This is a genomic window from Acinetobacter sp. V110_1 (genome assembly GCF_031798975.1).
Lineage (GTDB): Bacteria > Pseudomonadota > Gammaproteobacteria > Pseudomonadales > Moraxellaceae > Acinetobacter > Acinetobacter nosocomialis_A.
Window position 1 is genome coordinate 115,344 of sequence record NZ_JAVQNN010000015.1, and the last position, 52,452, is coordinate 167,795.

General features: G+C 39.5%; 46 protein-coding genes, 2 tRNA genes and 2 pseudogenes (1 of these 50 cut by a window edge). 15 read left to right on the forward strand and 35 right to left on the reverse strand.

From position 1 onward, the window contains the following. The 8 genes from rpsP to RMA95_RS05205 all read right to left on the reverse strand — a co-directional run. On the reverse strand, positions 1 to 22 hold the 5' end (the start) of the coding sequence (rpsP, locus tag RMA95_RS05170) for a 30S ribosomal protein S16 (protein ID WP_000260334.1). Its footprint begins 230 nt before the window's first position; 22 of the gene's 252 nt are visible here — the first part of the coding sequence; the start codon lies at positions 20 to 22; its stop codon lies off the left edge, out of view. 147 nt (positions 23 to 169) lie between these two features. Continuing rightward, the gene (locus tag RMA95_RS05175) at positions 170 to 634 is read right to left on the reverse strand and encodes a type IV pilin protein (RefSeq protein ID WP_311069788.1); all 465 of its coding nucleotides are present in this window, start codon (positions 632 to 634) and stop codon (positions 170 to 172) included. Further along, positions 628 to 1,104 carry a type IV pilin protein gene (locus RMA95_RS05180; RefSeq protein WP_311069789.1) on the reverse strand — a complete coding sequence of 159 codons (477 nt, stop codon included), beginning with the start codon at positions 1,102 to 1,104 and terminating at the stop codon, positions 628 to 630. Before RMA95_RS05180 ends, RMA95_RS05175 begins: the two co-directional genes overlap by 7 nt. Before the next feature lie 13 nt (positions 1,105 to 1,117). Beyond that, positions 1,118 to 4,819, reverse strand: a complete 3,702-nt coding sequence (locus tag RMA95_RS05185) for a PilC/PilY family type IV pilus protein (protein WP_311069790.1) — start codon at positions 4,817 to 4,819, stop codon at positions 1,118 to 1,120. A 19-nt stretch (positions 4,820 to 4,838) separates the two neighbouring features. After that, the gene (locus RMA95_RS05190; protein ID WP_311069791.1) at positions 4,839 to 5,618 is read right to left on the reverse strand and encodes a pilus assembly PilX N-terminal domain-containing protein; all 780 of its coding nucleotides are present in this window, start codon (positions 5,616 to 5,618) and stop codon (positions 4,839 to 4,841) included. Beyond that, positions 5,615 to 6,652: a PilW family protein gene (locus tag RMA95_RS05195; RefSeq protein WP_311069792.1), complete on the reverse strand. Its 1,038-nt coding sequence runs from the start codon at positions 6,650 to 6,652 to the stop codon at positions 5,615 to 5,617. The genes RMA95_RS05190 and RMA95_RS05195 overlap by 4 nt, the downstream gene beginning before the upstream one ends. A 1-nt stretch (position 6,653) precedes the next feature. Next, positions 6,654 to 7,154: a type IV pilus modification protein PilV gene (pilV, locus tag RMA95_RS05200; RefSeq protein ID WP_311069793.1), complete on the reverse strand. Its 501-nt coding sequence runs from the start codon at positions 7,152 to 7,154 to the stop codon at positions 6,654 to 6,656. Next, positions 7,151 to 7,600, reverse strand: coding sequence for a GspH/FimT family pseudopilin (locus RMA95_RS05205; RefSeq protein ID WP_304591404.1), 450 nt, complete (start codon positions 7,598 to 7,600; stop codon positions 7,151 to 7,153). The genes pilV and RMA95_RS05205 overlap by 4 nt, the downstream gene beginning before the upstream one ends. Here RMA95_RS05205 and RMA95_RS05210 point away from each other — a divergent pair. Then, positions 7,509 to 7,754, forward strand: a pseudogene (locus RMA95_RS05210) (hypothetical protein); the annotation flags it as partial. The gene RMA95_RS05205 and the pseudogene RMA95_RS05210 sit on opposite strands and share 92 nt — an antisense overlap. 12 nt (positions 7,755 to 7,766) lie before the next feature. On the opposite strand, the gene ispH reads toward RMA95_RS05210, so the two are convergent. Continuing rightward, positions 7,767 to 8,717, reverse strand: coding sequence for a 4-hydroxy-3-methylbut-2-enyl diphosphate reductase (ispH, locus tag RMA95_RS05215; protein ID WP_304591403.1), 951 nt, complete (start codon positions 8,715 to 8,717; stop codon positions 7,767 to 7,769). A 122-nt stretch (positions 8,718 to 8,839) separates the two neighbouring features. Between ispH and gmk the strand changes: the two genes are divergently transcribed. The 7 genes and pseudogenes from gmk (at position 8,840) to bfr (ending at position 13,762) form a co-directional block, all read left to right on the forward strand. Then, positions 8,840 to 9,469, forward strand: coding sequence for a guanylate kinase (gene gmk / locus RMA95_RS05220; RefSeq protein ID WP_311069794.1), 630 nt, complete (start codon positions 8,840 to 8,842; stop codon positions 9,467 to 9,469). Positions 9,470 to 9,541: 72 nt separating this feature from the next. Beyond that, entirely contained in the window at positions 9,542 to 9,820 is a 279-nt protein-coding gene (rpoZ, locus tag RMA95_RS05225) for a DNA-directed RNA polymerase subunit omega (RefSeq protein ID WP_000135049.1), read from the forward strand. 38 nt (positions 9,821 to 9,858) lie between these two features. Then, positions 9,859 to 9,989: pseudogene (locus RMA95_RS05230) on the forward strand (hypothetical protein). A 39-nt stretch (positions 9,990 to 10,028) separates the two neighbouring features. Then, the gene (locus RMA95_RS05235) at positions 10,029 to 12,134 is read left to right on the forward strand and encodes a bifunctional (p)ppGpp synthetase/guanosine-3',5'-bis(diphosphate) 3'-pyrophosphohydrolase (RefSeq protein ID WP_263614721.1); all 2,106 of its coding nucleotides are present in this window, start codon (positions 10,029 to 10,031) and stop codon (positions 12,132 to 12,134) included. Positions 12,135 to 12,255: 121 nt separating this feature from the next. Continuing rightward, entirely contained in the window at positions 12,256 to 12,639 is a 384-nt protein-coding gene (locus RMA95_RS05240) for a RidA family protein (RefSeq protein WP_002051728.1), read from the forward strand. 219 nt (positions 12,640 to 12,858) lie between these two features. After that, positions 12,859 to 13,053: a bacterioferritin-associated ferredoxin gene (locus RMA95_RS05245; RefSeq protein WP_000289091.1), complete on the forward strand. Its 195-nt coding sequence runs from the start codon at positions 12,859 to 12,861 to the stop codon at positions 13,051 to 13,053. Positions 13,054 to 13,297: 244 nt separating this feature from the next. After that, entirely contained in the window at positions 13,298 to 13,762 is a 465-nt protein-coding gene (gene bfr / locus RMA95_RS05250) for a bacterioferritin (protein WP_000678123.1), read from the forward strand. Positions 13,763 to 13,802: 40 nt separating this feature from the next. Here bfr and RMA95_RS05255 read toward each other — a convergent pair whose 3' ends face one another. From RMA95_RS05255 to RMA95_RS05335, 17 genes are all read right to left on the reverse strand, one after another. Beyond that, entirely contained in the window at positions 13,803 to 15,431 is a 1,629-nt protein-coding gene (locus RMA95_RS05255) for a Wzy polymerase domain-containing protein (RefSeq protein WP_311069795.1), read from the reverse strand. A gap of 98 nt (positions 15,432 to 15,529) precedes the next feature. Further along, positions 15,530 to 16,264, reverse strand: a complete 735-nt coding sequence (gene tfpZ / locus RMA95_RS05260; protein WP_311069796.1) for a TfpX/TfpZ family type IV pilin accessory protein — start codon at positions 16,262 to 16,264, stop codon at positions 15,530 to 15,532. A gap of 69 nt (positions 16,265 to 16,333) precedes the next feature. After that, a complete protein-coding gene (locus tag RMA95_RS05265; RefSeq protein ID WP_311069797.1) occupies positions 16,334 to 16,876 on the reverse strand; it encodes a prepilin-type N-terminal cleavage/methylation domain-containing protein in 543 nt (180 codons plus the stop codon). Between the two features lie 341 nt (positions 16,877 to 17,217). After that, the gene (locus tag RMA95_RS05270) at positions 17,218 to 17,778 is read right to left on the reverse strand and encodes a TPM domain-containing protein (RefSeq protein WP_311069798.1); all 561 of its coding nucleotides are present in this window, start codon (positions 17,776 to 17,778) and stop codon (positions 17,218 to 17,220) included. Then, complete coding sequence (locus tag RMA95_RS05275) at positions 17,772 to 18,854, reverse strand: TPM domain-containing protein (protein WP_311069799.1); 1,083 nt, start codon at positions 18,852 to 18,854, stop codon at positions 17,772 to 17,774. Before RMA95_RS05275 ends, RMA95_RS05270 begins: the two co-directional genes overlap by 7 nt. Before the next feature lie 21 nt (positions 18,855 to 18,875). Beyond that, complete coding sequence (locus RMA95_RS05280) at positions 18,876 to 19,466, reverse strand: LemA family protein (protein WP_087606419.1); 591 nt, start codon at positions 19,464 to 19,466, stop codon at positions 18,876 to 18,878. Positions 19,467 to 19,597: 131 nt separating this feature from the next. Then, positions 19,598 to 20,485: a metal-dependent hydrolase gene (locus RMA95_RS05285; protein ID WP_311069800.1), complete on the reverse strand. Its 888-nt coding sequence runs from the start codon at positions 20,483 to 20,485 to the stop codon at positions 19,598 to 19,600. Positions 20,486 to 20,658: 173 nt separating this feature from the next. Further along, positions 20,659 to 22,080: an FAD-dependent oxidoreductase gene (locus RMA95_RS05290; protein WP_311069801.1), complete on the reverse strand. Its 1,422-nt coding sequence runs from the start codon at positions 22,078 to 22,080 to the stop codon at positions 20,659 to 20,661. Positions 22,081 to 22,149: 69 nt separating this feature from the next. Then, on the reverse strand, positions 22,150 to 26,625 hold the full coding sequence (gene gltB / locus RMA95_RS05295; protein WP_263614729.1) for a glutamate synthase large subunit: 4,476 nt from the start codon (positions 26,623 to 26,625) through the stop codon (positions 22,150 to 22,152). Positions 26,626 to 27,087: 462 nt separating this feature from the next. Beyond that, positions 27,088 to 27,963 (reverse strand): hypothetical protein, encoded by an 876-nt coding sequence (locus RMA95_RS05300; protein ID WP_311069802.1) that lies wholly within the window; start codon positions 27,961 to 27,963, stop codon positions 27,088 to 27,090. 15 nt (positions 27,964 to 27,978) lie between these two features. After that, positions 27,979 to 29,061 (reverse strand): 3-dehydroquinate synthase, encoded by a 1,083-nt coding sequence (aroB, locus tag RMA95_RS05305; protein ID WP_311069803.1) that lies wholly within the window; start codon positions 29,059 to 29,061, stop codon positions 27,979 to 27,981. 28 nt (positions 29,062 to 29,089) lie between these two features. After that, positions 29,090 to 29,659 (reverse strand): shikimate kinase AroK, encoded by a 570-nt coding sequence (gene aroK / locus RMA95_RS05310; RefSeq protein ID WP_000643712.1) that lies wholly within the window; start codon positions 29,657 to 29,659, stop codon positions 29,090 to 29,092. A gap of 11 nt (positions 29,660 to 29,670) precedes the next feature. After that, positions 29,671 to 31,797 (reverse strand): type IV pilus secretin PilQ family protein, encoded by a 2,127-nt coding sequence (locus RMA95_RS05315; protein WP_311069804.1) that lies wholly within the window; start codon positions 31,795 to 31,797, stop codon positions 29,671 to 29,673. Between the two features lie 62 nt (positions 31,798 to 31,859). After that, entirely contained in the window at positions 31,860 to 32,387 is a 528-nt protein-coding gene (locus tag RMA95_RS05320; protein WP_031956424.1) for a pilus assembly protein PilP, read from the reverse strand. A 10-nt stretch (positions 32,388 to 32,397) separates the two neighbouring features. Continuing rightward, positions 32,398 to 33,138 (reverse strand): type 4a pilus biogenesis protein PilO, encoded by a 741-nt coding sequence (locus RMA95_RS05325; RefSeq protein WP_311069805.1) that lies wholly within the window; start codon positions 33,136 to 33,138, stop codon positions 32,398 to 32,400. Continuing rightward, the gene (locus tag RMA95_RS05330) at positions 33,135 to 33,779 is read right to left on the reverse strand and encodes a PilN domain-containing protein (protein ID WP_031956429.1); all 645 of its coding nucleotides are present in this window, start codon (positions 33,777 to 33,779) and stop codon (positions 33,135 to 33,137) included. The genes RMA95_RS05325 and RMA95_RS05330 overlap by 4 nt, the downstream gene beginning before the upstream one ends. Next, positions 33,779 to 34,837 (reverse strand): pilus assembly protein PilM, encoded by a 1,059-nt coding sequence (locus RMA95_RS05335; RefSeq protein ID WP_311069806.1) that lies wholly within the window; start codon positions 34,835 to 34,837, stop codon positions 33,779 to 33,781. The genes RMA95_RS05330 and RMA95_RS05335 overlap by 1 nt, the downstream gene beginning before the upstream one ends. A 161-nt stretch (positions 34,838 to 34,998) precedes the next feature. Between RMA95_RS05335 and ponA the strand changes: the two genes are divergently transcribed. After that, positions 34,999 to 37,557, forward strand: a complete 2,559-nt coding sequence (gene ponA / locus RMA95_RS05340) for a penicillin-binding protein PBP1a (RefSeq protein WP_311069807.1) — start codon at positions 34,999 to 35,001, stop codon at positions 37,555 to 37,557. 17 nt (positions 37,558 to 37,574) lie between these two features. Here the strand turns inward: ponA and RMA95_RS05345 are convergent, their stop codons facing one another. The 9 genes from RMA95_RS05345 to RMA95_RS05385 form a co-directional block, all read right to left on the reverse strand. Continuing rightward, entirely contained in the window at positions 37,575 to 38,399 is an 825-nt protein-coding gene (locus RMA95_RS05345; protein WP_311069808.1) for a putative RNA methyltransferase, read from the reverse strand. 2 nt (positions 38,400 to 38,401) lie between these two features. Further along, on the reverse strand, positions 38,402 to 38,734 hold the full coding sequence (locus RMA95_RS05350; RefSeq protein ID WP_311069809.1) for a hypothetical protein: 333 nt from the start codon (positions 38,732 to 38,734) through the stop codon (positions 38,402 to 38,404). Between the two features lie 60 nt (positions 38,735 to 38,794). After that, positions 38,795 to 39,913: a phospho-N-acetylmuramoyl-pentapeptide-transferase gene (gene mraY, locus RMA95_RS05355; RefSeq protein WP_263614739.1), complete on the reverse strand. Its 1,119-nt coding sequence runs from the start codon at positions 39,911 to 39,913 to the stop codon at positions 38,795 to 38,797. Continuing rightward, complete coding sequence (gene murF / locus RMA95_RS05360; protein WP_311069810.1) at positions 39,914 to 41,314, reverse strand: UDP-N-acetylmuramoyl-tripeptide--D-alanyl-D-alanine ligase; 1,401 nt, start codon at positions 41,312 to 41,314, stop codon at positions 39,914 to 39,916. Positions 41,315 to 41,322: 8 nt separating this feature from the next. Further along, positions 41,323 to 42,822, reverse strand: a complete 1,500-nt coding sequence (locus tag RMA95_RS05365; RefSeq protein WP_311069811.1) for a UDP-N-acetylmuramoyl-L-alanyl-D-glutamate--2,6-diaminopimelate ligase — start codon at positions 42,820 to 42,822, stop codon at positions 41,323 to 41,325. Between the two features lie 3 nt (positions 42,823 to 42,825). Further along, entirely contained in the window at positions 42,826 to 44,658 is a 1,833-nt protein-coding gene (gene ftsI / locus RMA95_RS05370; RefSeq protein WP_263614742.1) for a penicillin-binding protein PBP3, read from the reverse strand. Positions 44,659 to 44,669: 11 nt separating this feature from the next. After that, entirely contained in the window at positions 44,670 to 45,002 is a 333-nt protein-coding gene (locus tag RMA95_RS05375; protein ID WP_002051754.1) for a cell division protein FtsL, read from the reverse strand. Further along, entirely contained in the window at positions 45,002 to 45,925 is a 924-nt protein-coding gene (gene rsmH, locus RMA95_RS05380) for a 16S rRNA (cytosine(1402)-N(4))-methyltransferase RsmH (RefSeq protein ID WP_032027507.1), read from the reverse strand. Before rsmH ends, RMA95_RS05375 begins: the two co-directional genes overlap by 1 nt. Positions 45,926 to 46,151: 226 nt before the next feature. Then, a complete protein-coding gene (locus RMA95_RS05385; protein ID WP_263614743.1) occupies positions 46,152 to 47,150 on the reverse strand; it encodes a sulfate ABC transporter substrate-binding protein in 999 nt (332 codons plus the stop codon). Between the two features lie 401 nt (positions 47,151 to 47,551). Between RMA95_RS05385 and RMA95_RS05390 the strand changes: the two genes are divergently transcribed. The 6 genes from RMA95_RS05390 to RMA95_RS05415 all read left to right on the forward strand — a co-directional run bounded on the left by RMA95_RS05390 (position 47,552) and on the right by RMA95_RS05415 (position 52,266). Then, positions 47,552 to 47,851 (forward strand): hypothetical protein, encoded by a 300-nt coding sequence (locus tag RMA95_RS05390; RefSeq protein WP_031956437.1) that lies wholly within the window; start codon positions 47,552 to 47,554, stop codon positions 47,849 to 47,851. Positions 47,852 to 47,968: 117 nt separating this feature from the next. Beyond that, positions 47,969 to 49,477 (forward strand): glutamate--tRNA ligase, encoded by a 1,509-nt coding sequence (gene gltX / locus RMA95_RS05395; RefSeq protein WP_240287612.1) that lies wholly within the window; start codon positions 47,969 to 47,971, stop codon positions 49,475 to 49,477. 57 nt (positions 49,478 to 49,534) lie between these two features. Next, positions 49,535 to 49,610 (forward strand) — tRNA-Ala (locus RMA95_RS05400). A 25-nt stretch (positions 49,611 to 49,635) separates the two neighbouring features. Next, positions 49,636 to 49,711 (forward strand) — tRNA-Glu (locus RMA95_RS05405). Between the two features lie 135 nt (positions 49,712 to 49,846). Continuing rightward, positions 49,847 to 51,265 (forward strand): amino acid permease, encoded by a 1,419-nt coding sequence (locus RMA95_RS05410; RefSeq protein WP_311069812.1) that lies wholly within the window; start codon positions 49,847 to 49,849, stop codon positions 51,263 to 51,265. A gap of 116 nt (positions 51,266 to 51,381) precedes the next feature. Next, complete coding sequence (locus tag RMA95_RS05415) at positions 51,382 to 52,266, forward strand: hypothetical protein (protein WP_311069813.1); 885 nt, start codon at positions 51,382 to 51,384, stop codon at positions 52,264 to 52,266. The last annotated feature ends 186 nt before the right edge of the window (positions 52,267 to 52,452 follow it).

A 52,452-nucleotide genomic window follows, 5' to 3' on the forward strand; every position in this document is an offset into this window, starting at 1 on the left:
GTGCTAAACGAATAACAACCATGATAAAAGCCTTATAATTCTTACGGATTATCCCTGCGCCGACCATCGGCAACACTTCAAACCCCTTTCATAGAGGGCGACATTCTACGTGATTTTCACCCTGAAAGAAAGATTAAATTTTGAGTTATCCGCAGTTTTGAATTTAAATTTATTTGCCATCCCAATTCGAAGTTGCAGAAGGTACGCAAGCTGTACCATTGTTAATATCGGTTCCCTTTGTCCAACAACGCTCACCCCGATAATTTAAGACGATATGCCCATCTCCAGATTGTGGAGTATTTGCAATCGGCGTCGCAGTCAATATCCATGTTTCAGCATTTAAAGCCCCTGCCGTCACTGGAGTCAAATTTACTGTATAAAGAGCTGTGCCTTGTATAGGATAAGATGATCGGACACCTAAGGCTGAAGCGGTTGCTCCACTAACTCTTAAATTAGCTATTTTATAACGCTGAATCTGCATGGAAAGCTGTTGCAGCGTAGCTTGCATTTCCACACGCTTGGTACGGCGGATATATTCTTGGTAAGAAGGGTAAGCTATCGCTACTATAATCGCAATAATTGCTACAGCAATCATTAACTCAATTAAGGTAAAACCCTTTATTTTATTTACCATGTCTCAGCTCCAGTGCCACAAGTTATATAAGTAACATTGCTAGTGGCTTTATTTTTACAACGTAATCCGTTACTACCAAACAAATAAGTAAAATTATAAGGATCGGAAGCCTCTGCTCGAATCACCCAGTTTTGCCCTAAAGCCGTAGGATCTGTTAAAGGTTTCGTTGTATCGTCACCATCGCGTACCGTTATTTTATATTTAATAGCACTACCAGTCGCTCCCATAGGCAAATTTACAGGTGATGTAGCACCCATAGAAAAGCCTTTGTAATTAAAATTTCTAGCTTTTTGACGAGCAAGTTGTACTGCTATTTGTTGCATTTGCTGTTGTGCACGCGAAGCATCAGCACGCAAAACGTAGGCCTGATATGAAGGGATTGCTACTGCCGCAAAAATAGCAACAATCACGACCACAACCATTAGCTCAATAAGAGTGAAGCCCAAAGAATACGTGAACTTACGTTTCATCACCTATCCCTTCCTAACGGACATACCAGCGCTGTGGTATTAAACACATTTTGCTACTACTAGAGGCAATAATACCGCCGATAGTGGTGACACCACGGTTACCCATATTTACACAATAGTTCTTATTATTAGTACTTCCATTACCGTCACCGCCGCCACCGCCACCGCCACCGCCACCGCCGCCGCCGCCGCCGCCGCCGCCGCTACCACCATCATCTACAACAGTAGTATCTTGAATACCCGCCCCTTGTGAACAACTTGTACCAGGCGCACACTGAACACTAACATTTTCAGCTGCTAGAGTAGATTGGCTACATTGTCCAAAAGGCATACAGAACTGATTTAAAAAGCTTTCGCCTTTTACTCCTGCTCCACAATCTCCAGACATACCTGCTTTTCCACCATCAAAAGTAGAAACAAACATACGATGATTTAATACGATTGGTGTTGAAAACACTTTAGCATCTTGAATATTGGTCGACTTAAATTGATAGAACCATCCACGGGTAGCAGAAAGTAAAGCGATTGCACCATTATCATATGTATTCCAATTTGAATTAGTAATTTCCCCCAATTGATTAGTATTTGTGATTGGAGTTTGATATACAAAATCAGCTTTATATAAATTTCTATCTGCTACATCTTTATCGTAAATATTATATACCGCATCATAATTATAACCTTGGCCCGAGGCATACTGAGCTAAGGGTTTACTACGATTACCACTACCAATAGAAACAACGGCAAACGTTGTGCCATTATAGTCATACACTGAAAATGCAGGCATTTCATAAAAACGTGGACTAGCAGCACCATTATTTAAATTCAATAATAATTGTGGAGGCTTAGCAAAGTTTGCATTTGTTGCCGCAGTGTTATCTAAATCTATACGGAATAGTTGACCACCTAAATCACCAAAATAAAGATGATCAATCAAACCATCACCATTTCGATCTTCGGTACGAATTTCACTTACTACGCTATATTTTAAATTATTGGATTGAGTATAAGCTTCGGCACCTTGAGCTGTAGTCGCTTTAGCACTAGCCCACCAAAGGAGCTTACCGTTATCAGCGTCAAACATATATACACCTGCACCTTGGCTAATGCTCGGGTTATAGGTATCACTTTCATAGCCTTCATCATAACCACCGCCAACAAACATTACTCGTTTACGTTCAGTAGTTTTACCATCGCTTTTCTTCCAATTTACCCAGCCAATACTCGGCTTAGACCAACTTTGGCCCATATTACTTAATGCAGCATAAGTAGTAGTTGTACCGTTATAATAGGTTTTCTGTTCATCAGGAGATATTTGGAACAGTAACTTTGGATTACTCATATCTTGCAAATTGAGTGCATAATAACTACGCCCTCCCATTCGCAAACCGCCATACACGATCTGCTTCCCTTCTTGAGAACCATAGCCTTTACCGACAGTGAGTCCTTTTCGACTACCATCTAATACATACTGAGTATAACTAGCCCAAGGTCCATCAATACCATAATATAATTGATCGACCCCTCCATTCATGGCATCGTTTTTCAAAAATGCTTCGGGTTGTTTCTCGATCATTTCATTTGGTACAAAGGTGAATACTTCTTTTCCGCCATTACTATCCACAGAAGTACTATCATTTTTACCAGCCTTAACTATATGTAAAAGCCCCTGTGTTGTGCCAAATAAGACATAGTCTTCACGATTTTGAGTATCAATTACGCCATTTGTATACGTAATTTGACCACTATTGGTAATTAATAGTGGTGAGGAATGCATTAACGCACCAATCTGTCTTAAAGAAGTGGACGGAGTAGCATTAAGAACTAAATGATCAGGATCCTTTGCTTGAGTCACAGTCATTGGATACCCAAGCAACGCCATTAAATAACCGCGTTTCCCATCAGTTTGGTACGTCGCATCTGTTAAATCGGATTTTTTAATTTGTCTTAGAGTTGTTGTGGTTGAACCGTCTGCACTTCGATTCGTCAAAAGATTACGATTCTCTTGTGTTGTTTGATTCATTGTTAGGAGTAACTGTGACCACGCTCCTCCTTTTAGAGTGTAGCTATTACTCCCAGGCGTATTGGAATCAGAATTATCATTTGTACTGTCATTATCGGTATATGCCCAAAAGTCACGATTTGGAAGTATTTGTCCCTTTGTAGCAGTTGCTGTACTAATTAAAGTACTATTATCACGATCTTTTAAAATACCATTAACTACTGCATATTTTTTGAGATTACCCGCCCAAAGTTGATAGTTTTTATCTGGAGTCGGTTGGAACTGAGGGAAATAAGCCTGTTTTTGTAATACAGCAGGGTTAAGACTATCTTTAGGAATGGTAGGTGAACCTGTGGTTACTGCTGGAATCTCCGAACCTAAATCTCCAAGAAATGCATTTACACTATTTACAACGTCTTGAGAGCTTGAACCAGAATACCAACCACCACTTGCATTAACACCCCATTTCGCAGCTTCTTTTTGATTTGCTGATGCAGTAGAGTTGTTAATATTTGCCAAGTTGTCAGCTAGAGAAAGTGACCTATTAAAAGATGGAATAATATTAAAATCACTTCCAAAGCCAACAACAGCAGTCTTAATCTTTAAACCAACAGGGTTACTGCCATTGTTTAGTAAAAATTGTGAAAACTGTTGAATACAATTCCAGCCTGTATCGCTATCCGTACAAGCAAATGTTTTACCACTTAAAGCTTTCTTCATTAATCCTGATGCTGAAGAGTTTCCATTTGGATCACCATCAGTTAAAACATAAATACCTTGACCACTACACTGTGTAGTACTCCCTGTCATTTGTTTAGTAATACTATCGGGACGTACATAGCTCCCTCCACTGGTTGCACCTGTACCAGCATAGTTAAAACCACTATTACTTAGTCCTTGAGTGGTGGTACCCATTAAAGAAGCCGCTGCCTCTGCATAAGCATTAGCTGTCGGAGTACCACCTCTGGCACCAAGTTTTGCAATTTCTTCTATTAGTATTCTTCTTTGAGTTTTACCATTTACAACTGCATCTAAACGTCGAGCTGGAATACGGACCTGCCCCGTTAAATTGTCTGCAGCAGTCGGCTCACCAGCAGTATTAAATTGCGTTGGACGGGAGAAAGTCGTCAGACCAATTAATTTATCATCAGAAACAGGTAAGATTCCTTTACTAGTATTACCGTTAAGCAGATCAATCATGCCATCTTTTACACGAGTAATACGATCAGGATATTGAGTATTCGGACCAGCCTTATAGTAATAAGTACTATAATTTGAAGACATTGAGGTCAAACCACTAGTAGAAGGTGCACTCTTTAACTTAGTTGTACAATCACTTTGCGAACTCGAATTACCACAACTATACCAAGATGTCCCCGACTTCATATAATAGTAAGTTGGAGCAGTTGCAGTACAATAATAACGCTTATATTCTGCAATTCCATTACTCGACAACACATTGTTATAACCCGTCTGCACAACATTACTGGGGATATCACAGGCACTAGCATCATTTTGAAGTTGCGGATATCCCATAGAGCCTGAAATATCCAATACAAACATTAAAGTAATATCACCAGCTTTTGCTTTTTGATAAATATCAATATCACTAGCCTGACTCACGCTACTCGCTACTAACCCAGTACATAAAGCAGCTACCGCACTTGTTAAAAGCTTTGGATGATATGAAAACTTTAAGTCTTTCTTATCCATTATTATTTTCCCCAATTAATTAAAAATCTTGTGCAATAGTGTATTCAGTGACATTGGTGGTAAATGGAACATTTAAGCTTGTTAAACACTCTGATACTGACCTTAAAGGATTATCTAAGTCGGATTTATTAGTGACATCTGGCACTGCCGTTCCATCTGGAAGTGTCACTTCACTCATGTGTTGTTGTAGACACTTGTTAATATCAGCATGACTAACACTACTTAAACTTGGCATTAATGACACAGCAAATACTTTGACTCGTTTAGCTTCTTGGACTTGTCCTTCTTTTTCATCAAGACCACGAGTTCGAGCATAAAATGGGTCATCCTCCCCAACAGTCGAAAATTTAACTGCGACCTGAGTCATAACTGCCCTACGACCACTGGTAAACCAGTTATTGGTTGTATCGACTGCATCGCAATAACCATCTGTACCTAATGCATTATTAGTAGGTGCACTATTTCCGTCTATCCACTGCATTAAGCTGGCACGTCCAATATTAAAAAAGTCACTTTGATCTCCGCGATAACAAAAGACTAATTCCTTATTTTTGTCATTTGCATTGCTGATATAACCGAAAAGACCTGTTGCACTTAAACTCTGAATTAAGTTAGTTGGATTCTCTATTTGAAAGAAAGAAGCGTCTGAATTTTGCAATATCAATTGCTGCACTTGGCTATTCGTCGCTATATTTAAATTAATCAAACCTTTACGAATGGCTATTGTGCCAATAATCATAATTGCAACTAAGAAAATGAGTACAACAATTAACGCTGAGCCACCCTGCTTCAGTTTCATTTCCCACGCTCCCCAATTACATTACGCAAGGTAATGGTTTGTGATATCACTTGACGCACATATTTTTTTGTCGAATTCGTAGGCTTTTTTACTGTAATCGTTTGGTCCAATACTGAAAATTGTTGGTCATCTTTAATTGCGACTTCTGCACCGACTGGTTGCAATGAACGTGTTAATAATCCGATTTGAACTGAAACAATACGTGGACGAGGAGCAGTCAAACTTAAATAATCATGTATTGAAATATAACGTCGCCCAGAATTTCCTTGGACATTCAGTAAAACCCGAAAATAATCCACACGTTTCATTATAATTTCACCTGCATCCCCATAACGAGTTATAGCAGTTGGGCTCCCTGTTAGAGGGTAATAGCCAGCATCACAAGCAAGTGCTAAAGGTTGATTAGGTTCATCACTATTATTTTTATCGTCTTTACGTAAAAAATATCGTTGGACTATGACTTGACGGCCACTAGCAAGAGGAAAATTCAGATTATTTCCTTCACAATCTGTACCGCCTATATATTCATCATCAGCTTGAGTTGCGGTACCTTTAGTATCAATTGTATATTGCGGTATATATTGAATAACGAGTTGGTCACTAGCAATATCACTTCCATTACTTTGGACGTTTGATGCTCCAGTCCAAGCATTACCACTACCAACACTATCCCCCTGACTACGAGAAAGTAGATTAGGATTAGCAGTTACACCAACAATAGTTTTATAAAGATTACTAAGAGGCTCGTTAGCCGCATCTTTAGCTGAATTAATTGCAGAAGTTAAGACAATACCACCATAAGCAGTTTGATCATCAATAACCGCTTTTGGATTATTTAAGTTTGCAAGGCGAATATCTTGAGTTAAATAGTTAAGGCCAAAATTTGCATTATCTTGCACATCAGAAACACCTATCTGCATAGATAAACTTTTTTGACTAGACAAAAATAATAATATTGCAGCAGCAGTAATTATGAGACCTAAGGCTAACGAAATTATTAATTCGATTAATGTAAAACCCTGATGTTTTTTCATTTTAATAGGCCTCCATAATCACACATGTTGAATTATCGTTATATGAAGTATCTTGAGTACAATCTCCTACACCAGTGCCATTCGTTGCACTAGTATCGCCCCATGCAATATAAATACATTGACGATTATTAGTTTGTGGACAAGCAACCATATTCATAGTCATGCCTAAAGAAGACGCACTATTAACAACTTGTGCAACATCAAAATCTGCTAGCTCCGTATCAGTACAATTGTTTTGAAAGCAATTTTTAGCGAAGTCTGTTTGTTTACTGGCATCTTGAAGTTGCTGGTTATATACAGTTAAAGAATTACGATTAACTCTAATCCGTTCGGCAAGATCACGCGCCAATGTAATTGCTTGAACACGCGAAGTACTTTCTGCACTTGCTTCTAAAGCTCTATACTGCAAAGCAATAAAGCCTAAAATGCCAATTGCCAAAATCAGCAAAGCAACTAAAATTTCAATCATACCCATACCACGCTGGAGTCCAAGGCTCTTCATGAACATGTCCCCATTGTGATTGACTGAATTGATCCCATTCTTGAAACACTAATAATTTTTGATTTATTACCGGATGCCGTATTACAAATTTCAAAAGTTGTATCTCCGGTTGCATCTTTTACCAAACCGGACATTAAAAATACTATAGAAGTATTAGATCCTGTCTTTAATTGAGCTTTTCCACTTGGCATCCAATCGATTTGATTGTCAGTATCTGCAATATAAGTAGAATTTAATTGCACTTTAACTTGTCTACGTTCTACTACAGCTTTCATACGTGCCTGATTTATACTTGAAACTAGATCTTCTGTGCTTCTATTTAAATTTTGGTTATTCAACATATCCCCAAACATTGGAACAGCCATAGTTGCAATAATAGCCATCATTACAATCGTCACTATGAGCTCAATTAAGGTGAACCCTTCTTGCGGAATAATCCCCCTCATCCCCATAACCCCAAATGAACTTAAAAATTTTATTTCTATATAAATTTTACGTTTTACTTTTACAAAACGAATACAAACCAGATAAAGGGTATAAAAAAACAGATAACTGTCATATCACAATTATCTGTTTAACTTTTTAAAATCAGTATGTTAAACAAGTCACACTTTATGCTTGTGTCACATGAATGCGTAATTCTTTAGGAAGACTAAAAGTAATGTTTTCTTCACGTCCTTCTAACTCTTTAGGCGCCTGAGCACCCCAATCTTGCAAACGTTGAATGACTTGCTTAATTAAAATTTCTGGAGCCGAGGCACCAGCTGTTACACCAATTTTGCAACTTTCATTGAACCATGATTGCTCAAGCTGATCGGCATTATCTACAAGATAAGCGGCTTTACCCATACGTTCAGCAAGCTCGCGTAAACGGTTCGAATTTGATGAATTAGGTGAACCAACAACCAGTACGACATCGCATTTTTCAGCTAAGTCACGTACTGCATCTTGTCTGTTTTGAGTCGCGTAACAAATATCATCTTTGCGCGGCCCTTGAATTTTAGGGAACTTCGCACGCAAGGCATCAATAACTTTCGCTGTATCATCAATAGATAAAGTTGTTTGAGTAACAAAAGCCAATTTTTCTGGATGTCTGACTTCAAGTGCTGCCACATCAGCTTCATCTTCAACCAAATAAATGTCACCGCCTTTTAATTTGTCATATTGCCCCATTGTTCCTTCAACTTCTGGATGACCTTCATGACCAATTAAAATCGCTTCTGTTCCTTCACGAGCATATTTAGTTACTTCAATATGTACTTTAGTTACTAAAGGACAAGTCGCATCAAAAACTTTTAGGCCTCGACGCTCTGCTTCTTGCTGTACTGCTTTTGAAACCCCGTGCGCACTAAAAATGACAATCGAATCATCTGGTACTTGATCCAGTTCATCAACGAAAACCGCCCCTCTTTGACGCAAGTCATCTACCACAAATTTATTGTGTACAACTTCATGACGTACATAAATAGGAGGATTAAAACATTCCAAAGCCCGATTGACGATTGCTATGGCTCGATCAACACCGGCACAAAAACCACGCGGATTAGCTAACACAATTTCCATAACAGCCTCAAAATTAATAAAACAGGGGAATTTCTCGTAAATATTTGCAGTTAAAACTATTCAGTTTAAACGCACGGTACACTACAATAGCGAAGATATTTTATCATATCAGGAAAAATATCATGTCGGGTCTATTGTTTGTCGTTTCTGCTGCATCAGGAACGGGCAAAACATCTTTGGTGAAAGCCCTACTTGACCGTGTAAGCAATTTACATGTTTCAGTTTCGCATACTACCCGAGGTCAACGACCAGGTGAATTAGATGGTGTTCACTATCATTTCACAACAAAAGATGACTTTTTAGACCAAGTAGACCAAGGTGGATTTATTGAATACGCTGAAGTATTTGGTAACTACTATGGCACTTCGCAAGCAACCGTAAAACAACAGTTAGCTCAAGGACATGATGTCTTGCTTGAAATTGATTGGCAAGGTGCAGAGCAAGTACGTAAGCTGTTTCCTGAATCTAAACAAATCTTTATTTTACCGCCTACTCAATTCGATTTACGCCAGCGTTTATCTAATCGCGGTACAGATTCTGTTGAGGTGATCGAACATCGTTTAAGCTGTGCTGTTGAAGACATGCAGCATTATACGAACTTTGATTACATCATTATCAATGATGATTTTAATAAAGCCTTACATGAGCTTGAAGCTGTGATTACAGCAAACCGTTTAGTGCTATCTCAGCAAGCAAAAAGACACAAAAACTTAATTCAAGACTTGATTACTCCTCAACCAAAACAGGAATAACTTGAGTCTCGAACGAAAGCCTTTTATACTATTTAGTCTGTTCAAATTTACCATTCCAAAACGAGAACTTTTATGGCACGCGTCACCGTTGAAGATTGTTTAGATCATGTAGACAACCGTTTTGAGCTTGTGCTCGTTGCAAGTAAACGTGCTCGTCAATTGGCACGTCAAGGCATGGAGCCAACTGTAGAATGGGATAACGACAAACCAACAGTTGTTGCTTTACGTGAAATCGCTGTAGGACACGTAACGAAAGAAATTCTTAAACAACGTGAGCAAGATTACCAAACTTCTAGTCTTGATCTTGCCCTTTCTACAAACAGCTTAAATTTAGAAGGTTTTTCTTTCTAATTACTCCTGTTTCTATAAAAAACCATCGTTTCTTTGCGATGGTTTTTTATTTGGCTTCTTCATATTTAAAACATATTGGCAAAAGCAATTATTTTCATTGAAAAAAAAATACACTTTTTCAAATGAAAAAATTGACAAGTTCCGCAATATGCTTTTCATTAAGAAGTAGATAGATTTAGTTTTTTAAGCAACAGAAAAAGGGTGGTCTATGCCAGGCGAAGAGGTCAGCCAAGCCAAGCAACAGCTCAAATTAATTATCGAACCTTACTTATCAGTAAGCGAGGTCGAGAAAGTGCTTGCTGCCTGTGATTTTGGAGATCTGGCACACACTGGTATTACACGTAAAAGTGGCGAACCCTATATTCTGCATCCAATTGCTGTTAGCTGTATTTTAGCTAACATGCGACTGGACCCTGAAACTTTAATGGCAGCGCTTTTACATGATGTCATTGAAGATACTCAATATACCAAAGAAGATATTATTGAGCGATTCGGACAAACTGTTGCAGAGCTCGTTGATGGTGTAACCAAGTTAAGCCAATCAAGCGACAAAGAATATAATAAAGCGGCGTCTTTCAGAAAAATTTTGCAAGCAACGTTACAAGATCCGCGTGTCATTATTATTAAACTAGCCGATCGCTATCATAATATGACTACCTTGGGTGCTTTACGTCCCGATAAACGTGCTCGTATCGCGCAAGAAACTTTTGATATTTTTGTACCCATGGCAAGATTAGTCGGCATGAATGAAATGGCTGATAATCTTGAAAACTTATGTTATCAAAATCTAGATTTAGACATGTTTGATAACGTCCAGAATGCTTTACTCCAAACCAAACCAGAACGATGTAAATACCAAAGTATCTGGGAGCAAAATCTTGCAGAGCTTCTGCACAATTATCATATCCAAGGCCGTATTAAAAAGAAAAATAATAATATTGAATTATTACGCCACTTCGTTAAAAACGAGATGGATTTGCAAGAGCTTACTCATAGCCATGCTTTTGAAATCGTTTTACAGTCTATTGCCGACTGCGACCGTTTATTTGCAGCATTAAAAGAAAATTTCCAAGTCATCCAATATCAAGATCATATCCGTCGTCCATTGCCTGGTGGTAATCAGTCTTTATTGATCAAGCTTAAAGGCGAGAAAACTACATTATCGCTCACTGTCCAAACTGAGCTCATGCGTAAAGCTGCACGTTTTGGTGTGGTATTAGGTGAAAATGCCCCGCAAACTTGTCGTTCTGCCATTCAGGCATCAATGCAAAACCTAAATACACTCATTGATGGTGAATGCGCTAAAACAACTTTTAACGATTTATTAGACTACTTACATCAAGAAAAAATTTGGGTCTATACCCCACATGGCCAATTACATGAATTACCACAAGGCGCAACAGTAGTGGACTTCGCCTATTCAGCAAGTCTTTTCTTGGGTAACCATGCAGTAGGCGCAAAAGTTGATGGAGAGATTAAACCACTCTCTACACCATTAGTTAGTGGTCAGGTTATCGAGATTATTACGGATGTTTTAGCGACACCAAACCCAGACTGGCTAAGCTTTATTAATACGCAAAAAGCGCGTCGTGCATTACAGCATGTACTTAAAGATCAAGATATTGAAGAACAACGTTTAGTGGGTGCACAAGCACTTTCACGAGCACTGAAACTCTTTAACCGTTCAATCAATGATCTTTCAGAAGCAGATTGGCTAGACCTCTTACAATGGCGTCATATTGATAATAAAGATGCATTATTTGAGCAAATCGCAGTTGGAGACTTACTTCCTCAACTCGTAGCCAACCATTTGTTTGCAAATGACAAACACCCACAAGTAGAAAATTCAGACCGATTAATTCAGGGTACTGAAGGCATCGATGTTAAATATGCTCACTGCTGTAACCCTGTATTGGGCGATCTCATTCAGGGTCATTTAACACGCCGCGGATTAATTGTGCATCGTATTCGTTGTCATAATTTACTTCACGAACAACATTTGCATCCAGAAAATATTATGCCACTTCAATGGAAAGCAGATGACGTAGATGATGTACGTTTTACTGCCTACCTTGCGATTTATATGGCAATGAATGATGAGCAGGTATCAGACCTCATCTATCAATGTCGTAAAAATAATGCAGGGGTAGAAATGGTACACTCCAATGAGCAGCGGACTTTTGTGAACATCGTGGTGAATAATCGTAAGCACATTGCAAAAGTTATTCGTGATTTACGCATGCACTATGGGTTCCCACGTATTGAACGTTTAGATGCCCCTGCCCCACAAGCGGAAATTTCCAAAGTCAGCTAAAATTTGTTCTACTTTACTAAAATCTAACTTTCCAGAAGCACATAATCAATTAAATCGATGATACTTTTGTCAAAACGTATCATCGATTATGATGGAAAAAGATTTAATCAAGGAGAACCAAATGTCCCGCCAAGTCATTCATACTGAAAATGCCCCTGCTGCTATTGGCACATATTCTCAAGCCATTTTAGTAGGTAACACACTATATCTATCTGGGCAAATTGGTTTAGACCCTTACAGTATGGAACTTGTAGACGGTATTGAAGCTCAAATCCGCCGTGTATTTGATAACCTAAAAGCAGTATGTGAAGCTGCAGGTGGCTCACTTGCAGATATTGCAAAGCTCAATATTTTCCTTACTGATTTATCTAATTTCCAGCTTGTAAACCAAATTATGGGCGAATATTTTGCTCAGCCATACCCAGCTCGTGCAGCACTTGGGGTAGCAAGCTTACCTAAAGGTGCATTAGTAGAAATGGACGGAATTGTAATTATTAATCAATAAGATAAAACTTTAACTACAGATCAATCCTTAAATATTTAGCTCTAAAATTAGATACCGCCACGCTTAGAAATCTGAATAATTATTAGATTTCCGCTTAGGTGGTATTTTTTTATCCAAAATCCCAATAAAGATAAATGAGATTTTAAATGAATTTCATTGACAAACGATAATAATTATCAATAATATCAATTATCGCATTTATATTTGGGGATCACTCCCATGTACGTTTGCTTGTGTCGTGGCATTACCGATCAGGATATTAAAGACGCTATTGAAAATGGCGCTGAAAGCTATCGTGAAATTCGCGATTTGCTTGATCTCGGTACTTGCTGTGGACGCTGTGCACCAGAAGCACGTGCTATTATTAGTGAAGAATTAGCAGAAATTGCTGCACGCATTTCTGTAGCTGCATAATAAAAATTAGTATTTAACAGTAAATTATTGACTCCTCCACCGCTTTTTGCGGAACGTTAATTGTTCCTCATTCAAGCGGTTTTTTTTGGAAGGAAATTCACCTTTACCAATATTGTGTTGTTTTTGATTGCGATTTTCATTTGCTGTTCTATAAATTACTCGCCATATCCATGATTGTTCACTAAAATGAATTCATAGATTGCCTTAAGTGAATTAAGGCAGAAATTGTTTTGGAGTAGCTACAATGAAAGGCAATCGTGATGTGATTAATCAGCTTAACCAAGTGCTGTATCATCATTTAACTGCAATTAACCAATACTTTTTACACTCTCGCATGTTTAATGACTGGGGAATTGAACAACTCGGTTCCGCTGAATATAAAGAATCAATTCGTCAAATGAAGCATGCAGATAAAATTATTGAACGTATTCTATTTTTAGAAGGCCTTCCGAATCTTCAACATCTAGGTAAATTATATATCGGTCAACATACAGAAGAAGTTCTGCAATGTGATATTCGTAAAGTGAAAGAAAACATTGAAGCCATTCAGAAAGCAGTCGCTTTAGCTGAAACAGAACAAGATTATGTAACGCGTGATTTAGTACAAGAAATTCTAGAAAAAGAAGAAGAATATTGGGATTGGTTAGATACTCAAATTGACCTTATCGGTAGCGTTGGTATCGAAAACTATATCCAGAGCCAAATGTAATCTTTCATAAAAAAATCCCCTTGAAAACAAGGGGATTTTTTTATTTATCTTTTAATAATTGTGCCAGTGTTATTTGCTGTCCATAAAGGTGCTGCAAAATAAATATTTGTTGCTCTGCTTGATCTACTTTTCCATTATAAGCAAGTAACTGAGCATATTTACGCAAATTATAAGGGGTTGCTTTGTTCTTCACAAAATTTCCCCATTGAACTAATTCTGCTTCAGATAAAGTTACATTAGGATTGAGTGCAATCCATTTTAAACGCTGCTCAAATTGGGTTAAAACAAAAATCTGGTCACTTCCCATGAGCTCAGCATTTGGCTGCTTATTTTTAAATAGTAAATTACTATTCAAGACATAAACATTGTAGTCTCGCCAAATCGCAACTATCAGCACTAAACTAATCCCCCAAATGAAGCGAAGAATTTGTTTGTTAAGCTTAATACCTTTTAGTATAGGAATCTGTGCTTGAATTACACCTAATAAAAAGCCACAAGTCAGCAAGAAATAAGCATAACGCTGCGGAAACTCCAACATGGCGTGAATAAGCACAGTACAGACCATCATCACTGCGATAATCGAGATTGTTTCTTTTGCTTGTTGATTTAGCCAAAATAACCAACATGTAAAGTAAGCAATAATCACCGCACCAAGTGGAATACCATTCCAAATAATAAGATCTAGCAACACATTATGAGCGCTGGTCGTCCACTCCGTCGTTGGAAAAAGAGCATAAGCAGACATTTGAGCAACACTGGTTTGATTCCACCCATATCCCAGCCAAGGATGTTGCTGTACAGCGATTAACATTTGCGCCCAAATATTAAAACGCAGATAACCCGAGCTTGCCCGTTCAGCCAAGCTACTCGCCTGAGTTATATCTGTATGTGACCATGCCTCAATTAAGCTTGTAAGGAATGGTAAAACTAAGCCCGCCATGAGGAAAAAGCCAGCACACCATAATAAGCCTTGAAACACCCCAAAACGCTTAGGTTTATTAAATTGCTTAATAGCCCAATAAATGAGTAAAAATGGAAAAACAACCCAAGAGGTTCGCGATTGACTAAGGACAACTGCAAATAAAATAGTTAGCGCTGATGGCAAGAGCAACCAAACCGATGCTTTGTTCTTTTCATATAAATATAAGCATCCTAATAGTCCCATAATAAGAAAGGTTGCCATATTATTCGGTTGCCCAAAGTTACCGTACGGACGGTTACCAATTAAATGCAACATATGAGCAAAATGTGTATCAATATTTAACCACTGACAAACTGCAATAAGACTAGTTGCAACCGAAACAATAACAGTAAGTAAACTAAACCCTGTAAAAATTTGGTCTCGCTGCTGTTGATCTAATGACAGGTTATAGCCAGCCACAACCATAATCCAAAAGCCTAATAAGTAAAGTGAACTTAACAAAGCTGTACTAAAATCGAAAATTAGACCAAAAGCCCACTGCACCACTGGAATTAAAATAAATGGCAATAGTAATAATTGTGCCCGTGGAATTTTTATATTTTGATAAAAAAGTGCAGCTAAGACACTTAAACCTGCTGCAAAAGTACTTATCTCACTAGAGAACATCACCCAAGGGTTATAGTGAAATGGCGATAGCCACGCAAAACCTAACAGGATTGCTGCGAGGAACAGAAAGAATACTTGCATAGTGACAGGTTATAGGCCAAAAACTTGAGAAGGATTATACATGGAAGAAAGTGAGAAGAATTAGCTTGTATATGTATCTTCTCACAAGAGGTGCTAACTTATTTCCATGGTCGTAGGTCTACAATTTTAACCACTTGAGCTGAGTTTTTATCCATTAAAACAACCATATCTACAGCATTCGCTTTTAAAGGAACCCATGCATTCGCTTCTGGATATTTTCTTAAAATATTTTCTACTTGCTGTTTAGAGTTAAATTTTTCCAGTTCATTCAAATTTTGAACTTTATTTCGTATAAGTGGCTTAACTTGTACCAACTCGACATAAAGTTCTGGTCGTTGAGCAGAAGAAATACCACTAAATATTTCTTCAAACATACTTTTGCTACGTTCTTCCTTATTCTTTAACACTTTAACAGCGGCAAATTGCGGATTAAACCAAGAAGGATACCGGAATTGTGGCTTAGTTATCTGAAGATTGGTGTCAGTAATTTCATTATTTCGCACAAGTTCAAAGCGATCTACATTATACACCAACCAAGCAGGTCGGCCTTGAGCTATGCTATACAAACCATACCCTAAAGCTAAAATTTGGATGAGAATAATTACTGCTAAATCAAATTTAAGTGTTTTTTTTGCTTCTTTATATACAAAAAAACTTAAAGTAGGACCCAATATAACATCTATCCCTATCAGCATTATAAAGATATGAATAACGCCTACAGCTTTTGCTAAGGGTTGTGGATACCAAACCAGAAAAAACCAAATGAGAATAATGAAAGCCACTACTATAGAAATAGATAAGTGGCTTAGAAAGAATTTAAAGCGCTTAGACATCTTAATACTCTTTATTATTCTATAGTTAATAAAAAAGACCGAAAACGGTCTTTTTTATTTATCTAAAAATTAACGGCAAGCAGCTGGAGCAAATTTTGCCTCTAATGTACCTGCACTTAAACCAGTATCTAATTTTGCATCTGTAGCAGCAGTATGTGTAGCAGATGCACAACCCCAATCAATTGCTCCAGTCTGTCCTTTTGTTAATGCGGCATCTAATGCTATACCTGGGTTACCTGCAGCATTAGCACGAACATAAGGTTTAAGGAAGAGTGTGTTTGCGGCTGTACCAACACCAACTGCTGCTGCGTTATAAACAACTTTAATTTCGCCTGTCTTTTCATCAATCTGTACAGAAGTAACATACTTAGAGTTTGCACCACTGCTATCAGCTTGCGCATTCCAAGTAGTAGCAACATTTTTTAAATCAGTTACTGAAGCGGCATCTGATGCGATCATTTGTTTCGCACTATCCGCTAAATTTAATCCTTCAGAAATACGTGTACGCACGGTATAGTCTGAATATGCTGGAATCGCGATCGCTGCCAAAATACCAATAATCGCAACCACGATCATAAGTTCAATTAATGTAAAACCTTTTTGTGCATTCATAGCCTTTTCCCCAAAGATTGTATGTATGTTTTTATATAAGCTTTTTCAGCTATCATCTATATTGCAGCAACCATGCCAACTTTTATTTTAATTTAAAAACAACAAGTTATGATTTATAACAATTAAACCCAAGAGTATATTAGGCAAATAACTGACAAAAATTGTCACTCAAATTTTATTAGTATTGAATCACTAATAAAAATCTCTTAGCAACTCACTTCTTTTTTTTATTCTTTAATGTGATAAAAATCTCTTTAAAAGCAGATAAATAGATGACATTTTTTGTCAGTCGACATACTAAGCATGAATTTAAAAAAACAGCGAATCATAGGGCAAATAACTTAATTAATAATGATAGGCGCATTCCCTAATTCATTATTTTGATCTGGCATATTCTCATCGTAAAAGCGTGACATCACATCGCCAATTTGCTGAACCCCAATCACTACAGCATGTAAATACTGTTTTTGTTTAAGCTGCTGCACAATAGACTCGCAAATCTGTTGCCATATCTGCTCAGTCGTCGCATTTCCAATACCACGATCAAATATAATTTCTACTGTGCGTTCACATAAATTTAAATAGAGCAGTACACCGCTATTAAGTTCGGTATCCCAAACCCCAAGTTCTGCAAATAATTGCTGAGCTCTTAAACGTGTATTTTGTCTATACGCTTGTGAACAAGGGATATGCCCTTCTATAACGACCTGTATTTCACCAACATGACCAAGTTCTGCTTGTTGAACAGCTTCAGCAATCGCTTGTTTATCATTTTTATTGAAATAACGGCTACTAGCAGGAAAATAACAAAGATGCTTAAACCAACGCTTTAAGCTTGGCTCTACAGATTCCTCAATTTTGGGTTGAGTAATAATTTGTGTTGTTTCTGATGTTGTTACCATGAGCCTGAAGCACCTCCACCACCAAAACGACCTCCACCACCACCATAACCGCCGCCGCCACCACCGAAGCCTCCTCCACGGCCACCGCCGCCAGAACCACTCAGAATGGCCTGTAAAATAAGTTGGGCAATAGAAGTAATGAGTAAAAAGAAGATTCCAAAACCAAGTAATAAGCTAGTCACTAGACCTGCGCCATTTACAAAACCTGCTACAGCAGCAGCAACGCCAGCAGTAGATGCGCTAAGAGGTCGTCCGACAATAAATGAACCCACAATTCCAGCAACAAGAATAAATAAAGCCATTGTCAGGGTTGTCTGTTTAGCTTGTTGCTCTTCGGCAGCTTGATGTTGGCGTTCTTTTAAATCTTGAGCAGCTTGCTGAGCAACTTCCGGATCTAAATTTAAAATTCTTCCGATTTCATCAACACCAGCGTTTAAGCCTTGTGCATATTGGGCTTGTTTAAAATAAGGTGTAACTTGATTTCGAATAATTCGGCTTGCAACGATATCAGGCAATACGCCTTCTAAACCATATCCAGTTAGAATTTGTATGCGACGATCATTAATTGCAACTGCGATAAGTAAGCCATTATCACGTTTACTCGAACCAAGTTGCCATTTTTCACCGACACGTAAAGCGTAATCAAAAATATCTTCTTGGCCCGTAGTCGGTACAATCACAATGCCTATTTGTGCCTTACCTTGCTGGTACAAATTTAAAATTTTCTGGTTAAGTTGCTGCTTCTCAGCCTCGCTTAAGATATTGGCTTGATCAATGACAGGCTGATTTAATGTAGGTAAACCACGAATTGATTCACCATCAGCCATATCATTCGCAACCTGAGCTTGAGGCGCTGCACTTGAAGCAGCCTGCTCATTTACTTTAGGCTTCGATGCTTGAGCTTGCTGCTGTTGAATAATTTTACCTGCCACCACCGTGTCAGTTTCATCTGTAGCAGTGGCAATATTATTCTCACTCCAAGCCGCACTCTGAAACAGAACACTACAGCAGAGCATAATTAAGGTAATAACGAATACCTTAATTTGCTTAGACTGAAGCAATATAGTATTTCTCATGCGGCACTTCCTTGATTTAAATTAATCAAAAGAAACTTTTGGAGCCTGTTGAGCCGATGCTTCCGCAGAGAAATTAGCTTTCGGATGCATACCAATCACTTTTGCTGTTACGGCTTGCGGGAACTGACGGACATAAGCGTTATAGTCCTGAACAGTTGTAATATAACGATTACGTGCCACAGCAATTCGGTTTTCTGTACCCTCAAGCTGAACCTGTAATTCTTGGAATTGGGTATTGGCTTTTAAGTCTGGGTAATTTTCTGAAACAGCAATAAGTCGAGATAACGCACCTGTTAACTGGCTTTGTGCTTGTTGATATTTTTCAAGTAATGCTGGGTCTTCTAATACTTCTTTATCGACCTTCAAGCCTGCAACATTTGCACGTGCCTGAGTAACTTCTGTTAATACTTGCTCTTCATGCTTAGCATAGCCTTTAACTACGTTTACAAGGTTTGGTACCAAATCTGATCGACGTTGATATTGGTTCTGTACCTCAGACCAAGCCGCTGTTACAGCCTCATCTTTGACCTGTAAAGTATTATAGCCACAGCCAGAAAATAGTAAGGTGCTTGCAAGTGTTGTCGCGATTACAAGTTGTTTAAACGTTTTCATCGTCACTTTATCCTCAAGTTTTTCTTTATATTTTTAACCTCTTGTCTCGATTGTATGATGAATTTGGCATTATTGTGTTGCTTTTATTTTATAGATTTAAAAAAACCGGATCTTTAAATCCGGTTTTTATTCTAGCTTGGTCTTAACCTTGTTTCCCCTTGGAAACTTGTCATTTGATATTCATCGGCCAAATAGCTTTTCCAGTAATCGACCATATGTCCATAATCTGTTTGACTCGGATGAAAGTCCTTTTTGTAATAAGCAAAGTATTCTGGTGTCAGTTGTATAATCATTTTAACAAGCAAATACACACCAAAAATATTTCCTCCCATTTTAGGCAAGCTTTTCCATTTATCTTGCCAAAATAATCGCGTCGTACCATAGAAAGCAAGACTCGCAAATCCTGTAGTGACACTACGCATTAATAATCTGCGAATACGGTCATCGCCATAGACATGTTGATAGACATCAAATGCAACTGAACGATGTTCAATCTCCTCAATAGCGTGCCAGACCCAAAGCTTTAACGCAACTTGATCCAAAGTTTTTAATAATTCAGGATGCTGTAAAATATATCCTCCAAGCAAAGCCGTAAAATGCTCAAATGCACAGGTAAGGGCGAGCTGTAGCTTAGGTGGAATTGTTCTTAAATATTTATCACGTTCATTTAACCACGCTTGAAAACGATCCAAATTATAGTCATCACGGCGCCAAGCCTCATTAAACTCACCATGTGCTTTTGAATGCATCGCTTCTTGCCCAATAAAAGCGGCAATTTGTGCCTGTAGTTGAGGGTCGGAAACTTTGTCGCGTACATTGCGCACACTATTTACAAAAAACTGTTCTCCGACTGGAAATGTTGAAGAGAGTGCAGTTAAAAAATGGGACATTAAAGGCGAATTTGCAAAATAATAGCGCTTAATTGCTTGAGGATTAAACTCAAGCCGACGCACCGTAATACCCAACGCTTTTCGACGATTTAAATATGATTTTTCTGCCGTCATACCTGCGATGTTCATGCTCAACACCTACTGTATTGAAGAAGAGAACTTTGAGTATGTCGTGGGACTTAGGCACTAAAAAGGGCAAAAAAGCTTATTGTATTTGCCAAAAACGTCAAACCGATTAATGGTAAAAAATAAAGCCTGCATATCGCAGGCTTTATCAAAAACTTTAGTAATGATTTTTTAGATTAAACACCAAGGTAATCTAAAATACCTTCAGCAGCTTGGCGACCTTCCCAGATTGCGGTAACTACAAGGTCTGAACCACGGACCATATCACCACCAGCAAAGATTTTCGGGTTTGATGTCTGGAATTTAAATTCTTGCTGTTCAGGTGCAACAACACGGCCTGAACCATCAAGATTGATATTCACATTACCAAACCAGTCTGCTGGGCTTGGGCGGAAACCGAATGCTAGTAAAACTGCATCAGCTGGTAATACTTCTTCAGAACCTGGGATTGGCTCAGGACTACGACGGCCACGACTATCTGGTTCACCCATTTGAGTCGTCACCACTTTTACGCCTGTCACTTTGCCATTCTCACCAACAATCTCGATCGGTTGACGGTTGAATAGGAATTTCACCCCCTCTTCGTAGGCATTTTTTACTTCACGTGCAGAGCCTGGCATGTTGCTTTCGTCACGGCGGTATGCACAAGTTACATCGTGAGCACCTTGACGTAAAGAAGTACGGTTACAGTCCATTGCGGTATCACCACCACCTAGAACAATAACTTTTTTACCATCTAAACTGATATATTCATTTGGGTCTTTTTCCCAACCTTGGCAACGGTTCACGTTAGAGATCAAGAAATCCAGCGCATCATAAACACCATCAAGATCTTCACCAGGAAAACCACCCTTCATATAGGTGTAAGTTCCCATACCCATGAATACTGCATCATATTCTGCAAGTAATTCATCAATAGTGACGTCTTTACCAATTTCAGTATTTAAACGGAATTCGATACCCATACCTGTGAAAATTTCACGGCGGCGTTTCATGACATCTTTTTCCATTTTGAATTCTGGAATACCAAATGTCAGCAAGCCACCAATTTCAGGACGCTTATCGAATACAACTGGCTTAACACCACCACGAGCTAAAATGTCTGCACAGCCTAGACCCGCTGGACCTGCACCAATAATTGCAACTTTTTTACCTGTCCACTTCACATGTGACATGTCTGGGCGCCAACCCAAAGCAAAAGCTGTGTCATTGATATATTTTTCAGCATTACCAATAGTGACTGCACCGAACCCATCATTTAAGGTACAAGCGCCTTCACACAAACGGTCTTGCGGACATACACGACCACATACCTCAGGTAAAGTATTTGTTTGATGGCAAAGCTCAGCAGCTTGGAAAATTTGACCTTCAGCGATGAGTTTTAACCAGTTTGGAATGTAGTTATGTACTGGACATTTCCATTCACAATAAGGGTTACCACAACCTAAACAACGGTGTGTCTGATTAGTGACTGTTTCCGAAGTAAAAGGTTTATAAATTTCCACAAATTCTGCTTTGCGGACAGTAATATCTTTTTTCTCTGGATCTTGACGTGGTACATCCAGAAATTGAAAGTCATTATTTAGGCGTTCTGCCATGTCTCTCTCCGTGGGTAGGCGCGGATTTCACTGTTGCCCGCACCTGCCTATGTCTTTGCAGTCGTGGAATTATTGTGGGTCAGCTTGTGTAGTTTTCAAAAGCGATTGCAAGTTAGCAGCTTTTGGTTTTACAAGCCAGAATTTACGGCTGTAGAAGTCGAACTCATTGCGGATTTTATAAGCCCAAGCACTACCTGTTTCTTTGATGTGCTCGTCAATAATACGCAACAAGAACTCTTTATGATCTTCCATAGATTCTGTTGAAATACGAGTCAAGTCAATTAACTCGTGGTTGTAGTAATCTACAAAGTCATTATCAAGGTCAAGTACATAAGCAAAACCGCCAGTCATACCTGCACCGAAGTTATGACCCACTTTTCCAAGTACAGTTACAACACCACCAGTCATATATTCACAGCAGTGGTCGCCTGCACCCTCAATAACAGCGAATGCGCCAGAGTTACGAACTGCGAAACGCTCACCTGCCGTACCAGCTGCAAATAATTTACCGCCAGTTGCACCGTATAAACAGGTATTACCAATAATTGCTGTATTTTGAGTTTGGAAAGGTGAACCTTTTGGTGGGAAGATCGAGATACGACCACCAGCCATACCTTTACCTACATAGTCATTGGCATCACCTTCAAGACGGATATGCAAACCACCAGCGTTCCATACACCAAGTGACTGACCAGCTGTACCAGTTAAGTTCATTACAACTGGATGTGCTTCCATACCCAAGTTGCCATAACGACGAGCAATTTCACCCGATACACGTGCGCCAATTGAACGGTCACAGTTCACGACGTTAAAGTTGAATTGACCACCTGCACTTGACTCAATTGCAGGAAGCATTTCTGCGACCATTTTCTCAGCCAATACACCTTTATCAAATGGTGCATTACCTTGAACTTCACAGTACTGCGCTTTACCTTCAGCAGAAGGATGAGAAGTTAATAACGCGCTTAAATCAAGGTGAGCATGTTTTTCAGTTTCACCCGGTAATACTTCAAGCAAGTCCACACGACCAATTAAGTCTTTCAATGAAGAAACGCCTAATGCTGCCAACCATTCACGAGTTTCTTCCGCAATAAAGTGGAAGAAATTAATGAGCATTTCTGGCTCGCCAATATAGTGTTCTTGACGTAAATGATCTTGTTGAGTTGCAACACCAGTTGCACAGTTGTTTAAGTGACAAATACGGAGGTATTTACAACCTAAAGCGATCATCGGTGTTGAACCAAAACCAAAACTTTCAGCACCTAAAATTGCAGCCTTGATCACATCAAGACCAGTTTTTAAACCACCGTCAGTTTGTACACGTACTTTGCCACGTAAGTCATTTACACGAAGTGCCTGATGCGCTTCACTTAGACCAAGCTCCCATGGAGAACCTGCATGGTGAATTGATGAAAGCGGAGATGCAGCAGTACCACCGTCATAACCTGAAATAGTAATAAAGTCTGCATATGCTTTAGCAACACCCGCAGCAATCGTACCTACACCCGGTTCAGATACCAACTTCACAGATACCATGGCTTTCGGGTTAACTTGTTTCAAGTCAAAGATAAGTTGTGACAAATCTTCAATTGAGTAAATGTCATGGTGTGGCGGAGGTGAAATAAGTGTCACACCCGGTACTGAGTAACGTAAACGTGCAATCAAGCCATTCACTTTACCACCTGGTAACTGACCACCTTCACCCGGTTTTGCACCTTGAGCAACTTTAATTTGCAAGACTTCAGCAGAAGTTAAATATGCAGGTGTTACCCCGAAACGACCAGATGCGATCTGTTTGATTTTCGAGTTACGAATTGTGCCGTAACGCGCAGGGTCTTCACCACCCTCACCAGAGTTTGAACGACCACCAATAGTGTTCATCGCAATTGCAATCGCTTCATGAGCTTCTGGAGAAAGCGCACCTAAAGACATCCCTGCCGAGTCAAAACGAGGCAAGATCTCTTCAACCGATTCAACTTGTTCAACCGGGATCGGATTAGTTGTTTTTAACTTAAATAAGTCACGAATAGTCGCTACTGGACGGTTATTTACCAATTCAGCATATTCTTTAAAGTCTTCGTATTTACCAGAGCGAACCGCTTTATGTAGTGAGTTAATCACATCTGGGTTAAACGCATGGTACTCTTTACCAAATACGAATTTCAGTAAACCACCCTGATCAATTGGTTTACGACTTGACCAAGCTGTTGCTGCTAATTTTTTCTGATCATTTTCAAGATCAACAAAAGTTGCACCTTGGATACGACTTGGAACGCCCAAGAAACACTGATCCACAACTTCAGAAGATAAGCCTACTGCTTCAAAAAGCTGACCACCACGGTAAGAAGCAACTGTAGAGATACCCATTTTTGAAAGAACTTTTAATAAGCCTTTCTCAATACCTTTACGGAAGTTTGCTTGTGCATGAATCGGATCACCTAAAAGCTCACCTTTCGCAATCAAGTCATTGATTACATCGTATGCAAGGTATGGATAAACAGCAGTCGCACCAAAACCAAGTAATACCGCAAATTGGTGCGGATCACGTGCAAAACCAGTTTCAACCATAATGTTTGCATCAGTACGCAAACCAGTTTTAATGAGGTAATGGTGTACCGCACCCGTTGCAAGTGCAGCGTTTGCAGGTAAGTAACCTTCACGAATGTTTTTATCAGTTAAAACAATTAGGGTTTTACCATCACGAACAGCTTGTGCAGATTCTTCACAAATACGCGTAATTGCCGCTTGTAAACCTTCTGTTTCAGCATAGTTCAAATCAATATCAACTGCTTCATAACCCGGACGCTCAATGCTACGGATTTGCTGCATTTTTGAATTTGACAGTACAGGGCTAGAGATGATGATACGATCAGCATGCTCAGGGCCTTGTTCAAATACATTCTGCTCACGACCTAAACAGGTTTCGAGCGACATGACAATTGATTCACGCAGTGGATCAATTGGTGGGTTTGTCACCTGTGCAAATTGTTGACGGAAATAATCTGTCACATGGCGAACTTGACGAGACAATACAGCCATCGGTGTATCGTCACCCATAGAGCCAACTGCTTCCTGACCGCTTTCAGCGATTGGGCGTAACAACTGGTCACGCTCTTCAAATGTCACCATAAACATTTTTTGAGCTGCTTTTAATGTTTCGCCAGTTAAACCTTTATCAACAAGTTGTTCTTCAAGTTCAGGGTTTGCATTTAAGCGAATCGCATGATCACGTAACCATTCACGGTATGGACGCATGTTCTTCAAATGTGTACTAACATCTTTAGTATCAAGTACTTTACCTGTTAGGGTATCAACTACCAAAATCTGACCTGGACCTACACGACCTTTAGAAACTACGTCTTCAGGTTCATAGCCCCAAACACCGATTTCAGATGCCAAGGTAATGTAATCATTTTTGGTAATGACCCAACGTGCAGGACGTAAACCATTACGGTCAAGCATACAAATCGCATGACGACCATCTTGAATAACAAGACCAGCAGGACCATCCCAAGCTTCCATATGCTTAGAGTTGAATTCATAGAATGCACGTAAGTCTGCATCTAGAGTTTCAACGTTTTGCCAAGCTGGTGGAACGAGCATGCGTAAAGCACGGAATAAATCCATACCACCACCCACCAAGATCTCAAGCATGTTATCTAAGCTTGAAGAATCTGAACCTGTACGGTTTACAATCGGATTAAGCTCAGTAAGACCTGGTAATAATGGATTTTCAAATTTAGGAGTACGCGCTAATGCCCAGTTACGGTTTGCTGTAATGGTGTTGATTTCACCATTATGTGCAAGGTAACGGAATGGCTGAGCCAAAGGCCAACGCGGTAATGTATTTGTAGAGAAACGTTGGTGGAATACCACAATATGCGATTTTAAGCGCTCATCTGCTAAGTCTGTATAGAACTCAGCAATTGCCGCAGGCATCATCAAGCCTTTATAGCTAATGACTGTTGAACAAAGCGTAGTCACATAAAATAACGGATCTTTTTGGAGTTGTTGTTCCGCACGGCGACGCGCCAAGAATAACTTACGGTTAAATTCAACCTCAGTTACACCCATTGGACAGTTCACAATGACTTGTTCAAAAGCTGGTAAAGATTGAAGTGCAATTTCACCTAATGCATCGTTGTTTGTAGGAACGATACGCCAAGCGAGAACACGTAAACCTTCTGACTCGATTTCTTTCGTTAAAATATTTTTAGAGTGCTGTGCTAATGCTGGATCAATATTTAAAAATACCGTACCCACAGCAAAAATTTCACTTAGTGTAATATCACTTAGTTTTTTTGCTTCATCACGGAAAAATTGCTTTGGCATCGCCAATAATAAGCCGCAACCATCTCCCGTCTTGCCATCTGCGGCAATACCACCACGGTGCGTCATGCAACTTAAACTGTGAATCGCGGTTTCTACTAGATGATGACTTGATTCACCCTTCATATGGGCAATCAGTCCAAAACCACAGTTATCCTTAAACTCATCAGGTTGATATAAACCTTGAGCGGGAGCTACAGTATTAGGCGATGGCATGTGCATAGCGTACCCTTCTTTCAATAAGGCTCTTTCGAGCGTCAAACAAACAACTTCTTTTTGCGATAGTGCCTACGGATGATAGTTAGCTCAATGTTTCGCAAACAAAAAATTTTGGGCTGATAAGCCAATATACGCTGTTCCATTTTTACGTACACTGGTTTTTGCTAGAAAAATGTTTTGACTTATTTCGCACTCTTTTAAAGCAGTTCGACCCCACGACTCTGCATAGAATTCACTTCTTAGAGGGCTAAAATAGTTTGCAGCACATTAATAAGCACAACAATAAAGCAAAAAGTGTGCCATATTGAAAAATTGAGACTAAACCCTTATATTTATTATAAATATAGTTATTTTATTCACGTTATCATGTAAGAAAATGACTAAATATGCACCACATCTGGTCAAAAAATATTATTATTTAACTAATTTGCACCATTTTTGCGCACATTGCGAGGTGAATTAATTCCCTTTTGTGCCCTCATTTGTGGCATTTTTCTGTTGTCCATCATTTATCCGTGTTTGTGCAGTTCTATTAGGTTGATCAATATTGGAATTTGATTGCTGTACATCAACCACATTTCCTTCTGCATCACGACGAACTATCGTCGTTTTTGTAGCTGAGTTTGTACTAGCCGCTTTCGGCTGAGCATTTGTAGCACTACTGGTAGCACCTGCCATCAATAAAGATTCATCAATTGTAGGCAAAGCTGCTGGACGCAATCGAACTTCATAAAGCTGATTATTACCACCTTTCATCTCATCTGCCCCCAAATCATTTACCAGTGAGGCATAACTTGAGAACTGTTGTGGCTGAGGTTTAACTGACTCAGGTAATTGCAGATTAATTTGTGTTAATTGCTGAATTGCATCTTCTGAACGCTTGAATGTGCCATAAACCAACACATACTGCTCTGCTTGTTGTTCCCCACTTAAGCGGAAGTAAATAAATTTATTACGGTCAGTACGGTTTTTTAAAAAGTTTTTAATAATGTCTTCATCTGAGGCACGGAATAGCTCAAGCGTCCATTGCTTTTTATTTTCATTAATAAACTTTGTACCACGAAACTCAGGTTCATGCTCACCTGAAGCCACAGTACGTGTAGTTAAATCGAGTGGACGGACTTCATCCGCTAAAGCACCTAGGTTGGGTGTTGTAGCAACTTTCTCTGGTTGAATTTGTACAGGCGCCTCAGAATCAGCCGACTTTTCAACTTCAACCAGTTTTTTGCTATCGGTAATTACCCAAAAAATAAAAGCAAGGAATAAGCAGGCAATACCACCAACCAACCAGATATATTGTTGAACATTCTGCCAAAGTGTACGTGATACAGTCATGCTTTACCTTATTTGTTATCCGTGTTGATTTGCCAAAATAGCCTGTTTCATCAATTCGACATCAAAGTCTTTGGTAATTACTGCTTGCCCAAGTTGCTTTAACAACACCAAACGTAATTGCCCATTGAGAACTTTTTTGTCATGAGCCATATATCCAAGGAAATCATCCAATGGAATTTGTGGACATGATATCGGCAAATTCGCACGTTGAATGATTTTTTTTGTACGAGCTACATCTTCCTTTGAGATCCAGCCCAAACGTTGTGATAAATCTGCCGCCATGACCATACCCGTTGCAACAGCTTCACCATGTAACCAAGTACCATAACCAAGATATGACTCAATCGCATGACCGAAAGTATGGCCTAAGTTAAGTAAAGCGCGCTCACCTTGTTCTTTTTCATCATTCGCAACAATACGCGCTTTATGAGCACATGAACGATAGACAGCTTCTGCAAGTAAATTAGCATCTCTTGCAACAAGGCCATCCATATTTTCTTCAAGCCAAACCAAGAAATCTACATCACCTAAAAGTGCATATTTAATCACTTCAGCTAAACCAGCTGAAAGCTCACGTTCTGGTAATGTATTCAACTGTGCCATATCAGCCAAAACAACCTGTGGTTGCTGAAAAGCACCTAACATATTCTTACCAAGCGGATGGTTGATTCCTGTTTTCCCACCCACACTTGAATCTACTTGTGAAAGTAATGTGGTAGGAACCTGAACAAAATAAACGCCACGTTGGAAACAAGCAGAGGCAAAACCTGCCATATCTCCAATCACGCCTCCACCTAAAGCTAAAACTGTACAATCACGGTTAAAACTAGCTTCAAGCAACGCATCAAAAATTAAATTTAAATGTTGAATATCTTTATATCTTTCACCATCGGGCAAAATACAGGTCGCAACCGTTTTACCTAGGCTCTTTAAGGCTTCTTGATAGTGGCTTAAATATAAAGGCGCAACCGTAACATTACTTACAATCATGACCTGTTGACCATGAATATATGGTTCTAGTAATTGTTTCGGGTCAAGTTGACTACCAATAAAAATAGGATAACGGCGTTCGCCTAATTCAACATGTAAAGTTTGCATGAATTTATAAAACCACTAGTCAGTTCGTCTATTTTAACTTGTTCGATAGAATAAGTTGCAAAATCTTTTGTGCAAGATCACGTGCAGCACCTTGATTTGTTTCAATCGTATAGTGTGCAACTTCGCGATACAAAGGATCTCTAATCTTTAATAAATCCCGCAGTTTTTGTTCAGGATTTTCAACTTGTAATAAAGGTCTGTTTTTATCGCGATAGGTTCTTTGTAGTTGTAATTCGACAGGAGTATAGAGATAAACAACAATTCCACGTTGCTTTAAAAATTCTCGATTAGGTGCTTGAGTAATGGCCCCGCCACCCGTTGCAAGCACTAAGGCTTTACGTGAAGTAAGTTCATTTAAGACCACAGTTTCACGGGTACGAAATCCAACTTCTCCTTCTTTTTCAAAAATCCAGGGAATAGTTGCCCCTGTCTTGCGCTCAATTTCATGATCACTATCTAAAAATTCACGCCCTAATAGTTCTGCTAAATGACGTCCAACGGTTGTTTTTCCTGCCCCCATGGGCCCTACCAAATAAATATTTGGTAGGGTTTCAAACGCTTTGCTTGGCAAGGCGCCACCTATTTCAATTGCTTTCATTAAAAAATATATTAATGATTTCTCGCTAAAGTGTCATTAACAATTCGTGGTGTAACGAAAATCAGCAACTCTTGTTTATCATCAGACTTTACGTCTTTTCTAAATAAACGCCCAACTACAGGAATATCACCAAAGAAAGGAACTTTGGTTTGAGAATTCTTTGTCGTCTGCTCAAATACACCACCTAAAATGACAGTCTCCCCATTATCCACCAATACATTGGTATTGATATTATTCTTATTCAGAATTAATTCACCATTCGGTGCCTCACCAGCTATAGAATCCTTAGAAATATCTAATTTCATTTGAATCTTGCCATCAGGTGTAATGCTCGGAGTAACATCCAGACTTAAGAGAGCATCTTTAAATGATGTTGTCGCTGCAGAACCAGCACCAGAAATGGTCGTCATTAAATAAGGAACTTGTTGACCTGTTGCAACTTTCGCAGTTTGTTTATCAGCAGTCATGACTTTAGGTGTTGAAATCACTTCACCATAGCCATCAGCTTGTAAAGCAGATAACTCAAGATCCAACATGAAGTCAGACATACTGATGAGACCAAAGGCAATACTTCCCGCTGGATTAGAAACTCCCAAGTCAACGTTTAAGTTATCAGGGCGCTCAATAGTATATTTATAGCCTCCCGTAGTCTCATCTTTTTTAGGCTCACGCAAATTCCACAGGGTTGTTTCACTACCACCAACCAATAAGTTTTTATTATTGGTAATACCTTGCGAAAGAATACCCCACTTCACCCCAAGTTCTTTGGTAAATGATGTAGAGGCTCTTACAATACGTGCCTCAACCATGACTTGCTTAACTTGCACATCAAGCAACTCAATCATTTTACGAACTTTATCAATATTTTGTGCTGTGTCATTTACAATCAAGGTGTTAGTGCGTGAATCAGCTACAGCACTACCACGGGAGCTCAGTAAACTCTCTAAAGCAAGAGTATCTGAATTGGCAGTACGGTTTGCAGCTGCCCCTTTTGCATCACGAGAATCTTCAATTAACTTAAGTACATCAACAGCTTTCGCATAACTCATACGAATATAATCTGTTTGAATCGGAGCTAACTTAATTGTTTGCGCTAAGGCTTTTGCTTCATCATCTTCTGCTTTAATTAACTCAGCGACTGGTGCAATCCAGATCACGTTCCCGTTACGTCGTTTATCAAGGTTTTTCGTCTTTAAAATAATATCGAGTGCTTGGTCCCAAGGCACATCTTTCAAGCGTAGCGTGATATTACCTTGCACACTATCCGCAGCCACCATGTTGATACCTGTAAAATCAGCAAGTAATTGCAAAACACGGCGTACTTCAATGTCTTGGAAATCTAACGAAAGCTTATTACCAGAATAAGTCGGTGTCTTAGATGAAGAAGGGATACTTTTATCTTGTGGACGTTTTAAGCTAATCGTGAGCTTATTTTCAGCCTGATACGCCATATATTCATAGCTGCCAGATGACTGAATAGTAATTACACCAGCATCTTTTTCATTATAAGCATCAATACTTGAAACTGGCGTTGCAAAATCATTTACATTTAAACGGCGCGCTAAATGGGCCGGAATTTTTGTACCTAAAGTTCTTATAACAACTTTACTGCCTTGTTGTTGAACATCTACAGGTGTATTACTCCCCAAAAGGTCGACAACAACTAAGCCTTCTCCCTGATTACCACGTTGAAAACCAATATTTGAAACCCCTTGTGGTTGTGCAGCGGCTACAGGTATAGGCTTATTACTGGTTTGAGCCGAATTAATTTTTAAAATGAAAGTATTACCTTCCACTCGTGTTGTAAAAGCGCCAGCATCTTTTAGGTTTACGGTTAACCGTGAACGCTGGTCATCTGAAGTCACATCAACGGAACTTGCTTCATTGGTTGCAACTGCAATTTTAGACTGTTTTAAACTTTGCTGCGCCTTATCAAAATCTAGTATTAAACGTGAAGGATTTTCAAGTTGATAAGCTTGTGGCTGTGGTGGTAAGCCATTAAACATGACTCTAATTTCTGTGCCCTGACCTGCTATTTGCGTTGGTACAATATTGGTCATGCTGACCTGTGCAGATGCAGCCTGCATAATTGCAACAGCTACAACCCCCAAAGAAAACTGACGGAATACCTGATTCATTGTCTGACCATCCCCAATTAAATAATCTTTAAAAATACTTTTTCGTTGTTATTCCCTAAGTTTTAGGGTGCTGGCCCAATCAAGACCAATGTTCTCGGTCTCTCGACATAGCCTTCTCGACCATCTGGTACGATCTCAACCAAATCAATCTGGGTCGGGCTAATATGAGTAATACGGCCCTGATTCATACCCATATAATTACCCACTTGTACCCGTTCAATTTGATGATCTGGTGTTTGGATTAAAGCCAATATTTGACCACGATTATTACGCATGCTTCCTTTCATATTTAAAGCTTCAAGTGCATAACTTTCTAATGGCTGTGGCGTACGTGAGAAATTTGGATAAACCCGTTTTCCAGCCATAATCTTGAGTTCAGCAGCCAGCGAGCTTGGCATAAATGGGCTTTTCAATTGATGAGCAGCATAATTAAATTGTGGTACAGGGGTAAAAATCGGTGCTGGTTCAATAGGTAACGGTGGCTGGTTACGGATACTTGCCATTTGCTGGTTCACAGCATCGATTCTTGAATCACATCCCACAAGGGCAGCACAAGCCAAAACATAAAGAGTAATTTGCTTAATTTTCATCATCACTCTCCTATTTCGGCTGAGCAGAAGTGCTAGTAGATGCAGAGGCTGCTGGAGCCTGGGCCGATTGTGTCGGTGTATCTGTTGCTTCTACATATCGATAGGTTTTCGCTTTAATAGAATAATTCAGTACAGGAATATCCGACTTACTATCTTTGGCTGGGGATGCATCAACAGTAAAATCGTGCATGGTTACAATACGCGGTAAAGCAGCAATACTACTTACGAAAGCTCCAAATGCGTGATAGTCCCCTGTAGCCTCAATTGCGATAGGTTGTTCGATAAAAATTTCTTGCTTCACTTCATTTTCTAAGCGGATATTTTTAAATTTCAATCCAGAGTTCACACCAGTTAAGTTAATATCTTCAACTAAACTTGGAATCTCTGTTTCTTTCGGCAACTGTTCTAATTGCTGGTTGAAATTTGCCTGCATCTCTTGAAGTTGTACTTGATACTGTTGAAGGTTACGTAATTTCGAGTCTTTTTCTCGAAATTCATTTAATAAATTACTTTCCTGAGCTTGAGCATTGCCAATTGCTTGTAGCTTGGGTTGAATAGCAACAAAATATCCCAAAGCTAACACAACAAAGAAAATAAAAATCCAGCAAGTAATTTTTACAGATATTGGCCAACTACCATAGTTGTTCATATCCAGCGTATTAAATTGCTGAAGGAATTTATCTAAATTGAATTTCTTTTTCTTTGAAGCTGATTGCTCTAATGATAATTCTTGAAGTTCATCTTGACTCATTTGGCTGCCCCCGTGTCTTTAGCTACGGCTGGCTTATCAGCATCCTTATTCGTTGTGGTCACGCCCATTTCCCCCAAATCGACAGTCACAACAAAACTGCCATAATGATCTTCTACTCTAGGAAGAAGAGAACTCGCAGTCTTATCTTTTTTATCTTCAGTCGCCAAGAAAGAGCTCATAAAAGCATTACGATACCAAGGAGATGCTTCAAGATTACGGAGTAATTCAGCTACCGTATTTGGACTTTCAGCCTTACCCTCTATTGTAAATTTATCCCCGGTTCGGCTAAATTTAGTAAGATACATTGCTGGTGGCGTGACTCGAACGAGTTCATCAACTAGTCGCACCACTACTGGACGTTGACCCTGCAAATCTTGAATCAACTTCATGCGCTCAATAATGGCATCACGCTGTTCTTGTAAACCGTTTAATGCTTTTAATTGCTGATCAAGGTTTTGATTTGTACTTGTAATAAGTTGGTTTGCCTGCGTTTGATCATCTAGTTTATGATCAAAATAGAACCATCCCCCAAATACGGTTGTAATCCCCAAAACAACCACCCCAAAGCATAAAGTTATAAATTGTTTTTTTCGTTGCTCCCTCAGCTCTTCACGCCAAGGTAGTAAGTTAATTGTTGCCATTAATCAAAACTCCTTAAAGCCAAGCCACACGCCACCATTAAAGATGAAGCATCATTTTCAATTTTTTGAACGTCGACTTGAGGAGAAAAGCCCATTTGTAAAAATGGATTGGCAATAGTGACTCGGTAACCTAATTTTTGCTGCAAAAGCTTGGCGAGGCCTGGAATATTGGCATTACCACCAGCTAGTAAAATATGATCAATTTCATTGAATTGGGATGAAGAAAAGAAAAATTGTAAAGAGCGAGCTGCCTGCTGAACTACAGCATCTAGAAACGGATCTAGTACTTCAATTTCATAGTCATCTGGTAAAGTGCGATCTTTTTTCGCGCGGCTTGCTTCTTCTAAAGACAAACCATAACGACTTTGAATTTCAAGCGTAAGTTGCTTGCCCCCAAAGACCTGCTCACGGGTATAAATAATCTTGCCGCTTTGCATGACAGATAATGTCGTCATGGTATGGCCAATATCTAAAATCCCTATCGTATTTGCGCCCATCGGTAAGCTATCAGCAAACACACTAAAAGCACGTTCGACCGCATAACTCTCGACATCTGCCAATTTAGGATTCAAATCTGCCAATTCAAGGACTTCAACGCGTGTTTCAACGTTTTCAGTTCTTGTTGCGACCAAAAGAACATTTACACGATTTGGATTTGAAAGACGATCAGGCAAAACCTCAAAATCAAGGCTCACCTCATCCAACGGGAACGGTATGTACTGCTCCGCATCCACACGAATCTGAACTTCACGTTCGTCATCGCTCATATCTGCATCCATTTCGATGGTTTTATGAATAACCGTCGATGTCGGAACAGCAATTGCAGCATTTTTGGTCTGGGGATTTGCTAAATTCATCGCCCGTTCCAAAGCCTCTGCCACTGCTTCTGGATTTAAGATATTTTTTTCAACTACACTGTTTTCAGGTAAAGGCATCAAAGCATAGCTTTCCACCCAATATTTACCGTTCTTGACAGAGAGCTCTAACAACTTAACAGAAGTCGAACTAATATCGACGCCCATTAACCCCTTATTAGGTTTACGATATAACCTGAGCACACTATTGTCCTATTATTTTTTTATCCCCAAAAAAAATTACAAACCAATAATCTCGGTCTTTATTTTTACACGGATACAATATCTCATCTAACAATCCGCATGTCTAAAGGCTATACTGACCACAATTAGTTTGTATTCGATCTTATTAAAGCTTACTTATCATGAAAAAGCTATCCAGTTTGGGCTTCGTGCGTCCAATTTTTTTGATCATTATTATTATCTTAGTCTCACTTCCAATGGGATTTTATGGCATGTATCTCTATATTGCCCCAACCCTCCCGGAAATGAGTTCACTAAAAAAAGCACCGCTTTTAAAGCCATTGCAAGTCTATACAGCCGACAACCAACTTATTGCTGAGTACGGTGGCAAACTTTCTATTCCGGTTGAATACAAACAAATTCCTCCTACTTTTATTCATGCCTTCCTAGCAGCAGAAGATTCTTCTTTCTTTGAACACAGTGGCATTAGCTTTAAAGGTTTAGGTCGTGCTTTAAGTGAAAGTGTGACTGGTTCTGATGTGCAAACAGGTGGTTCGACCATCACCATGCAGGTTGCAAAGAACTATTATTTAAGTCCAGAAAGAACATTAAAACGCAAACTAACAGAAATCTTTTTGGCTCGAAAAATTGAGCAAAACTTATCCAAAGAGGACATCTTAAGTCTTTATGTCAATAAGATTTTCTTGGGTAAAAATGCTTACGGTATCGCAGCTGCTGCAAAAATTTACTATAACAAGAGTATCAATAAGCTTAGCATTGCTCAAATGGCTATGATTTCTGGCTTACCGAAAGCACCGTCTAAATACAACCCAGTTGTTAACCCAGAGCGCGCACTTGAACGCCGTAACTGGATTTTAGGACGTATGTTGCAGCTCGGTTATATTTCTCAAGCAGAATATCAAAAGGCTGTTGCAGAACCGATTAACTTGAACATGCCTAACCGCGACCTAAATAATATTCACCCATATGCAGGTGAAATGGTTCGTTCAGAGCTTGTAAAACACTTTGGTGAACAAGCAATTGACTCAGGCTATAAAGTTTATACAACTATTAATGCCCAACGTCAGGCTATTGCTGAGAAATCTGTACAAGATGGCTTAGAAGCTTATGACCGTCGTCATGGCTGGCGTGGAGCTGAAGCACATGACAAACCATTAAGCCAATTTAGAGCTTATGCCAATACCTACCCTGCGGAAGTCACCAAGGTAAATAACAACTCTTTTGAAGCATTAATGCAAGATGGCTCAACAGTTACTGTGCAATGGTCTGGCATGTCATGGGCACGTCCCTATCGCAATGCGAATAGTGTAGGTGGAGCACCTTCACGTGCATCTCAAATTGTTAAAGTGAAAGATATTGTTCGTTTACGACCAAATGATGCCAAGACTGCATGGTCGTTAGTGCAAGTACCAAAAGTTCAAGGCCAACTTATTGCAATTAACCCAAATGATGGCTCAATTGAAGCCATTGTTGGTGGTTATAATTTCTATCAATCAAAATTTAACCGTGCTTTACAAGGCTGGCGTCAGCCTGGTTCTACCATCAAGCCATTCCTCTATGCTTTAGCATTAGAGCGTGGTATGACTCCTTACAGCATGGTCAACGATAGTCCAATTACCATTGGTAAATGGACACCGAAGAATTCTGATGGCCGTTATCTAGGTATGATCCCCTTACGTCGTGCTTTGTATTTGTCGCGTAATACCGTATCAGTAAGACTTTTACAAACAGTAGGGATTGAACGTACTCGCCAGTTATTCATGGATTTTGGTTTACAAGAAGATCAAATTCCACGTAACTACACCATTGCTCTAGGTACACCACAAGTATTACCAATTCAAATGGCAACAGGTTATGCAACGTTTGCAAACGGTGGTTACCGTGTTCAACCACATTTCATCCAACGTATTGAGGATGCATACGGCAAAGTTATTTACGAAGCTAAACCAGAATATGCATGTATTCCATGTATTAATGCCCCTGAAACAAAAGGTGATGCGCAGACAACTACACCAGATGATCAAGTTGTTGAAGTTACCAATAAAGAGTTAGAGCAGAAAGAAAAGGCAGCTAAACAGCTTAACCTCAAGCAGACCGATAAAAACAATAGTCAATATCGTCAAGCACAGCGTATTTTAAAATCAAGCTCAGCTTATGATATGGCAAATATCTTACGTGATGTAATTGAGCATGGTACAGGTCGTGCTGCGCTTAAAATTGGTCGTAGTGACTTAGGTGGTAAAACAGGTACAACGAACGATGCAAAAGATGCATGGTTTGCGGGCTTTAATGGCAAGTTAGTTGCGATTACATGGGTCGGCTTTGACCAACCGACGACTCTTGGTCGTCGCGAGTATGGCGGTATTGCGGCATTGCCAATCTGGATTAACTTTATGGACCAATCCCTAAAAGGTACTCCAGCAGCTTGGGTGAGTTTAGATAAAGATGCTCAGGCGCCGATTTCTCGTGACAAACAAGCTGTCGTTACTGAAGTAACAGATAAGAAAACATATCGTGCTGCACCGCCATTAGCACGTCCACTCTATCGTCCTGCACCGCCACAACCGAAAGCGAACACCAATAATGACTTTGATGATTTACCTGGTGAGGAAATTGTAATTCCATCTAAAGCAGCACCTCCAGCAATGAAGCCTTCACAAGGAGCAGCGCCGAGGCGTGACAAAGATGAATTAGAAAACTTGATTAACCAAATTGAGTAAAAATAAAAAAGCCATCGTTAGATGGCTTTTTTATTACGCTTTTGGAAAAGATATATTTGAAATGATGCTGTTACTTGCAGTTGCGATTGTTGTTCTAATTGCATGCGACGCTCTGGAGAGGCCTTATATGCATACGGGGTCATAGCAATCAGACTCTTTAAAGCTTGTTGGTCAAGTAATAAAGGAGCATCTATAACTTGCTGTTCTTTCAACTCAAATAAATCTTGCAGTTGTTCAACAAACTTTTGCGGTGTGTGCGGATTGACCTGCTCAAACAGTGCTTCACGCATCGCATATAAATGTTCAGTTGCAGGTGTGACAACAATTAAATATCCATCATCTTTTAGTACACGTAAAATTTCTGCTTGCGGAATCGGGCTAAAAAGACTGGTACACACATCCATACTCTGATCGATTACAGGTAAAGTTGCTCCTGTACCCACGACCCAAGTCACTTTGTCATTTAACTTTGCTGCACGTTGTACTGCATTTTTTGCAATATCTACGCCTATACACTGCTCAACAACATGCTGCATTGCACTGGTGTAATAGCCCTCGCCACAACCAATATCAAGTACAGCTTTGGCTTTAAGCTGTTTCAGTAAATCAACTACAGCTTGCTGTAAAGGTTGATAATAGCCACCTTGTAAAAAGGCACGGCGCGCATCTACAGACTCGGGAGTATCCCCCGGATTTTTACTGTGTTTATGCTGTACAACGTGTAAGTTCACATAACCTTGTTTTGCAATGTCATAACTATGACCCTGATCACATCGCCAAGTTTTACTTACTAATTCGAGTCTCTGTCGACACACGGGACACATTAAATTTTGCATAGTCACTTCTAATTATTCTCTTGTTCTTTTTGTTGTAAATAAGCCTTTGCTTGCGTACCAACAAAAGTACGGCCCGCATTTGTTCCATTAATCCATTCATTTACCTCAAACAAATCAAATAAACCAATTTTAATTAAAGTCGGAATCGCAATTTTTAATTCCTCTTCAATTTGGCCTCTTTGCCCCGCATTATACAAATCAATGTTATGCAGCATCGTCGCTACTGTTCCAGTTTGTACCTGACTACCATCTTTAAGTACAACTTGAGGTAACACTTCCCCATCACTAACCACTTTTTGGTTAATTACATATAATTGGTCTAGCCCAACAACCTTTGTCATTTACCTCTCCAATAAAAAAAGCCAGTAGAAACTGGCTTTATATTGACACCAAAATAAGTTCTAGCGCAATTTTAAGGTCATTAGGCCTAAAACAACTAGCATAATCGTAATAATCCAGAACCGGATAACCACTTGGGTTTCTTTCCAGCCTTGTTTTTCATAGTGATGATGCAATGGTGCCATCAAAAATACGCGCTTATTCCGCATTCGCAACGACCCGATTTGCAGGAAGACCGATACAGCCTCCATCACAAAAACACCACCCATAATCGCAAATACGATTTCTTGGCGTACCATAACGGCAATTGTTCCAAGCATTGCGCCTAGAGCTAAAGCACCCACATCACCCATAAAGACTTGAGCTGGATGGGCGTTATACCAAAGAAATGCCAAACCCGCACCAATCATGGCAGAACAGATTACAACCAGTTCTGAAGTATATTTAACATATGGAATATGCAAATAATTAGCAAAACGGATATCGCCAGATAAGTAAGCAAATACGCCTAAACCAGAAGCAACCATAACGACTGGCATAATAGCTAAACCATCTAAACCGTCAGTTAAGTTAACTGCATTAGACGCACCGTTAATCACTAAATAAGTGAATACAATAAATGCCAAACCTAAAGGAACAATAGAAAGTGGAATAGAAAGATTCTTAAAGAAAGGAATCAATAAATCCAGCATATTTGCAGTGTGTTCTGCATTAGATTGTTCAGTTGCAATTAAATATAAGGCAATACCAGCACCGAGTGACGCAATAGAAGTCCAGAAGAACTTCTTACGAGCAGGTAAACCAGCATTGTCTTTATAGCGAATTTTAATCCAGTCATCTGCCCAGCCAACTGCGCCGAATACAACCATTACACCAAGCACAATCCAAACATAAGGGTTAGATAAATCAGCCCATAACAAAGTACTAATACCGATTGAAAGTAGGATTAAGATCCCACCCATCGTCGGTGTACCCATTTTTTTAGCATGATTTTCAGGAGCAAATGAACTTACTGCCTGACCGTATTTTAACGCCTGTAATTTACGAATCATGATCGGCCCGAGAACCAAACCAATGGTCAGTGAGGTTAATACACTGAGTAAAGAACGTAATGTTAAATAACGAACGACCTGAAACGAACTGTGATAGCCCGCAAGGTGTTCAAACAACCATAACAGCATTTAAAGTTTCTCCATCAAATCAGCCATCAACGTTTCCATATGAGTAAAGCGAGAACCTTTAAACAGGAAACTCATGGACTGTGGTTGATGTGTTTGGATTAGATTGATTAAAAATGGAAGCGCCTCAGCTTGAGTCTGAAATGCTTTCAATTTATTAGAATGAAGGCCTGCACCTTCGAGAGCTGCTGAGGCAAACTGCCCCACTGCAATAATATGGTCTAAAGGAAGCTCGGCGAGGTCGCGACCTAAATCGTGATGTTCTTGCCAACTGCTATCGCCTAACTCGCCAATATCCCCCATCACCATGACTTTAATGCCATTTTGTTGAAGTAATACTTGTGCCGCAGCACGCATGGACGTTGGATTAGCGTTATAAGTGTCATCAATAAACAAGTAAGGCGCTTTTTGAATAAAGTTCAAACGACCTTTCGCACCTTGCGCTTGCTCTAAACCTTTTACAATATCTTCTAAGCTAATCCCTAGCGCTAGAGCAAACGCTACGGCTGCCGTTGCATTTTGTACATTATGCTCACCAGCAAATGGCAATCTTACAAAGCTAGAACCTTGAGGCGTATGTAACTGAAAATTGACAGACTGTGGCAATAATTCAATATCTGTAGCAAAGACGTCACCACCTGTACCAAAGGTAGAGATTTGATGATCTTTCGCTGCTTCACGAATCTCGGTAGTGAAGTCATCTTGTTGCGGAACAATAGCAACGCCCTGAGGCAAAATATGACGATAAATTTCCGATTTAGCACGACAAATGCCATCACGCCCGCCGAACTCACCCAAATGAGCAGTTCCAATATTTAAAATGCCAGCGACGTGTGGCTGAACAAGTTTTGATGTGTAATCAATTTCACCTTGATGACTTGCGCCAAGTTCCATCACTGCATACTGATGTTCCTTACGAAGCTCGAGCAGCATCATCGGCACGCCTAGGTCATTATTTAAGTTGCCTCGGGTAATGAGTGTGGGTGCTAAACGAGACAGTATGCTTCCTAGCATTTCTTTGGTGGTGGTTTTGCCACTACTGCCTGTTAAAGCAATCACTTTCAATTGAGCATTTTGTTCGCGGCGATAAGCACCTAATTGCCCCAAAGCCAAACGAGTATCAGCAACCACAAGCTGAGCAATATCAACATCTAATGGACGTTCAACAATAGCGATTTGACAACCATTTGCTGCAACTTGTGCAACGAAATCATGTGCATCGAAACGCTCACCTTTTAGTGCTAAAAAGGCGTCCCCACTTTCTGCATGACGTGAGTCAGTCAAAATACGTTTAATTTCAGTTTGAGGGATCTGGTCTTTATGCCAGTAACCCTGCGTTGCCTGTTGTAATTGTTGAGCTGTCCACGGTTCCAAAGGCACGGTACTGGTGGTTGAAGTATGCATAATTTTTCCTATTGTGCAGGGTAAGCAGCATCTACCGTATGATGTTGTGCATCAATCGCAGAACGCACTTCAACCACATCATCAAACCAGTGACGCACACCATTAATTTCTTGATAATTTTCATGTCCTTTACCGGCAATCACCACAATGTCACCAGCTTGAGCTTGCTCTGCAACAAATTTAATGGCTTCACGTCGGTCATGAATTTCATGCATACGATGCCCTGAAAAATCGATTCCTTGCTTCATGTCAGCAAAAATCTGTTCAGGGTCTTCTGTTCTTGGGTTATCTGAAGTCAAAATAACCGGATTTGCGCCATCTAAAGCAGCTTGGGTCATGAGTGGACGCTTACCACGATCACGATCACCACCACATCCAAATACTGCCCAAAGCTCATTAGAAACATGACGCTTTAATGTTTTAAGCACTTGAATCAATGCATCTGGCGTATGAGCATAATCGACTACAAATAGTCGCTCATCATCACGAATGACTTGCATTCGGCCTGGGGCACCAACTAGTTTAGGAACAAAATCAACTAATGCTTGTAAATCGAAACCAGCTTGCTCAGCAGCTATGAGTGCAGCAATCAAATTTTCAACATTGAAATGACCTAATAGCGGACTTTCTACCGCAAATGAACCTTGCAGCCCCATCAAATTAAAGGTTGCACCTGCCAAGCTATAACTTAAATCGGTAATGTAATAATCAGCTGTATTTTGAGTAAGCGAATAAGTCAAAATTTTAGGTTGTGCAGGATTATTCTGTGCAGACTTAATCATTAAATCTGCATGAGCATCATCTAGATTAATCACAGCAACTTTTAACGAATTAAACTGGAACAAACGAGCCTTTGCTTCTGCATAAGCTTCTAGGGTGCCATGATAGTCGAGGTGGTCACGACTTAAATTACTATAGACAGCAATTTCAATATCACAACCATTTAGTCGGCCCTGCTCAAGACCATGTGAACTCGCTTCTAAAGAAGCAAAAGTTGCACCCTGCTTAGCATAAGCATGTAATTCATTTTGTAATTGTAGAGCATCAAGAGTGGTATGCGTAGAAGGTGTCAAGTCCGGTAAAATACCATTACCAGTCGTCCCCATCACTGCACAGCGCTGATGTTGTGAACTAATTAACTCAGCAATTAAGCGAGAAATAGTCGTTTTACCATTTGTCCCTGTTACAGCAATAATCCGTAATGGTTTAACTGTATCAGTCTGTTGTAAATAACATTTTTGCCACTCACCCATGCGCTGGCGCACATCAGGACATACCCACTCATTTGCCACACCTAATTCGGTTTCACTAATTACGGCAAGCGCTCCATTTGCTAAAGCTGCTTCAGCAAATGTACGTGTTTTTTCAGGTTGGCTATAACTGGTCAAAGCAATAAAAATTTGGCCTGTTTCGATTTTACGACTATCTAAACCAAAGCCATGAAATGGCTGGTGAGGCCATTGTGCATCAATCTCGATTGGATTAATTTCTTGAAAAGAAACAGTCATAGCTTACCTGCGAGTAGGATTCTGTGGAGTATTAAGTGGCTTATCAAGCGGTACGTTCATTAAACGTAGCGACTCTTGCATAATACGAGCAAAAACTGGGGCAGCAACCAAACCACCGTAATAACGACCTTGTGGATTTTCCACAACCACAATAACAGCTAAACGCGGATCACTGATTGGTGCAACACCGGCAAATAAAGCACGATATTCACTATTTGAGTAACCCTTACCATCAGCACGCAATTTATGAGCGGTACCTGTTTTACCACCTACTCGATAGCCTGGAATATTGGCTTGTGTCGCTGTACCACCCGGCATAGTCACTTGCTCAAGCATTAACAAGACTTGATCAGCAATTTTCGGATTAAGAACCTGCTCACCCTTAGGTGCCTGATCTAATTTATGCAAGCTTAATGGCATTTTTACGCCATGATTTGCAAGCATGGCATAGCCTTGAGCCAATTGAAGAATAGTTGCGTTTAGACCATAACCATAAGCCATAGTACCAATTTGAGAAGAGTTTAATTTACTTACAGGAAGTACTAAACCAGAACTTTCCCCTGGGAACTTCACAGCAGAACGCTTACCAAAACCAACACGATTAAAGAAAGTCGGCAATGTCTCTTTTGGAAGTGATAATGCAATTTTTGCAGAACCCACGTTTGAAGACTTAATAATGACACCTGTTACGGTCAAAGTCCCGTAGTTATGGGTATCACGAATGGTATGCCAACCTAAACGCATTGAACCAGGTGAGGTATTTACAATGGTATTTGGTGTGTATTGACCTGTTTCTAAAGCAGCAGAAATTGTGAATGGCTTCATGGTTGAACCTGGCTCGAACATATCGATCGCACCACGGTTACGCATAGCATCTTTATTAGACAAGCCATTCTTATCATTCGGGTTATAAGATGGCCAACTGGTCATAGCCAAAATTTCACCCGTTTTAACATCAACCGCAATAGCCGTTGCTGAACGTGCATTATTCGCGACACCAGCAGCCGTCAATTCACGGTACATAATGTACTGTAAGCGAGAGTCGATACTTAAAGTGATATTCTCACCCGGCTCACCCTCACGGATTACTTCAGAAACTTTTAAACGGTTACCGCGCTTATCACGAATAATTTTTTGTTCGCCATCTACACCGGAAAGTTGTTTATTCAACTGCATTTCCAAGCCTTCAACCCCCTGACCCTCACTGTTGGTCAAGCCAATAATTTGAGCATTTGGCTGTGGTTGCGGATAATAACGTTTATAAGTTTTTTCTGCGTAGACCCCTTGGAAGTTACCTTTCATAATGAGGTCGGCTTGTTGCGGTGGAACTTCTTTTTTCAAAACCAAATAGCGAGAACGCGGACGTGCATTCATCTGTTTTTTAAGATCAGCGCGGTCAACACCGACCACATCGGCAAGCTCATCAAGGTTTAAATTTTTATCTGGTAACTGGCGTTTTAATTTACGATTTTTCGGATCTTGTTTTAGTTCAGCCGTAATTTGATCGTATAAATGTTTGGTTTCAAAATAATCACGTGGGTCCATCACAATTTTCATGATTGGACTACTAATCGCTAAAGGTACACCGTGACGATCACTAATCACACCACGCATGGCTTCTACACGTTCAGTACGCAAAATATTGGCATTGGCCTTATTTTGTAAAAAGTCCTTATTAATAATTTGAACGTAAAATGCACGTGCAATTAATACCACAAAACACAGGAGCACCACTGCCCAGAGCAGATAAAACCGCCACATATCAAAGGCAAGACTTGGTTTTTCCGAAATAGACTGCTGTTTTTTTCGTGTTTGCTTTGTTCGCTTATCTACCATACAGCAAGGCCTTACTTATTTTGCTCTGAGGTCATCGGTAAAGAAATTACCACCGTTTCTGCAGCCGGTGGCGAAAACATTCGTAATTGTGTCACAGCACGCGTACCAATTTGAGCAGTCGCACCAAATGTTTGTTGCTCAATCAATAAACGTCCCCATTCAGCATTGAGGTCGTCACGTTCACGCATATAAGAGCTTAACTCTCTATAATCATGACGGTATTCAAATACCTGTAATACCACCATCATGGCACTGATGAAAACCAATGCCACCATGACTGTATATATCACAACTTTTTTGACCACTTTATTTTCTGTGGTTTCGATTTCATCACTGCTTTTCATTACGCGCCTTTTTGTTCCAAGCGTTCAGCAACCCGAAGCCATGCACTACGTGAACGTGGGTTCGCTTTTACTTCTTCTTCACTCGCACGAACCCGTGAAATTTTCTTTAATCTTCTGGTATCAACTTGTTGTTGAGGCATGCCCCAACCAGAGTCCTCAGCAAGCGTTGATTCTTTTTGAATAAACTGTTTGATCAACCGGTCTTCAAGCGAATGGAAGCTGATCACAGACAAACGTCCTTTTGGTTTAAGCAAGTCTACAGCTTGCGGCAAAAACACTTCAATATCATCTAGTTCTTTGTTAATAGCAATACGAATTGCCTGAAAAGTACGCGTAGCCGGATGCTTATGTTTTTCCCATTTTGGATGGGCTGTTTTTACAAGTTCAGCCAATTGTGCTGTCGTATCTAATTTTCCAGCCTGTTTAATTGCTTTAGCAATACGTCGACTATATCGTTCTTCACCATATTGATAAATGATATTCGCCAACTGCTCCTCTTCAATTTCAAGCAACCACTCGGCAGCCGTCAATCCTTTAGAGTTATCCATACGCATGTCCAAAGGACCATCTTGCATAAAACTAAAGCCGCGTTCAGCTTGATCTAATTGAGGAGAAGACACACCTAAGTCTGCCATAATTCCATCGACACTTTGCACCCCAATTTCCTGCATTTTTTCTTTAATTTCAGCAAAACTTGCATGAATAATGGTAAATCTTGGGTCTTCTTGTGCTAAAGCAGCCGCAACTTCCAGAGCTTGAGGGTCTTTATCAAAGGCATATACTCGAGCATTTTCATCGAGTTTAGACAATAATAAGCGCGTATGCCCGCCTCGTCCAAAGGTTGCATCGATATACACCCCAGTTGTGCGATCTGCCAATAAGCTTTCAACGGTCTCAAAAAGTAAGACAGAAATATGCGACATAGGAGTTAAATCATAGCGTAAAAATGTAACTGCACATTATCACCTTGTTTATGATGAACACCAAACGGCTTTTTGTAGGAAAATATTAATTTTTCATAGAGAAAACCGTTTTCTTTGCATTTTTTAAGCAAAATAAAAAAGCAAGCTCACCTTTCCAGGTTCACTTGCTTCAATATTAAAAGTTTAAGTAATTTTTAAACGGCTACTCTAGCTATATTTATCTTTACTATTTCCCTTCATAAATCTGATCGAAGATGGCTCCATTGGCAAAGTGAGTTTGCTGAGCTTTTGCCCACCCACCAAAAACATCATTAATCGTAAATAATTTAATTTTTGGAAATTGTGCTGCATATTTTGCAGCGACCTGAGGATTACGTGGTCGGAAGTAATGTTTAGCGGCCAACTCTTGTCCTAAAGGTGAATATAAAAAGTTAAGATAGCCTTTTGCTAAAGTACGGTTACCGTCCTTGTCGACTGTTTTATCTACAATCGCAACAGAAGGCTCTGCCAAAATTGAAATGGATGGATAAACAATTTCATATTTATCTTTATCAAGCCCTTTAGTTGCCAATAGTGCTTCATTCTCCCAAGAGAGTAGAACATCTCCAATTCCGCGCTCAGCAAATGTAGTCAGCGAACCACGTGCCCCAGAATCTAACACTTTGACATTATGATAAAGTTTTTTAACCAGCTCTTTTGCTTTGGCATCATTTCCACCTGGCTGTTTTAAAGCATATCCCCATGCAGAAAGATAAATCCAGCGTGGTGCTCCCCCCGTTTTCGGATTAGGCGTAATAATTTCAACGCCAGGTTTAGTTAAGTCATTCCAGTCACGAATATTTTTTGGATTACCTTTCCTAACCAGAAAAACAACTGTAGATGTATAAGGTGCCGAGTTATTAGGAAACTCTTTTTGCCAGTTCGGCTGGATATATCCGGCTTTAACAATTTCATCAATATCATTCGCTAAAGCCAAGGTCACCACATCTGCTTGAAGGCCTGTCGCTACAGCTCGAGCCTGTTTCCCAGAGCCACCATGGGATTGTTTAAAATCAACGTCTTGACCTGTACGTTGCTTCCAGAATTTTCCAAAAGCCTGATTATATTCTTGGTAAAATTCACGGGTTGGATCATAAGAAACATTTAAAAATGTAGTCGCAGCCTGTACTGCACTTACGGCTAACCCCATATATGTAGCGACCGCAATTATTGCTATTCTTTTCATTTATAAAAACCAATTTCATTTTTAAACTATACTATATTTTTATGTTTTCATTTTTCCATCAAATACTTATAACAATTCAAGGTTTACTAATCACTTTAAACGATATAATTTCTGCTTAGTTTTTATTCATATTTTAGAAAAGTTTTGTAATTATTCTTATAGTTTATTTATAGTCTTCACTTTATCTACACATTAATTTGTTAAATAATGAGACGTAATGGATACAGATAGGCTACATTTAAAAGATACCAAGGTGAAATAAAGGTGTTTTTTGTAAAAAGTGTGACATAGTTCTACTTTTTTATTAAAATTTATGTTTGAATCGTAGCGTTACCGTAATTTTACATTTGGTTAAACTCAAAAAATAGACGAAATGTACGTACTGAGGGGATGAGTAAAAAATGAAAACTAAGTATGGAAAAGCTTTGAGTTTGGGTTTGGTGCTCAGTTTTGCATCACAATTATCTGTTGCCGCAGCACTCAAAGATACACCGAGCAAAAGCGTTTCGGACCGTCAGTCTTCGCTTATTGAAAAAGCGCTAGACCAACAAAAACGCAATACTATAGCCTTACCATCTACAGATGATGAGCTAAAAGTACTTAACACTATTCGTGTGACACCTACTCAAAATTTTCTTGCTGCACAGCATGAACGTTTTTCACGTTTTGTTCAGGCAATCTTCCAGCCACATACTTCTTAATATTTGAAACGGCCCCTCATCGTTTCAAATTAAGCCCAGTCTGCCGTTAAATAAAAACGTCAGAATACTGGGCTTTTTCGTTATAATAGTTTCAATTTTTATTTTGACCCATTATCTATGAAAGTTCGTACTCGTATTGCACCTTCTCCTACTGGTTTCCCTCATGTTGGTACTGCCTACATTGCCTTATTCAACATGTGTTTTGCGAAACAACATGGTGGGGAATTTATTTTAAGAATTGAAGATACAGACCAACTTCGCTCTACACCAGAATCTGAAAAAATGATTTTAGATTCTTTACGTTGGTTAGGTTTAAACTGGTCTGAAGGTCCAGATGTGGGTGGTCCTCACGCACCTTATCGCCAATCAGAGCGCATGGGAATTTATAAGCAATACGCGTTAGAACTTGTTGAAAAAGGTCATGCTTTTTACTGTTTCGCGACAGCAGAAGAACTAGATCAAATGCGTGCTGAACAGCAAGCACGTGGTGAAACACCAAAATACGATGGCCGTGGCTTAAAGCTTTCTCAAGAAGAAGTTACTCGCCGCCTCGAAGCCGGTGAACCTCATGTCATTCGTATGAAAGTACCAGAAGAAGGTGTGTGTAAATTTAATGACTTATTACGCGGGGAAGTAGAAATTCCTTGGGCACAAGTCGACATGCAAGTGCTTCTTAAAACAGATGGTTTACCAACTTACCATTTAGCAAACGTAGTTGATGACCATTTAATGGAAATCACACATGTATTACGTGGTGAAGAATGGCTTCCATCTGCACCGAAGCATCAGTTGCTTTACCAATACTTTGGTTGGGAAATGCCAACGCTTTGCCACATGCCATTATTACGTAACCCAGATAAATCAAAATTATCTAAACGTAAAAACCCAACATCAATTAACTACTACCGCGATATCGGTGTTCTACCAGAAGCCTTACTCAACTATTTAGGCCGTATGGGCTGGTCAATGCCAGATGAGCGTGAAGTATTTACTCTTCAAGACATGATGGATCACTTTGATATTCAACGTGTATCTTTGGGTGGTCCGATTTTTGATGTCGAAAAACTCAATTGGTTAAATGGCCAATGGATTAAAGGCTTAACACCAAGCCAACTATTAGACCGTTTACTTACTTGGAAAAGTGATCGCAGCACTTTAGAAGACATTGCTGCCGCTATTCAACCACGTATTAATTTACTTTCTGAAGCTGTGAATTGGGCTGGTTTCTACTTTAATCATATGCCACAAATTACAGCCGAAATGTTTGAAAGTAAAAAATTGACTCAAGAACAAGTTCGTCAAAGCTTACAATTTGCAATTTGGCGTCTTGAAGGTCAATTTACTTGGAATAATGACACGGTTAGCCAAACCTTAATGGACTTGGCAAATCAGATGGGTATTAAATTACGTGACTTTATGCCAGCGTTCTTTATTGCAATTGCCGGCTCAACCAGTTCTACACCAGTGATGCAATCAATGGTTACGATTGGTCCTGATTTAACCTTTGCTCGTTTACGACATGCATTAGAAATTGTAGGCGCACCGAGCAAAAAAGAGGTAAAAATCTGGGAAAAACTCAATGAAAGCTTAAAACTGCCGAAAAATGAAGCAACTAGCGAAGCTTAATTCATTTTTTTGTTGACGTGTGAGCGCATTCAACCTAATATTGCGCTCACACAAACTGGGGCCATAGCTCAGTTGGTAGAGCGCTACAATGGCATTGTAGAGGTCAGCGGTTCGATCCCGCTTGGCTCCACCAAGATCCTTTGTGTTTGCCTCATCAAGTCCCTATCGTCTAGAGGCCTAGGACATCGCCCTTTCACGGCGGTAACCGGGGTTCGAATCCCCGTAGGGACGCCATTTTCTATTAGAAAAATTCATTTTAAAGACTCTTTCATCACCTTCCTGTCTATTCTTTGACACCTTCTTGATTGCACATTTGTCTATTTTATCTAAAATAGCGTCTTTCTCAAATTCTCTCAATGTGTATGTAATATGCAGCCATCTGACAATCAACTAGATGCTCAGCATCAGAACAGTACTGCACCTTTAAAAAGAGCCATGAGTACTCGCCACCTTGTGATGTTATCGCTAGGGGGAGCAATCGGTACTGGTTTATTTTTAGGTTCAGGGGAAGTCATTTCACAAACTGGACCTATTGGCGCAATTATTGCCTACATTCTTGGGGGTGCGATTGCTTACATGGTTATGCTCTGTTTGGGCGAGCTGGCTGTCCACATGCCTGTTTCTGGCTCTTTTGGTGCATATGCGCAAAAGTACATTAGCCCAAGTACAGGTTACATGATTTCATGGATGTACTGGCTAACTTGGACAGCAACGCTAGGAACCGAGTTTACCGCTGCTGCTCTACTTATGCAGGAATGGTTTCCACAAATTTCAATGTGGATCTGGACACTTATTTTTGCAGTGACTATTTTTGGACTAAATATTAGTTCAACTCGAGTATTCGCCGAGTCAGAGTTCTGGCTAGCATTGGTTAAGGTCGTTACCGTTATTGCCTTTATTGTGCTTGGGTTATTAGCTATTTTTGGTTTAATTCCTTTTCATGGCGCTCAAACTGCTCCTCTGTTTAGTAATTTAACTGCCCAAGGCTGGTTCCCACACGGTTTCCTCCCTATCTTTACGACCATGCTGATTGTGAATTTCGCGTTCTCTGGAACAGAACTGATTGGTGTGGCTGCTGGTGAAACGAAAGATCCTGCACAGAACGTCCCTAAAGCAATTAATGCTGCAATCTGGCGTCTTCTTATCTTCTTTGTAGGCACCATTATTGTGATTAGCGCATTACTTCCTTTCCAGCTTGCAGGCTTAAGCAGTGAAAGTGTAAGTAGTAGTCCTTTCGTTACTGTATTTAATTACATCGGGATTCCATATGCTGATGACATCATTCGTTTTGTAATTATTACGGCACTGCTCTCAGCTGCAAATTCAGGTTTGTATGCAGCTTCACGTATGATGTGGTCTTTATCAGAACAAAAACTACTTCCAAGTGTATTTGCCACACTTTCAAAAAGTGGAACACCTATTGTGGCTCTGGTTGTTACCATGTTTGGCGCAATCCCAGGTTTGTTATCGGAACAGTTTGCACCTGAAACCATCTTTAAAAACTTACTCGGTGTTGCAGCTTTTACCATGGTTATTGTCTGGATGAGTATCTGTTTAAGTCAGTTCAATTTCCGTAGACACTGGTACCGAGCTGGACATACGGTTAAAGATTTAAAATATGCTGCACCACTATTCCCTATCGTTCCAATTTTAGGTTTTCTTTTCTGTTTTATTACCTGTTTAAGTATGGCAGCTGACCCTCAAATGCGAGCTGGTTTTGTAGGTTGCTTAATTTTTACTGCTTTATGCTATGTAAGTTACTTTATTTTTTATCGCGACAAAGCTTAAGTGCTTGTAATTAAAAAGTGTAGCAAAAAGCTACACTTTTTTTTGCCTAGATGCTGGCTTTATAGAATCTACCGTTGTAGATTAAAATTTATATTAAAAACAATTCTTTGCCTACAATGAAAATTATATTTATCCATGGGATGAATCAGCAGAATTACACAGCACATCGCTTAAAGGAGCATTGGCTAAAAGTATTTAAACTGGGCTTAAAACAATTACATTGTAGAGTTAATTTAAGAGATCTACATATACATATGCCATTTTATGGCGATTTAATGACGAAATATCAATTATCCAATCAATTAGACCTAAATACCTTACTTCCAAAATCTTTTAACTTTCACTTACCTATCCATTTAAACCAGCAAGCCTCTACACCTAAGGAGCATACTCCTTTTGTACCCCATCTCCCCCTTTCTCCTGATCAACCTGTAGAAAGCTTATCAGAACGTTTATATCTGACTTCACAGTTAGTAAAAGATCGTGTTCTTAAAGAAATGGTGGTTCTTTTAAATAATTTTCCCAAACTACATGAGAGTTTAATTCAACAATTCTTGATTGAAACTTACATGTATTTATCTAATCCTGACTTTATGTACGAAGTTCACCAAAGAATTTTAAAACAAATGCATGATGATGAAGAGTGCATTGTAGTCGCACACTCTTTGGGCTCTGTGATCGCATTTCACTTGTTATCAGATCCGGCTTATCATTTTTCAGTACAACGCTTTGTTACCTTGGCTTCACCACTTTCTTTTCGGGTGATCCAAAGTAAACTTCCCATTCCGATTGAACGACCAAAATGCCTCAATGGTGATTGGTATAATTTCTACTCAAAAGATGATTTTTTAACTGCTTTCCCGTTAAGTGAAGCACCTTTTGATTTTACCCCGCCCATCATTAATCAAGAGATTTTTACTTTTGCTAACCAGCCCCATGAAATTGTGGGTTACTTACAACATCACGAAGTTATCAAAGCCATTATCGAACCTTTTCAATAAAAATTAGCCATAAATGACTATATTTTCTACAATTTGAGTTATTTTTAAGCGCTTGACTGTTTTTTTTAATATTTCTTCAGAAAACTATTTGACACTTTTATTAAATCGACCTAATATACGCCCACCTCTGAAACGTCCCTATCGTCTAGAGGCCTAGGACATCGCCCTTTCACGGCGGTAACCGGG

Coding starts and splice junctions, on each gene's coding strand:
- RMA95_RS05175 (WP_311069788.1), bottom strand. CDS start 634: ATGGTAAATAAAATAAAGGGTTTTACCTTAATTGAGTTAATGATTGCT.
- RMA95_RS05180 (WP_311069789.1), bottom strand. CDS start 1,104: ATGAAACGTAAGTTCACGTATTCTTTGGGCTTCACTCTTATTGAGCTA.
- RMA95_RS05185 (WP_311069790.1), bottom strand. CDS start 4,819: ATGGATAAGAAAGACTTAAAGTTTTCATATCATCCAAAGCTTTTAACA.
- RMA95_RS05190 (WP_311069791.1), bottom strand. CDS start 5,618: ATGAAACTGAAGCAGGGTGGCTCAGCGTTAATTGTTGTACTCATTTTC.
- RMA95_RS05195 (WP_311069792.1), bottom strand. CDS start 6,652: ATGAAAAAACATCAGGGTTTTACATTAATCGAATTAATAATTTCGTTA.
- pilV (WP_311069793.1), bottom strand. CDS start 7,154: ATGAAGAGCCTTGGACTCCAGCGTGGTATGGGTATGATTGAAATTTTA.
- RMA95_RS05205 (WP_304591404.1), bottom strand. CDS start 7,600: ATGAGGGGGATTATTCCGCAAGAAGGGTTCACCTTAATTGAGCTCATA.
- ispH (WP_304591403.1), bottom strand. CDS start 8,717: ATGGAAATTGTGTTAGCTAATCCGCGTGGTTTTTGTGCCGGTGTTGAT.
- gmk (WP_311069794.1), top strand. CDS start 8,840: ATGTCGGGTCTATTGTTTGTCGTTTCTGCTGCATCAGGAACGGGCAAA.
- rpoZ (WP_000135049.1), top strand. CDS start 9,542: ATGGCACGCGTCACCGTTGAAGATTGTTTAGATCATGTAGACAACCGT.
- RMA95_RS05235 (WP_263614721.1), top strand. CDS start 10,029: ATGCCAGGCGAAGAGGTCAGCCAAGCCAAGCAACAGCTCAAATTAATT.
- RMA95_RS05240 (WP_002051728.1), top strand. CDS start 12,256: ATGTCCCGCCAAGTCATTCATACTGAAAATGCCCCTGCTGCTATTGGC.
- RMA95_RS05245 (WP_000289091.1), top strand. CDS start 12,859: ATGTACGTTTGCTTGTGTCGTGGCATTACCGATCAGGATATTAAAGAC.
- bfr (WP_000678123.1), top strand. CDS start 13,298: ATGAAAGGCAATCGTGATGTGATTAATCAGCTTAACCAAGTGCTGTAT.
- RMA95_RS05255 (WP_311069795.1), bottom strand. CDS start 15,431: ATGCAAGTATTCTTTCTGTTCCTCGCAGCAATCCTGTTAGGTTTTGCG.
- tfpZ (WP_311069796.1), bottom strand. CDS start 16,264: ATGTCTAAGCGCTTTAAATTCTTTCTAAGCCACTTATCTATTTCTATA.
- RMA95_RS05265 (WP_311069797.1), bottom strand. CDS start 16,876: ATGAATGCACAAAAAGGTTTTACATTAATTGAACTTATGATCGTGGTT.
- RMA95_RS05270 (WP_311069798.1), bottom strand. CDS start 17,778: ATGGTAACAACATCAGAAACAACACAAATTATTACTCAACCCAAAATT.
- RMA95_RS05275 (WP_311069799.1), bottom strand. CDS start 18,854: ATGAGAAATACTATATTGCTTCAGTCTAAGCAAATTAAGGTATTCGTT.
- RMA95_RS05280 (WP_087606419.1), bottom strand. CDS start 19,466: ATGAAAACGTTTAAACAACTTGTAATCGCGACAACACTTGCAAGCACC.
- RMA95_RS05285 (WP_311069800.1), bottom strand. CDS start 20,485: ATGAACATCGCAGGTATGACGGCAGAAAAATCATATTTAAATCGTCGA.
- RMA95_RS05290 (WP_311069801.1), bottom strand. CDS start 22,080: ATGGCAGAACGCCTAAATAATGACTTTCAATTTCTGGATGTACCACGT.
- gltB (WP_263614729.1), bottom strand. CDS start 26,625: ATGCCATCGCCTAATACTGTAGCTCCCGCTCAAGGTTTATATCAACCT.
- RMA95_RS05300 (WP_311069802.1), bottom strand. CDS start 27,963: ATGACTGTATCACGTACACTTTGGCAGAATGTTCAACAATATATCTGG.
- aroB (WP_311069803.1), bottom strand. CDS start 29,061: ATGCAAACTTTACATGTTGAATTAGGCGAACGCCGTTATCCTATTTTT.
- aroK (WP_000643712.1), bottom strand. CDS start 29,659: ATGAAAGCAATTGAAATAGGTGGCGCCTTGCCAAGCAAAGCGTTTGAA.
- RMA95_RS05315 (WP_311069804.1), bottom strand. CDS start 31,797: ATGAATCAGGTATTCCGTCAGTTTTCTTTGGGGGTTGTAGCTGTTGCA.
- RMA95_RS05320 (WP_031956424.1), bottom strand. CDS start 32,387: ATGAAAATTAAGCAAATTACTCTTTATGTTTTGGCTTGTGCTGCCCTT.
- RMA95_RS05325 (WP_311069805.1), bottom strand. CDS start 33,138: ATGAGTCAAGATGAACTTCAAGAATTATCATTAGAGCAATCAGCTTCA.
- RMA95_RS05330 (WP_031956429.1), bottom strand. CDS start 33,779: ATGGCAACAATTAACTTACTACCTTGGCGTGAAGAGCTGAGGGAGCAA.
- ponA (WP_311069807.1), top strand. CDS start 34,999: ATGAAAAAGCTATCCAGTTTGGGCTTCGTGCGTCCAATTTTTTTGATC.
- RMA95_RS05350 (WP_311069809.1), bottom strand. CDS start 38,734: ATGACAAAGGTTGTTGGGCTAGACCAATTATATGTAATTAACCAAAAA.
- mraY (WP_263614739.1), bottom strand. CDS start 39,913: ATGCTGTTATGGTTGTTTGAACACCTTGCGGGCTATCACAGTTCGTTT.
- murF (WP_311069810.1), bottom strand. CDS start 41,314: ATGCATACTTCAACCACCAGTACCGTGCCTTTGGAACCGTGGACAGCT.
- RMA95_RS05365 (WP_311069811.1), bottom strand. CDS start 42,822: ATGACTGTTTCTTTTCAAGAAATTAATCCAATCGAGATTGATGCACAA.
- ftsI (WP_263614742.1), bottom strand. CDS start 44,658: ATGGTAGATAAGCGAACAAAGCAAACACGAAAAAAACAGCAGTCTATT.
- RMA95_RS05375 (WP_002051754.1), bottom strand. CDS start 45,002: ATGAAAAGCAGTGATGAAATCGAAACCACAGAAAATAAAGTGGTCAAA.
- rsmH (WP_032027507.1), bottom strand. CDS start 45,925: ATGTCGCATATTTCTGTCTTACTTTTTGAGACCGTTGAAAGCTTATTG.
- RMA95_RS05385 (WP_263614743.1), bottom strand. CDS start 47,150: ATGAAAAGAATAGCAATAATTGCGGTCGCTACATATATGGGGTTAGCC.
- RMA95_RS05390 (WP_031956437.1), top strand. CDS start 47,552: ATGAAAACTAAGTATGGAAAAGCTTTGAGTTTGGGTTTGGTGCTCAGT.
- gltX (WP_240287612.1), top strand. CDS start 47,969: ATGAAAGTTCGTACTCGTATTGCACCTTCTCCTACTGGTTTCCCTCAT.
- RMA95_RS05410 (WP_311069812.1), top strand. CDS start 49,847: ATGCAGCCATCTGACAATCAACTAGATGCTCAGCATCAGAACAGTACT.
- RMA95_RS05415 (WP_311069813.1), top strand. CDS start 51,382: ATGAAAATTATATTTATCCATGGGATGAATCAGCAGAATTACACAGCA.